This is a genomic window from Nibrella saemangeumensis, assembly GCF_039541915.1.
Classification (GTDB): domain Bacteria; phylum Bacteroidota; class Bacteroidia; order Cytophagales; family Spirosomataceae; genus Nibrella; species Nibrella saemangeumensis.
The window spans coordinates 57,672-115,342 of sequence record NZ_BAABHD010000029.1 but is presented as its reverse complement, the minus strand read 5'-3'; the positions used below and the strand labels follow the sequence as shown (position 1 = coordinate 115,342).

The window sequence follows — 57,671 nt, the reverse complement described above, 5'->3', positions numbered from 1 at the left end:
ACACAGCCCTAACTAACCACCCGTACGCCTTCTTCTCGGTAGCGGCTACGCGGGCCGCCCTGGCTGACTATGTGGCGTCGGTTAGTCCGTACAAGATGCAGGTCTTTCCGGATAACGTCAATGATTTCTTCCGGACCGGGCAGATTTCGACTACATCGATGAATATCTCCGGTGGGGGCGAAAAGGTAAGTTACAATGTGTCGGCCGGCTACAATAAAGAAGGCGGCTACATCCCGGAAAATGGGCTGACACGGTTGAACCTTGGTTTAGGTCTGAACGCCCAGATGAGTCCGCGGCTGACGGTAACCACGTCGATCAACTTTGTCAACACCGATCAATTTTCGCCCCCGCTGAGCGCCGGCGACGGCAACAATGCGGTAGGTTTCCCCTCGGTGCTGGCCAACGTCATGTATACCCCCCGGCAGGTTGACCTGATGGGCTGGCCGTACGAAAATCCCATTGACGGCAGCACGATCTATTTCCGCAGCGGTAACGATATTCCCAACCCACGGTGGGTACTCAAAAACTATAAAACAACCGGGGTTGTCAATCGGGTGTTTGCGGCTACTACCGCCAATTATGAGTTGGGCAAAGACCTGATGCTGCTTTATAAAGTAGGTCTGGATACGTACGATGAAACCCAGGAATACAATCTTAATAAAGGGGGTGTACAGGTGGTTAATGGTCTGTATAACACCTTTAATGTCAAGAATACCATCTGGGATAACAGCGTGATCCTGTCGTACTCCCGGTCGCTGACCGATAAATTTGCCATGTCTGCCAAAGTGGGTGGTAACCTGCGGAACGACCTGTACAGCGCGTACAACATAAACAGCCAGAATCAGCTAGCCAGAAACCTTTTCCGACATACCAATTTTATTGATAACCAGGCCGCTAACCAGACGATAGAGCAAACCCGGGTGGGTATTTTCGGGGAAGTAACGGCTGATTTCAATAACTATCTGTTCCTGAACGTAGCCGGCCGGAACGACTGGACCTCAACCGTGGAGAAAGAAAACCGGCGGATCTTCTACCCGTCGGCCAGTCTTTCCTTTGTGCCCACTACCGCTTTCCAGGGCATGGAGTCCAGTTTCCTGAACTTCCTGAAGGTACGGGCGGGTGTCGGAACGTCGGCTGGTTTCCCCAACCCGTACAGCACCCGAAATATCCTGAACCAGAGTGCCCGGGGCTGGTTGAATGCCGCCGGTACGGCCGTACAGACCCACTCGGTTGATAACACCCTTGGTAATCCGAACCTGAAGCCGGAGCTGCATACAGAATATGAACTGGGTCTGGAAGGAAAACTGCTCAACAGCCGGATTGGCTTCGATCTGACGCTATACCGCCGGATCACCCGGAACCTGATCACCAACTCACCGCTCGATGCGGCTACCGGTTTCACCGGAACGACGATCAACATCGGTAAGATCCGTAACCAGGGTATTGAGCTGAACCTGAACGGAAACCTGCTGCGGGCCGGATCGTTTGGCTGGGATGCGATCCTCAACTTCTCCCGGAACGAGCCTAAAGTGCTTGACCTGGGCGGAACGCTTCAGGAGGTGCAGATTGCCGGGTATGGTTCGGCGCTGGGTAACTACGCTATCGTAGGTCAACCCTTTAACATCATCAAAGGAACCGGCTTCCGTCGCAACGATCAGGGGCAGTTTCTGGTCGATGCCCAGGGCTATCTCCAGGCAACTACCTCGCCGATCATCCTGGGCGACCCGAACCCAGCCTTCATGACCAGCTTTATCAATGACTTCAGCTACAAGGGCTTAACGCTGAGTGTCATGCTGGCGTATCGGCATGGTGGTGTGATGTACTCCACTACGGCCGGAGCCCTGCTGGGTCGCGGTCTAACCATTGACAGCGGGCTGGAAACCGGCTACGACCGGGCTCAGACTTATATATTCCCCGGCGTGAAAGCAGACGGTACCCCGAACGATATTCAGGTAACGGCTTCGGATGTAGGCTTCAACAACGTCTACTTCTTCGGGGACGAAGGACGGATTTTCGATGGTTCGACCATTCGCCTGCAGGAAGTAGGCCTCTCGTATCAGCTTCCTAAACAACTGTTTGTGAAGCTTCCGTTCAAGAGCGCTTCCATCTCCTTTACCGGTAACAACATCTGGTACAAGGCGATCAACATGCCGAAAGGGTTGAACTTTGATACCGACAACCTTGGCTTAGGGGTAGGTAATGGCCTCGGCTTTGAGTTCCTGACAGGTCCGAGTTCCCGTCGACTGGGTGGTACGCTGAAGTTGACTTTCTAATTGACAAACATTTTTTACAATGATAAAAAGACTAGTAATACCAATTCTGACTCTGTGTACGGTATTGGTTAGTTCCTGCAAACTGGATCTGCTCGACAATCCGAATGCGGTAACGACCAATAACACCGATATAAACTATCTGCTGAACCAGGTTGAGGTGAGCTATGCAGCACACTTCAATCAGGTGAGTGACCCCGGTATGCGGCTTACCCGCATGCTGAACCAGGGCGCTGCGTTTTACGATAACGCCGTGTCGCCGGGTGGGCAGGATGGTACCTGGACAACGGCTTATGCCGGTATCCTGAACGATGTGAAAGCCCTGATTCCGCTGGCAGAGAGTGGTGAATTGTTTGTTCATGCGGGTATTGCCCGTACGCTAAGAGCCTCTGTGCTGGCAAATCTGGTTGATGTATACGGCGATGTACCTTACTCAGAGGCTCTCGACCCGGCTAATTTCAACCCTAAAGTTGACGGTGGGGCCAGTATCTACACGGCCGCGCTGGCGGATCTTGACAAGGCTATCGAAAACTTCAACGCCAAGGCAAGAGCCGGCGCAACGGGCGATCTGTACTACGGCGGTAATACGGATAGCTGGATTCGGGTTGCGAATTCATTGAAACTGAAAATGCTGCTGAACCGGCGGCTGGTCGACAAAGCAGGCGCTACCAACGCTATCAACGCCCTGATCACCGGGAACCGACTGGTGACAACAGCTGCGCAGAACTTTGTATTTAAGTACGGCACGAACCTGACCAACCCGGATACCCGTCATCCCCGTTATGCCGGTCAGTATTCCCCCACCGGCGGTGGCGACTACCAGTCGAACTCCTACATGGGCCATATGTACCAGAGTAAGGGCTTTCCGGACCCGCGCATCCGCTACTATTTCTACCGCCAGGTTACGGCAAACACTAAAGACGTAAACGAACTGCGTTGTATCACCAACCAGAAACCGGCACACTACGGTCCCAACGATGTGTTTTGTTTACCCACCACCATTGGTTACTGGGGACGCGATCACCTGAGCAACGAGGGTATTCCACCAGATGGCCTGCGCCGTACCGCCTGGGGGGTATACCCGGCCGGTGGCTTGTTTGATAACGATGCCGGACGTCCTGTATCGCTGGGAGCCGGTGCCGGTGGGGCGGGTATCCACCCGATCATGATGCGCTCGTTTGTTGACTTTATGCTGGCCGAAGCCGCGCTGACGCTGGGAACAACGGGCGATGCGAAAGCCCTGCTGAAATCGGCCATCGAAAAATCAATGGCCGACGTTCGGGCCACCGCCCTGGGTACAACCGAAGGCGGTAAGATCACGGCTTTCGAGACCGACCAGAAAATGGTGTGGGCCGATGAGGTAAGTAAGTACGTAACGAAAGTACTGGCTGACTATGATGCAGCGGCTACGGCAGACGAAAAGCTGAATATTGTTGCTACTGAGTACTGGATTGCGCTGTACGGGAACGGTGTCGAGGCTTATAACCTATACCGCCGTACCGGCAAGCCCGCCAACCAGCAGCCTGCGCTGGACCCTAATCCGGGCCAGTTTGTCCGCTCGTTCTATTACCCGACCTCCTACATCGCCCGGAACAGTAATGCCAAACAAAAGGCAAACGTAACCGTCCCGGTGTTCTGGGATACTAATCCGGCCGGATTTGTCAAGTAACCCATTCCTGATCGCTCCTGCTGCGGGAGGAGTGATTGACAACACTAACTTTTAAAAAACACAGATATGAACTATCAGAAAGCGCTGTCAATCCTGCTGGGGTTCGGGCTGCTGACAATGGCCTGTAAAACACAGATGGTTGAGAAGTTAGACGATTTTAACCTGGAGAGCGGTGGGTATATGCGTACCGTGACACCGTATCCGGTTGCCGCGTCTACGTTCAGCGTCAGTAAGGCCAATATGGCAGGTACGAAAATGGAGCTTGTTGCCGAAGCGGTAACCCCGAACCAGGGATCACTGCTGGCCTCGTATGACCTGACCATCAAGTTTGTGGATGCGACGCCGGCGAATGGCACCAAGACTACCGCCGAAGTACCCCTGAAGTCGATCCCGGCCTCTGCGTATGCCAAGGATCCACAAACCGGCTACCCAAGAGCAACCATTTCGGTAACCGGCGCCGAAGCCTTAACGGCTACCAAGCTGACCAACGAGGATATTTCGGCGGGAGACCGGTTTGAGATTAATGCGGTGATGCGATTAACAAACGGAAAATCGTTTACCGCAAAGAACACGGGTTTGAATATCACCGGAGGAGCCTTTTACAGTTCTCCTTTCTTCTACCGCCTGAACGTGGTGCAGTAGGCAAAGCGATTGGATCAGCGTTTCCGGAGCCGGCGAGTATGGTACTCGCCGGCTTTTTTGTGCCTGTGTGAAAGCAGCAACGGTGTAGGACGGGCAGGCAAAGCCGGATGGATAGGTGGACGAATCAGAAATATAGACCAGCAAATCATTAAACATTTACTATAGCGTATGAGTTACCTTGGAGGAAGATACCATTTTACCTGAACTAAACTAAAAACTAAGATGAAAAACACTACCCGACAGACTAATCGATTACCCGCTCTCCGGCCCGATAAGCGATCGTGGCAATTAACCGCCCTTTATGGGCTATAAGTAGACCTTGCACAGCTAATCAAATCTTTTATTATATTTTCTGATACCGGCTGATGAAAGCCGGCATCTTTTGCTGTTTATCTAAATTAAATTTAACCTAACTAATTATTATGAGGAAACGCTTTTTACTAAGCATTTTTTCTCTTTTGGTGCTGGTGGGTGGTGCGTTTGCCCAACCTGTCCGTGTAACCGGGAGAGTGACATCGCAGGAAGATGGTAGCGGACTACCAGGTGTGAGTGTAGTAGTGAAGGGGACCCAGCGGGGTACAACGACCGATGCGAACGGAGCCTATACTATTGAAGCAGATAATAACTCAACGCTGAGTTTTAGCTTTATCGGTTATACCTCAAGAGATGTGCCCGTCAATAACCGGACGGCGGTTGACGTTGTCCTTTCTTCTGATACCCGGCAACTGAGTGAAGTGGTTGTAATTGGGTATGGTACGGCACAGCGTACCCGCGTTACCTCCTCCATATCATCTATTGGTGGTCAGGCAATTGCCAATCTGGCCACGCCCAGCTTTGACCAGCAACTCGCCGGGCGGGCTGCTGGGGTGCAGGTAACCATTCCTTCGGGTATAATCGGGCAGCCGCCGATCATCCGGATTCGGGGTACCAATTCCATTACGTCCGGTACGCAGCCGCTCATCGTGGTCGATGGCGTTCCCATCATTACGGGTAACCAGAGTGGGGTAACCTCTACGAACCCGCTGGGCGATATTAACCCGCAGGATATTGAGTCTTATGAAATTCTGAAAGATGGGGCCGCTACCGCCATCTACGGCTCGCGGGCGGCCAACGGGGTGATCCTGATTACGACCAAGCGAGGCCGTAAAGGCGCTGGAGTTAAGGTAAACCTCGACATTCAGGGCGGATTCACCCGGCCTATCTCCCGCTTCGATCTGCTGAATGCCCAGGAGTTTGTAGAGGTCGCCAATGAGAAGTTTACCAATGCCGGTCTTCAGGCGCAGGCCCGGCTCGACTCGGTCAACACCAATACCGACTGGCAGGAGCAGATATTCCGGACCGGCGTATCGCAGAACTATAACCTGAGCGTAACGGGCGGTGGGGAGAAGACCACGTATTACTATTCGCTTGGCTATAACAACATCACAGGCGCTATCCGTCCGAACGCGCAGAACCGGTATTCGTTCCTGACCAATATCGATCATACCATCAACCGGTTCCTGACGGTAGGGGCTAAAGTACAGGTGGCCCGCACGCAGAATACCGGTCTTAATACCGGTTCCAATGCGCTTTCGGGTAATATTGCCAACGCAGCCCGTTTGTTCCCGAACGTACCCATCTTTAGTGCCACTCATCCGACCGGCTACAATGTTTCGCCGGATGGCGCGGTACTGGGCAACGGCGCTAACCTGCGGAACATCGATAATAACTACACCAACATTGCTTTCGTCCTGAATAACAATCTATTTCAGGCGGCTACCAACCGGGCCCTGGCCAATGGTTATCTGCAATTTAATTTCACCGACTGGCTGAACTTCCGGACGCAGATCGGGGCCGACCTCACCAGCCTGCGCGACTTCCTGTCATGGGATCCCCGTCATGGAGATGGCCGGGGCTCCAACGGTCTGGTTAGCCGGACCTCGCGGGAACTTACCCGCTGGAACTGGCAGAACCTGCTGAACATCGACAAGGATTTTGGACCGCACAATTTCAACGTAACCCTGGGGGTCGAGTACCAGAAAACCGATGTGTCTTCATTTACCTCCGGCGGTCAGAATTTCTCCGACCGGTTCTTCCAGCAGAATGGTCTGGTAACGGGTACCTACGCCACCCAGACGTCGAGTGGCTTGTTTACCCCGACGGGCTTCGACTCGTACTTCGGCCGTATCCTGTATAGTTTCCAGGATAAATACCTGTTCAGCTTCAGTGCGCGGAATGATGGGATCTCATCGTTGCCGGCCGCTAATCGGCGGGGTACGTTCCTCGGTGGTTCAGTGGGCTACCGCCTTGGGCAGGAGGAGTTCTACCGGAATTCGGGCGTAGGGCAGGTGATGAATGACGCCAAAATCCGGGCTAGTTACGCCGAGGTAGGAAACGTGGACATTGGAGCCTTCCCGTACGCTGGTCTGTTCTCGTCGGCGCAGTATGCTACGCAGAATGGTATCGGTTACGGTCAGGCCGGCAACCCGGATCTGCGTTGGGAGGCCAGTAAGAAATTTGGTGTTGGTCTGGACCTGTCGTTCCTTAATAACCGGATCACGGGTACGTTTGACTTTTTTCGCAACAACATCGACGGCATCATTCTGGCGGCACCAACCGCGCCCTCGCTGGGGGTTCCGGGCAACTCCATCAGCCGGAACGTTGGCCGGATGTACAACCAGGGCTTTGAGTTTGGGGTAAACGTCGACGCCATTAACCGGGAAGGTTTCCGGTGGAACGTCAACGCCAACTTCACCACCATTAAAAACCGGATTGTGGAGCTGAACAAAAACCCGCAGGGTGTAGACCAGGATATTACGTTTACGTATACCATCAACCGGGTAGGGCAGTCTATCAGTGCCCTGTATGGCTATGAGTCGGCAGGCGTAAACCCCGGCAATGGCAATCCGCTGTTCCGGAAAGGAGATGGTCGTCTGGTGCAGCGCGACGTAAACACGGGTGGTTACTCGTTCTATGACCCGGCCAACCCGACAAACGCGACCAATACGCAGGGGGCTGCATTAAGTTCGGTAGACATAGCGAATGGGGGTGACCGGCGGATTTTGGGGAATACCCAGCCTACTTACTTTGGCGGTCTGACCAACTCCTTTAGCTGGAAAGGTCTGGATCTGGAAGTATTTGTACGCTTCTCGGGCGGCAACAAGATCATGAACGTAACCCGCCAGGAGACACTGCTGAACCAGGACTTTAACAACAATGGCCGCGAAATTCTGCAGCGCTGGCGGGCGGATAATACCAATACGGAAGTGCCCCGACTGTATATCAACCGGGGTAATATCATCAACTTCAACGGGCAGACGATCAGCCGCTTTGTAGAGTCGGGCGATTTCGTGCGGATTCAGAACATCATTCTGGGCTATACCTTCCCAAAGACGTTGTTCAATCCCGGAGCCTCTTTCCCGATCAGCAGCATCCGGCTGTTTGCGCAGGTGCAGAACGCCTTTACGTTTACGAAGTACACCGGACTGGATCCCGAGCTGAACTTCAACCAGAGCGGAGACACGAACTTCAACCAGTTTGGCGTTGATTACAACTCAAACCCGCAGATACGGTTTGTCAACTTCGGCGTAAACGTTGGCTTCTAAAATTGTTTGAAGTTTCAGGTTTCAGACCTCTTGCTGAAACCTGAAACTTCAAGCCTCAAACCTTAAACGATTTTATGACTACATATAAATTAGGTACAATAGCGTTGCTGACGGGGTTGCTGGCGGTAACTTCCTGTCAGGTGAATGACCTGGAGCCGCAGAACTCGTTATCGGAGACTACGGCCTTTCAGACCCCCGAGCGTATTGAACTGGCCGTAGCCGGGGTGTACGATGGCGCTCAATCCGGTTTCTACCTGGCCGGAGCCGTGCGCGGATATCCGTTTGGTGCGGCACACCTCCAGCAGGGCGATATGCGGGGTGAAGACATGATCAGTACGCAGGCGTTCTATGCCGTTACCTATCAGAATACCTACGATGCAACATCGCCCAATAATGGATTCTTCTGGCAAACAACGTACGCCATGATCAACCGGGCTAATGTCGTGCTACAGGGTTTGAGTACCGTACAGCCCACGGCTCAGCTGACGCAGGCACAGATTAATTCGTACATTGGCGAGTTACGTTTTCTGCGGGCGCTGGGCCACCACTACCTGGTTGTCCATTTTGCGCGACCCTTTGCGGATAACCCGACCACTAACCTGGGGATACCGTACCGAACCACGCCGGTAACGGGTGGTTCCTCGGTCGATCAGGCTGTCCAGCAGCCGCGCAATACGGTGGCCGAAGTATATACGCAAATCCTGGCCGACCTTGATTTTGCCGAGCAGAACCTGCCCGTTACCCGGGCCGCCCGCATTACCAGGGCCACCCGTGGAGCCGCCATTGCGCTGAAAACCCGCGTCCGGCTTCACCAGAACAACTGGGAGGCAGTGATTACGGAAGCGAATAAGCTTGTTCCCCAGGCTGCTCCTTTTACTAGCCCAATTGGGGGATATCAACTGACAGCATCGCCATACGGGCCGTTCGGTGCCGGTAACAAGAGCAATACGGAGTCAATTTTCTCCATTGAGAACAATGACGTCGACAATGCCGGTGTAAATGGTGCCCCCGGTACCATGTACACGGCAGCTTCGCTCAACGGCCGGGCCATTATTGCCATTAGTCCGCTGCTGTGGAACCAGCCGTTCTTCCCGGCGAATGATATTCGGAAGTCGGATTTGATGGTGTCGAAAGATCCGGTAACGTCGCCGGGACGGGGAGCTTATTTCAGCAAGAAATATTCGGATCCGACTACCCGCACCGACAATGCCCCGATTATCCGTTACGCGGAGGTGTTATTAAACCTGGCCGAAGCCCTGGCGCGTACATCGACGGGCGTTAATGACCGGGCGGTAGCCCTGCTGAGTGCCGTACGGAACCGGGCCGTGCCCGATGCGGCCAACCGCTATACCGCAGGAAGTTTTGCATCCAATACCGATCTGGTGAAGGCGATCCTCAACGAACGCCGGATTGAATTTGTGGCTGAAGGAATGCGATGGCTGGATATTCACCGGCTGGCACCCGATCCGGTGTACCGGCAGGCTCCGGGCATTCCGGTGAAGGTGAGCAACGGTATATCTAATTTTGGGCCGCTGTATACCAACGATCCCACAACCACCTTTACCACCCAGGCGGGCATTCCGTACAGCGATTACCGGTTCATATGGCCTATTCCGATTGAAGAGATTGTGAACAACCCGACGCTGGCTACGCAGCAGAATCCGGGGTATTAAAAAAAAATAAATAAAAAAGTACAGAGCCCAGGCAACGTTTTTGTCTGGGCTCTGTCTTTAATGGGGTCGTTCTGCGACTTTGTAAATGCCTGGCATTTTTATAAAAGTCTATTTTTATGACCGCTTCAATTAATCTGTTACTGGGTTATTTATTACATTGCGCGTTAGAAACAAATTAAAAACACAGTCTATGAGGAAAACTCTATTACTCTTGGTGGGTATACTGGCAGTGCTTGTACAGGCTGCTATGGCCCAGGATCGCCGGGTGACGGGTAAGGTCACAAACGCCGAAGACGGTACCGCAGTGCCGGGCGTGAACATCCAACTAAAAGGCACTAACAGAGGCACGCAGTCAGATGCAAGCGGTAATTATACGATCAATGTGCCATCCGCCGGTGGAACTCTGATATTTAGTTTTATTGGTGCGGTAACGCAGGAAGTTTCCATTGGAAACCGGACTACCGTAGATGTGAAGTTAGCTAATGACACCCGGTCCCTGAATGAGGTGGTGGTGGTAGGTTATGGTACGCAGCAGCGCCGGGATCTGACCGGATCACAGGTGACCATCAAAGGCGACGAGATTGCGCGTTTGCCGGTGACTACTTTTGAGACCGCCTTGCAGGGGCGTACGCCGGGGGTTCAAATCACCCAGGGAAGTGGTAAGTTAGGGGCGGCTTTACAAATTCGGGTTCGGGGTGCCGCGTCTATTTCGGCCAGCAATGAGCCCTTGTATGTTTTAGATGGCATTCCGATAACATCGCAGGATCTGAATACGACTGACAACGAGAAAATTAGTCCATTGTCGGATATTGATCCGAACGATATTGAGTCGATCGAGATCCTGAAGGATGCATCCGCTGCGGCTATTTACGGGTCACGGGCCTCCAATGGAGTTGTTCTGATCACTACCAAGCGTGGCAAGGCCGGCCGTACCAATGTACAGGTTGGTTATTATACCGGTTTTAGTAAGCCGACCCGCCTGCGTCAGTTCCTGAACGGGCCTGAGTACGTAGAATTATTTTCGGAAGCGATTACCAACGCCGGTATTGAGCTGGATGATCCTGGTGATGGTTTTCCTGGCTATGGACTTGATCCGAATTCAGGAGTTAACAGCAACTGGGCGGATGCTGCTTTTCAACAAGGCTCGGTCAATCAGGCTAACTTCAATATCAATGGGGGTAATGAAAAAACCCGCTTTAACCTGGCCGGATCAACAAACCAGCAGGTCGGTATCATTATCAACAATAAATTTAACCGAAACAACATCCGGTTAAATCTGGATCACAACATCACCAACAAGTTCAGCATCGGAACCAGTCTGGCTTTTGCGCGAACCAACAACCGCAAAGTGCCCGGCGACAATGCATTCTCTAATCCGGTGCAGTTGAACGCGTTGCCGCCGATTCAGCCGATTTTTGATGCCAATGATCCGACCGGCTATAACCGCCAGACATTGTATTATAACAACCTGGTTGAATCGAACAATGCCAATAATTACGCCAGAACGTACCGCACGTTCGGTAGTCTTTTCGGGTCCTATCAACTGCTGCCGGGGCTGACATTCCGGAGCGAATACGGGTTTGATATTCTGAACCTGCAGGAAGAAACTTATCAGGGACGTCTGACCGAAGATGGGGCACCAAACGGGGAAGGCTACCAGGCACAGACTCGCTCCAACAACTGGACAACCAACAACACGCTGTCGTATTCGAAAAATTTCGGCGCTGAGCATAGCCTGGACGCCCTGGCTGGTCTTACCTACCAGGAGCAAACGGTATCGGCCGTTTCGGCTACGGCCCGGAATTTCCCGACCGACCAGTTCCAGAAGCTGGCTAGTGCCAGTCAGAAAACAGATGCCAACTCAACCGAGACCGGATACAGCATTGTGTCGTACCTGGCGCGGGTAAACTATAAGTTTCGGGATCGTTACCTGTTTGGCTTAACAGGCCGGATCGATGGCTCATCCCGTTTTGGGGTTGATAACCGGTACGGTATTTTCCCTTCAGTATCTGTCGGCTGGATATTAAGCGATGAGGACTTTATCAAAAACGCGGTTCCCGCAGTCAGTCTGCTGAAACTGCGTGCCAGCTACGGGGTAACCGGAAACTCGGAGATTGATAACTTTGCTTCACGTGGTTTGTACTCAGCCATTCCGTACGCCGAGCAGGTAGGTATCCGGCCGACGCAAGTGGCCAATACCGAACTCCGCTGGGAGCGGTCCAAGCAGTTGGATCTAGGGTTGGAATTTGGTGTGCTGAATAACCGCATCAATGGACAGATCGATGTCTACGACAAAACTACGGAAGATCTGTTGCTGAATGTGCCGCAACCGGCTACCAACGGGTTTACGTCTATTGCCAAGAACATCGGTAGCCTGCGCAACCGGGGCCTTGAATTTAGTATCACCACTCAGAATTTTGTGAATGCCTTCCGGTGGTCGACCAACTTCAATATTGCCTTTAATAGAAACCGGATTACGAAGCTGAATGTAGCGCCAATCCGGGCCAGTTCCCGTTTCCTGAGCTATGTTACGGAGGGCCAGCCCTTAGCTATTTTCTACGGTAAGAAATATTTAGGTGTTGATCCGCAAAACGGCAATGCGCTATATGAAGGTGTCAATGGCGAACCTACTGCCGATTATGCTTCCGCTCCTGAATTATTTGTTGGTAATCCGAATCCGGACTTTACGGGAGGATTGAGCAACAACTTTTCCTATAAAGGATTTGATTTGAGCTTCCTGTTCCAGTTTGTGTACGGCAACGACATTTATAATACGGCCGGGGTATTTCAGTCGGTGAACGGTGACTACTACGATAACCAGACCAGAGATCAGCTTCGGCGCTGGCAGAAGCCGGGTGATATTACCGATGTCCCCAAAGCAATACTGTACGGCGGTAATGGAACCGGCGTTTCATCGCGCTGGGTGCAGGATGGCTCCTTTCTGCGGCTGAAAACAGCCAGTTTGGGGTACAATATCCCAAGCCAGCTGTTGCGTAAAGTATTCGTGCAGTCGGCCCGCGTCTATGTGACCGGCTTAAACCTGCTCACGTTTACAAAGTATGACGGCTACGATCCTGAGGTCAACACGGGTTACCTGGGCGCTACCAACCAGCTTACCAACATTGCCCTGGGTCATGACTTCTATACGCCACCTCAGGCCCGGACCATCACGGTTGGGGTTAACTTAGGATTCTAAAGAAAACGCATCTGGCAGCCTGTTAATCCTTGCCGGATGCCTACAAACTATTAATGCTATTTCATTCATTTCTACAATGAAAAAAACCATATTATTCATAAGCCTGACATTGGGAATCGGGTTTTCTGCCTGCGATGACCGGTTGAATCTCAATCCCCAACAGTCAATTGACGCGGCAACGGCGTTATCGTCAGCTCAGGATATACAGAGTGCCCTGATTGGGGCATACGGCGTCAATGCCGGCTTGCTCGGTGGCGGTCTGGCCGATGCTGAACTTTACGGTACTAACCTGAACCTCTTACCTGAGCTGCTGGCTTCCGAAAACTACGTTGCCTGGAGGGGTACCTTTCAGGGATACCGGGAGATAACCACCAAGCAGATGCTGGCAACTAACTCAGAATCGCAAAGAACATGGATTACCGCTTATCAGGTTATCAACATTGCCAACAGCGTACTGGAGTCGCTAGACAAAGTACAGAATGCAGATCAGAAAAAAGCGTTTGAAGGAGAAGCCCGTTTCCTGCGAGGCATTATGTATTTTGAGTTAGTGCGCTTGTTTGCCCTGCCTTATGGCGCTACCGCTGCGAATAACCAGTTGGGCGTTCCTATCGTGCTTCGGGCCACGCAAACCCAGGCGCAGGCGGCAGAAACCCAGGCCCGGAATACAGTAGCCGAAGTATATAACCAGGTACTCGATGATCTGCAAAAGGCATCGACAATGTTACCTGAGGACAATGGGCTCCGGGCAGATAAGTATTCGGCATTGGGCTTTCTGGCGCGCGTGTATCTTCAGCAGGCCGACTATGCGAAGGCGCTGGCGGCCGCTAATCAGGTGATTGAATCTGGTAAGTTTCGCCTGAATGAAAACGTCACCAACTCGTTCCGGAGCAAAAATACCGCCGAAAGTATTTTTGAGATTCAGCAGAATACGCAGAACAACCCGGGTACCTCCAACGACGGGCTTACTACCTTTTACGCCAGTATTCCGGCCAATGGTTCAGCCGTAGGGCGCGGTGATGTGCAGGTCCTCAATTCGTTTGTTGAACAATACGCTCCGAACGATGCTCGCCGTACGGAGTTGTTCTACATTGGTGTGAAAGGGAACGGAACGCGCTATTATACCGGTAAGTGGAGTGATTTTGGCACGAATATTCCTGTTATTCGCCTGGCTGAGATGTTGCTGATCCGGGCTGAAGCTAACCTTCGTTTGGGTAGCGCGGTCGGGGCCACGCCGGCAGCCGACCTGAATGCTGTCCGACTACGGGCTGGGGTAGCTCCCATTAGTAGCCCAACGGTTGAGGACGTACTGAGAGAGCGGGTGCTGGAGCTGGCTTTTGAAGGCCTCCGTATCCACGACATCAAGCGGACCCGCCAGAGCGTTGGAACGCTGGCCTGGAACGATCCTAAACTGGTGATGCCAATTCCGAAGCGGGAAATAGATGCCAACAACCTGCTGGTGCAGAACCCAGGGTATTAATTAATGGAAGACCTATTGACCAAAAGGCACCTGACGTAAAAAATCAGGTGCCTTTTGTATATGATTTGAGATAGTTTTTTTCGTTTATTACTTACCATAATAAGTTTATACTGGAGAATGCGTTATTTTCCGGTTTTTATAGCATTCTTTACCAGATTACCTACCTATTTCGACCGTTTGCATGAACAACTATTACCCGAAAATTTTAGGTATTTTATTGCTGTTGCTGATTCTGCCAGGCCAGCTGCTGGCTCAGGGCCGACGGATTTCCGGCCGGGTTACATCGGCCCAGGATGGCTCGTCGATACCAGGGGTCAACGTGGTAGTGCGCGGGACGACCCAGGGCGTCAGCACCGATGCCGACGGAAACTACACCATAACCGTACCGGGCGATAATGCCGTGCTGCTCTTTACCTCCATTGGTCTGGTGCCGCAGGAGATAACTGTCGGCAACCGCACAACCATTAATCTCCAGATGCAGGAGGCTGTCAACGAACTGGCTCAAGTGGTGGTTACCGGCTACAATACAGCCCAGAAAAAAGACATTACCGGTTCCATTGCCTCCGTCAGCAGCGAACGTTTCAAAGAAATACCCATTGCCAGTTTCGATCAGGCTCTGCAGGGGCAGGCCGCCGGGGTGCAGGTAACCCAGTCGTCGGGAACGCCCGGTGGGGGCATTACGGTTCGGGTGCGCGGGAATACCTCCATTTCGGCCAGTAACCGTCCGCTATTTATTGTCGACGGCGTTCCCGTGGAGGACGGTGCCTTGTCGGGCCGGGATTTCGGCGGACAGAGCGATAATGCTTTCTCGCTCATCAACCCCAACGATATAGAATCCATCCAGATTCTGAAAGATGCTTCCGCGAAGGCCATCTACGGATCACGGGCGGCCAACGGGGTGGTCCTGGTGACGACCAAACGCGGTAAAACCAACCAGAAAACAACGTTTACGGCTGAAGCACAGCGCGGGCTGACCGACGTAGTGAAACGCCCCGACCTGCTGAATTCAGCAGAACTGCTGGAACTGCAGCGGGAGGCCGTTATCAATGCGGGTGAAAACCCCGACAGGCTTGGTCTGATTAAAGGCATTACCGACGGCATCAATACCGATTGGGTAGACGCCATTCTGCGAAAGGGTGTTTATCAGCAGTATCAGGTCTCCGCCACCGGTGGAAATGAGCGAACCCGGTTTTACCTCAGCGGTAACTTCCGCGATGAAGAAGGGGTGCAGCTTAACAACCGATTTACCCGGTATACCGGTTCGCTGAACCTCGACCATAAGGCTACGTCGCAGCTGTCGTTCGGTACCAACCTGACACTGGCCAGGGCCAAAAACAAGCGTGTTAAAGGCGATAATTTCCTCGATGGGGTTTACTCGGCTGCGGTTAAAAGCCTGCCGTATTATTCGCCTTACAACGAACAGGGTAAGCTGTATGCCCCTAACGATGCCAACTACCCGGGTTTCCCCAACTTCAACCCCGTCGCGCAGGCTGTACTGCCCCGGTTCGATACCTACTCGGTGAAGATACTCGGCGGCTTGTATGCCGAGTACGAATTCATTCAAAACCTCCGGCTGCGGTCTAAAGTCAGCATCGACTACAACAACGTAACGGAAGACAACTTCGAGCCGTCCTCAACGGCCATCGGTGGTTTCCTGCCCAGTGTGGGGGGTAAGGGATACGGCGTGTTCATCAACCAGAATCTCTCCACGTTTATCAATAGTAATACCCTTACCTACAACACGATCCTGGCTGGTAAGCACCGCCTGAACGGCATGCTGGGCCTGGAAGTGCTGCAGCGGACCCAGGTAAGCGGTAACCTGCAGGGACGGTTGTTTCCCAGCGATGACTTTACGTACATTACATCGGCTGGTATTGTCGATAACGGGAGTTCCGCCCGGCTGAATAGTGGCCTGCTGTCGACATTTGGCGAAATCCGGTACGATTATGACGAGCGCTACCTGGCCACGATTACAGCCCGTTATGATGGTTCGTCCCGCTTTGGCCGAAGCCGGCGTTTTGGTTTTTTTCCCTCTGCTTCGCTGGCCTGGCGTATTTCGGGTGAGAAGTTTATGGAGCGGTTCCGGTTCCTGAACGACCTGAAACTGCGAACCAGTTTTGGCTATACCGGAAATGAGCGCATCGGCGATTTTCAGTTCCTGGGTACCTGGGCCGCCGTCACCTACAGCGGAGCCTCCGGAACCGGACCAGCCGCCCTGGCAAACGCAACCCTGCAATGGGAGCGTACGCGCGAAGCCAACATCGGTCTGGATGCGTCGTTCTTCAACGGCCGGCTGAACGTCACGTTCGATGCCTACAGCAACCTGACCGATAACCTGCTGTTTGCCGAGCCCATTCCGGTAACAACCGGTTTCGGGTCTGTACAGGGGAACATCGGCAGCGTGTCGAACAAAGGAATGGAACTGACGATTTCTACGGTGAATATCGATCGGGTTATCCGGTGGAATACCGACCTGAACCTCTCCAGAAACATCAACCGGGTAGAGGAACTGGCCAGTGAAGAACCCTTATTCCGGGGCTATACGGCCAATGGCGTAACGGGTACAAACGTCATCGTGCCTGGCCAGCCGCTGGGTACTTTCTGGGGGCTTAAGTTCCTGGGAGTAGACCCTGCCACCGGCGATGCCATTTACGAAGACAAGAACGACGACGGCCGTATTTCGCCGGATGATGCGCAGATAATCGGAACGGCTCAGCCTAAGCTGTTTGGGGGCCTCACCAATCGCATTACCTGGAAAGGATTCGACCTGAGCGTGTTCTTCCAGTTCTCCTACGGCAACAAGGTGCTGAATATGTCGAATACCTCGTTTATCAACAACGGAGCCGATCTGGAGAGCAATCAGACCCGTAAGGCTATGCAGCGCTGGCAGAAACCAGGAGATATTACCAGTGTGCCCCGGTATGTGTACCAGAATACCTACAACAACTACCACAGCAGCCGCTTTCTGGAAGACGGTTCGTACCTGCGGCTCAAAAACCTGACCTTCGGCTATAACCTCGACAAGCGGTGGGTAAGCCGGGTAAAAGCCAGCAGCGCGCGCATCTTTGTGTCCGGGACCAATCTATGGACCCTGACGCGCTACACCGGATCTGATCCGGAAGTTAGTACACTCGACGGGTCGACGGCGGCTCAGGGTATTGACTTTTTCACCTTCCCGCAAATCAGAACGGCAATGGTGGGTCTGACGGTTTCTTTTTAAGTTCTATTATCAACATGCATGGCTCCGGCTCTGCCTGGTCGGGCCAAATCTGATCTGATGAAACGATACACAAAACTGATATTGCTTACCCTGATTACCCTGGTCTCGTGCCGGGAGGTACTGGAGCCGCAGCCGGTTGACCTGCTGGTCGACCAGCTGGCCCTGAACGAGCCTGCCGATGTTGAAACGGTTCGCATCGGCCTTTATAGTTCCCTGCGGGGTATGGCGGCTCCCATGATTATTGCCGGCGATTTTACCGCCGACTATATTCAGCACAATGGTACGTTCACCGATTACCGCGAACTGGGTACCAAGCAGATAACCGCAGCTAACGGTGCCGTAAGCGCGCTCTGGAGCGCTATGTACCGAACCATTTACGTGGCAAACTTCATCATTGAGCGCCTGCCGGAAGTGTCGGGCGTGCGGGATCAAACCCGGCGGCAGGTGCTGGCCGAGGCCCGGTTTATGCGCGGGTTTGCGTATTTTGTCGGTGCCCATACCTATGGCGCTGTTCCGAAAGTGACCAATACAGATCAAACGGCTAACCGGAATATTGGACGGACTCCCAAAGCCGAAATTCTGGCCTTTGCGCTGGAAGACTATCAGGCAGCTTTAGCCGATGCGCCCGATGAGGCAGCTTCAGCGGCCTATGTGTCAAAAAACGTAGTAAGGGCGGCTTTGGCCCGCTACTACCTGTACCAGAAAAACTGGGCGCAGGCCGAGCAGTTCGCCACGCAGGTTATTGATTCCAAAGCGTATACGCTGGAGTCTGACTACCAGACAATCGTAACTGCGGATTTTACGGATGAATCGATTCTGGAGGTTGGATATACCGTTTCCGACGATCCTGGTACCAGTACTTTCGGGCTGAACAACATCCTGGTCGGTCGGCGGGAGGTAATTCCGTCGAACCAGGTGGTAGTGGCGCTGATCTCGCCCGAAGCTGGCACCCGGCGGTCAACCATAACCTTTAATTCGCAGCAACTGAAAGGCAGTGACAATGGCTGGACAGTTCGTAAGTACGGCTCGGCCGATGAAGATAATAACAATATTGTGCTCTTCCGCCTGGCCGAGATGTACCTGATCCGGGCCGAAGCCCGCGCCCAGTTGGGCCGCCTGTCGGGGGCAAACGGTGCCTTGGCTGACCTGAACGTTTTGCGTAACCGGGCCAGTGTGACCGCACTGACGTCCGGCAGTCAGGCCGATATTCTGTCGGCTATTGAGCGGGAGCGGATTTATGAACTGGCCTTTGAAGGGCATCGCTGGTATGATCTGGTCCGGACGGGCAGAGCTCAGGCCGTTATGACGGCGTTTTCACCGAACTGGAACAGCCGCTATGAACTGTGGCCGGTGCCGCAGAGTGAAATCCAGCGTAACCCGGCCCTGAAAGGCAATCAAAATCCAGGTTATTAATGAAGCTATTGTATGCATAAGGCGAATCAACGAATGAAGCGATATAATTTTATTGGGGGAGCGTTCATGGCCCTGGTGGTTGGGCTGGGCATCTTCTCCTGCGAAGAGACCGATATTGACCGGACGTTTACCGGACCTTATCATGTCCGCTTTACCGACTCTACCGTGGTGTACCGGGAGAGCAATAGCAACCCAATTGTGGTCCGGGTCCATAATGCCGGTCCCCAGTTGGATCAGCCGGTTACGGTTCGGTACACCGTTGGCGGTAATGCCCGTGAAGGGCGTGATTACACCATTCTGGGTACCAAAGGGACCGTGGTGATACCAGCCAAACAGAGCTTTGGCGAGATACAGCTTCAGCTGATCAATAATGCCAATAACATTCTGGAGTCGCAGGACATCATTTTTACCATTACAGAGGTGACCCCTGCCAGCCTCCAGATTGGTTTGGGCAAGAATAATCCTGTTGGCAAACAGCTTAAGTTTACCATCCAGGATGACTGCTTGCTGAGTGGCTCCTATGTTGGTGTACGTCGGGTCGGGCAGCAGGCGGTGACGGTGCGGGATATTGAAATTACCAGTGTCGACTGCCGGGAGTACCGCGTCGGTAACTGGAACCTCGGCTTCTTCAACCTCAACGCCGAAAAGCCGACGCTGACGTTTATCGACAACGGCGACAATTCGCTGACAATACCCGCTCAGCGAAACGATTATCTGGCAGCTCCGCGTGACACTATTCAGGGGAATGGAGCCTGGAATCCCCGCGACCGGCAGATTACCCTGAATCTGCGACTGAAGCTGAGGATTCCCAACACCGAAAGGGATACCATCATTACGCAAACATTAACGTACATTCCACAGTAAGAGTCATTTCAGCATGATCGCTCCTATGAAACTAAAGATACCTTTTCTGCTGATGCTGCTTGCGGTAGCCGGACTTTTTTCGGGATGCTCCGAACCCCTGACGCCGACGCCGGTCACCTACAGTCAGCTACTTACTGGAACAGACAAGAAAGCATGGCGTCTGACAACCATCCAGGTCGTAGACGAAGGACAGGCCTCGCAGACGATAAATATCCAGAGTCTTTACGATCCCTGTATCGCCGACGACCAGTACGTTTTTTATGCTAACGAAGAAAAGCGGTTCGAAGCAACCGAAGGGGCTACCAAATGCAGTGCGCAGGACCCGGATGTGTTTCTGACCGACTCCTGGGCGCTGATCAATGCCAAGGCTACGCTGGAGTTTGTACTGCCCTTATTAACCGATCAGAAGCTGCCTTTTACCATCAAAAATCTTACGGACAAGGTAATGACGCTCGAATTCTATTTTCAGGACATCGACGCCAGCTACCGTTTCACGTTCAATGCGGTAACGACCCGATGATAACTCAGTAATTTCTTTGACACGAACTGGCAGATTGAAAAGGCGCTGGAGGTCTGGTCTGTCTGCCCCGCTTTTCCGGTAGAACTATGTCACAACGATTACTTTTCTTTCTTTTCCTTTTCGTCAGTATCGCTCCTGGCCTGCTGGCGCAGATCCATACCCACAGCCATAAAGACGAGCAGTGTGCTACCATGAAGATGGATAGTCTGCTGCGGCTGCGCCATCCTGAACTGGGCCCGCTGAATGATTTTGAGCAGGTACTGCAGCGAAAAATTAAAGAAATTCAGGAGCGGCAACGGTCGGGACGGGTGCTGGCAGAGGTCATCTCAATTCCGGTGGTGGTCCACGTTATTCATAATGGGGAAGCTGTTGGCACAGGTCGGAACATCAGCGAAGCACAGGTAAGAGCACAAATTGAGACTTTGAATGAAGATTTTCGCAGAAAACCAGGAACCCGGGGGTTCAATAGTGACTCCAGAGGAGCCGATATAGAGATTGAGTTTTGCCTGGCAGCCATTGACCCACAAGGCCGTCCTATGGTCGAACGCGGTATTGATCGTGTAAGAGGGAGCCAAGCCACCTATAACATTGAACAAACAGATAATTTGTTAAAACCCAGCACTGTTTGGGACCCGGATAAGTATTATAACATATGGGTGCTAGATCTTGTGGATCAAAGAGGTGGGGGCGTAATTTTAGGATACGCACAATTTCCAAATCAGTCAAATTTGTCCGGATTGAATCCTAATGAAGGGCCAGCCAGTACTGATGGGGTTGTAATTGGTTTTCGGCATTTCGGAAATGCCGAAAAAGGCAATTTTCCAGTGATGCAGGCTCCTCATAACTTGGGGCGTACGTTGACTCACGAAACCGGACACTGGTTGGGATTACGACATATCTGGGGAGACAAGGCGAATGGGACCTGCGGAGATGACTTCGTAAACGATACGCCACCTTCTGACAGACCAAATTACGGCTGTCAGGTCGGCCGCGTAAGTTGCGGAGGAGTGAATATGGTTCAGAATTACATGGATTATTCGGAGGACGCTTGTTTTAACATTTTTACTAATGGTCAGAAAACCCGGATGAGGGCAGTAATGGAGGTTAGTCCAAGGCGTGCTAGTTTACTTACCTCAAATGTTTGCGGCTCACAAGTGGTAAGTCGACCATTCCCGAACTTCCGCGCCGACACCAGACAAGTACTATTAGGGGGGACGGTTCAGTTCACGGATCTTTCAGGTAATTTTCCAACCCGGTGGGAGTGGACCTTTGAAGGTGGTACACCTTCGACGTCTAGTGAGCGTAATCCCTTAGTAACGTATAATCGACCGGGCCGTTTTCGGGTCACGCTGGTGGTAAGTAACAGCGCCGGGCAATCGGATGTGCTTATTCGGGAAGAATACATTGAAGTGCTAAATATTGGCTTATGTGGTGACACGACTAATTTCAACGGTTCGCCAACGGTAATCCGGCACCCTATAGGCACTGGCTATGTTTCTGGACAGAACAGTCGGAGAACGAGAGCCGTTTCTGAATTTTTTAACAATCCTTTTGGATACACTAGCCTGAGCGGAGCATCGCTGCAGTTTGGGGTTGCCAAAGCCGCTAGTGGCGTAGAGACTGAATCGACTGTAACCGTTACTGTCTGGAACGCCCGAGGCTTTCAGAATGGTCCAGGTCAGGTACTGGAACAAAAGGAGGTGCCACTGCGGACCATACTGGAAGATGTAGCTAACAATCGGCCAACTACAGTGGTATTTGATAGGAATGTGAATCTTAGTCGCACCGTAGCCGGAGTGGGATTCCATATTGGTATTGAACTTAAATATGCACCGGGCGATACAGTGGCATTGGTGACGACCCGGGATGGAGAGTCCTTGTTTGCTACTTCCTGGCTACAAAGCCAAAATGGGAATTGGGGACGCATCAGAGATACTTTAGGCTTAAATATAGCCCATCATATTACGGCTAAAGTGGGTATGAAGCCATCTGTTCAGGTATCCTTATCGGACCAGTTTATTAATCCGGGCGAAGCCGTTACACTCAATGCCAGAGGGGCCAGTGTATTCAGCTGGGGGCCGGCTACTACGTTGAATACAACGCTGGGGCCGCAGGTTACGGCTCGTCCGACGGAAACTACCTCCTATACGGTTACGGGCGAGCCGGGTGCAGATCTATGTGAAACGAAGGCTGTAGCAAGGGTCTTTGTCCGAAAAGGGCAAGTGACCTCCGTGCCGCAGCCGCAGGCTGAGCAGGCCCTGACGCTCACGCCAAATCCCAGCAATGGCGAGGTGCAACTATCCATGCGCAACAGCCTGCGTGGTCCGCTGACGCTCACGGTCCGCTCCCTTACCGGTGCCGGCCTGATCCGGGAAAATCACCAGAAAACTACCGATGCCTTTGAACGCAGGCTTGACCTGCGAACGTCGCCCGGTGGCATGTATCTGATTGAAGTTCAGGTTGGCGGCCAGGTCTTCCGCCAGCGCATGGTGAAGCAGTAAGCTGAATGGCCGGGTTAACGCCCGGCCATTCATTACCACTTCTTGAACACAAAAAACACCGCCAGCACAATCAGCCCGAAGCCGACCACGTAATTCCACTTCACTTCCTCCTTCAGGTAAACTACCGCAAAGCCGACAAAAACCAGCAGGCTCACTACTTCCTGGATGGTTTTCAGCTCAAACGCGCTGAACTGATAAGAGCCGATCCGGTTGGCCGGTACGGCAATGCAATACTCAACAAAGGCAATCAGCCAGCTAATCAGGATCACCTTCCAGAGCGACTCGCCCTTGTACCGCAGGTGCCAGTACCAGGCAATAGTCATAAATACATTCGAGAAAAATAGCAGAATAACCGTTCGCATTGTTGTTGAATAAACTGCTGCAAAGGTCTGCAACTCCGGTTAATCAATTAATAGCCGGTCCGATTAAACTTTTGGCTAAACTAGTTATCTATAGGCCTGATTGCCGAACGGCAAAATACCCGCCGTCGGCAAGCGTTTTATTAGAAAGTAAACAAGCAGGCGCATGAAAACCACACTACTCTGGCTGTGTATGCTGGTCGTTTGTCCGCTTTGGGTGCAGGCGCAGGTGCAGTATGTCACCGAACGGCCCAGGGTGGAGGAGGTCAACGATCCTGATGTCAGCATTCGCCGTATTGAGCTGACCGACCGCTACACCATTATTTACATGACGTTTTACCGGCGCAGCCAGCAGGCTCCGCCGTACCGCCGGCAAAGCCCTAACCGATTGCCGTTCCCGTTTCCGCAGGAGACCATCGAAACTACCACCATCAACTTCCAGCCGTCGTCCCGTCTCTATGCCGATCGGGGTGAACGGTCGTTCCGCTTTATCCGGGCTGAAAACATTCCCGTCACTGAACGGCGGGGCGTACGGCCGGGCGAGCAGGTCGATTTTGTGGTGTATTTCGAGCGGCTGGAACCTGGTATTGAGGTGTTCGACCTGTTTGAGTGCAACGACTCCAGGGGCAATATCTGCTTTAACTTTTACGGGGTACATGTCAACAATCCGTTACGCCGGCAACCCCAGCAGCAGCCGCAGGCCCAGCGTCAGCCGCAACGCCCGGCGCCCCGGACACCCGCTCCGGAACCCCGCGTAGAGGAACCGCCGGTGGCTGTAAGCCCGTCTACTCCCGAACCGGTGGCTCCGGCAACGGTAACGATCAAAGGGGTTATTCGCGACGCCAAAACCAAAAAGCCGGTCTTGGCTACTGTGTCCTACCAACTGCTAACCAACGATCGTCCGCTAAACGATACCGTGCGCAACGACTGGCAGAACGGAAGCTACCGCATTGCTGCCCGGCCGATTTCGATTTACGCTGTTTCGGTAACGGCAAAGGGGTATCTGGGACTAAGCGATACCCTCACTACCACCCGAACCGATTTGGTGCGGGATATGGAGTTGATACCTATTGAAGCAGGAGCCAAAATCACCCTGCGTAACATCTATTTCGATGTCTCGAAGTATGACCTCCGATCTGAATCATTCCCCGAACTGGATCAACTGGTAAGCATCATGCGCGAAAATCCGACGATGAAAATCCGGCTGGAAGGCCATACCGATATCGTCGGCGACTTCGACGCGAACGTTGAACTGTCGCGCAACCGGGTGAAGGAGGTGAAAAACTATCTGGTGTCGAAAGGCATTAACGCCGGACGCATTGATACCGTTGGCTACGGTGCTTCCCGGCCCATCAATAAAAATGCTACTATGAAAGAGCGGCAGGAGAACCGCCGGGTCGAAATGGTAATTACGCAGAAATAGTAAAAGTGACCTGTCACCTGCGCATAGCGTACGGCTGATCGCCGAACAATTAAAATGAACAGGCCGTTACCTGCCTGAACATCAACGTTACAGATATGGTAAAGAAAGGAGATCAGGTCCGCTGGAAATGGGGCAGCGGCCACGCCGAAGGCAAAGTGGTAGAGGTTCGCAAGGAAGAAGTTGAGCGTACCATTGATGGCAAGAAGATCAAGCGCAACGGCACCGACGATAATCCGGCCGTCGTCATTGAACAGGAGGATAAGCAGCGCGTACTGAAGCTTGCCAGTGAACTGGAGAAAAAGTAAACGCTAACGTACACGAATGTTTTAAACCCGATGGCAGACCATCGGGTTTAGTTTTTCATGAAACCGGATTTTGATCTGAACGTTGTTCTCAGCCGTATCGAAGAGGCCATTGAGCCGTACCCGAAGGCGGCCATGTTTGAATTGTATGAGCGCGGCTACTCGTCGCTTTTTGAGCAGCTAATCTCCTGCATCATTTCCATCCGCACCCTCGACGAAACTACAATTCCGGTCAGTCTCCGCCTGTTTGCCGTGGCCCGCACTCCCGCCGAATTTTTGATACTCACTCCGGAGCGCCTGACCGAACTGCTCCACGGTTGCACCTACCCCGACCAGAAAGCCTACACTATGCTAGGCATTGCCCGGCGGGTCATGGAGGAGTTTAGCGGACAGCTTCCCACCAATTTTGAGCAACTGACCAGCTTTAAGGGCGTTGGGCCGAAATGCGCCAATCTGGCGCTGGGTGTCGCTACCGGGCAGGCAGCCATCAGTGTGGATGTACACGTTCACCGGGTGGTCAACCGCTGGGGCTATGTGCAGACCCGCCAGCCTGAACAGACCCTGAAGGTGCTGGAGCAGCAGGTACCGCAACCGCTCTGGACCGACATCAACCGGCTGCTGATGCCGTTCGGCAAGCATATCTGCACCGGTAATTTACCGCACTGCTCCACCTGCCCCGTGCTGGCCTGGTGCGAACAGGTAGGCGTAACGAAGCATCGGTAATGTCCCGCGCAGCATCCCTGCTGCGCTTTACCGCTTCTTATCCAGTATAAAATTAATCGGCACCAGCGTATAGGCTCTGAGGAGTCGTTCATCCTGCGAACCGGGCGTCTAGGTGGGCATTGCCTACTTACAGAAAGCTACTATAGTTCGCTTCAGTACGTTTAAGCTCCGCAAACTTAAAGACAAATTTCTATGTTTTATAGACAAATGTCTTAGCTTTGTCAGCAACAACCAATACTATTATGGCAGTATCACTCCACCGGCATCTTTTGGGCACGGGAAAAGCTGTAATCAGCTATAACGACCGGGCTGGCTTGGTTTCTCAGGCGTTGAAGGGAATTCCTGCCACGGCATTCTTCGAAATAGCTGACCTGACAGGCTATAAACGGGAGCAGTTGGCCCTGGTATTTGATACATCCGTTAAGACCTTTCAGCGTTACGAGCGGGAGGAGAAAAATCTCAGTCCGCAGGATAGCGAAAAGGCATTGAAGATTTTTGTCCTGTTTAGCAAAGGAGCCGAGGTATTTGGATCGGTGAATCACTTCCGACGCTGGATGGATAAACCGGCTTACGGGCTTGGGGGGCAGACTCCCTTTGACCTGCTGCATACCTCAGGCGGCATTGACCTGATTATGGATGAGTTGATCCGCATTGAATATGGTGACCTGGCCTGATGCTTGTCTATCGAATTACCAGAGCCATGTATGCCGGTAGTTTGGTGGCGTCGGGCGGAGCCGCCCGCTGGAACTCACGCGGTAAATTTGTGATTTACACGGCTGCTACCCGAGCGCTGGCCTGTCTGGAAAACGTGGTCCACCGGAGCGGAGAGGGTCTACAGGACCTCTTTCGGGTAATGGTGATTGAGGTACCTGAGCAGCTGCATCAGGAGGAAATTTCGTTAGATATCTTACCGGCCACCTGGGCAGAATTTCAGAACTACTACCAGTGTCAGCAGATTGGTGATGCCTGGCTGCAACGGATGCAAACGGCCGTGCTGCGGGTTCCTTCGGCCATTGTTCCAAACGAGTACAACTATCTCCTGAATCCGACTCACCCTGATTTTGCCCGTGTTCGGCTGATCCAGACAGAGCCGTTCCTATTCGACCCCCGGATCAAACAGTAGAGCTGTGGAGCCTAATGCGAAATGAATGCACTATTCAGCCACCAAATTCCTATGCAAACTGCGTTCTCGATTCCTTCCGGACGTCCGGTTACCGACCTGATCCGCCAGACCCGGCAGGGGGTGATGCGTCGCCGGGTCGATGAAGTAGCCCGGTTGGTTGGCTTGACCGACAGGGAAATGGCTCGTATCCTGAACATGTCCGTACGGAGTCTGCACAGCGCTAGTGGCCAATGAGCCGCTGGCAGCTGGTGAGCGGCTACTGTTGCTCGAGCGCCTAATCCAACATGGGTTATTGGTGTTCAACGGCCGGGCCGACCTGCTGGCGCGCTGGTTTCATACGCCCCTGATGGAGTTAGCCTGCCGTGAGGGGGAGACAGTATCCCGGAACCGATACCGGTCCGGAGTCTTGGCCAATTCGGTGAACCTGACGCGGCATTGGAAAACCTTCGGCCACAGGTGGCCGATGCGAATGCTTACTCTGCACAGGTGCCACAATCCCCTTCAGCGGTGCTGGATACCGTTTCCGGTTTTTCGCTGGCCGAAGATGTGTTAGGCCGGATTGAATGGGGGATTGGCGGCTAACGGGATTAATACTGTTGGCTTCGTATTCCTATATCGTTAGACCGCCTGTGCCTTATAGATTGGAATACAGACTTACTGATTCGTTAGTTTGGTTTTGAAAGCGCCCTGGCTAAACCGCATTAGTTCACCTTTATCGCTCTTGAGCGTTACGTCAAATTTACCTTCTATTTCCCTGATGGCCGGATTATAGGCTGTCACTTCAATCCAGCCTGTCTGGCCAAAGAATTCAACAGCAATAACATCTCCACCGTCTAACAATGTAAAGATTACGGAACCGCCATGTACTCCGTTACACTTTATGAGCGATAAAAGGTTATGCCTACCAACAGCGAGGGGTATACCACTAAAATAAAGTTGTTGGGTTAACATACACTGATCCATGCAACCTGTAACCTTTGCCGTACGGTCGTAATAACCCCTCGAATGTGGAATATCAGTTATGATGCTTAAAGTAACGTGAATTATGGATGAAGGTGTTTTTGAGCAGGCACGACAATCGAGGGCTTGTGGTCGTAAAAGCAATAGGCAATCAGACCGGCTAGTACGTTGATCTGACTGTTGAAGACACTCCGATGCCGAGTGTGCTCCACATCAAAGACTGATGTAAGCAGATCATTGACCGATTCAATCAGCCCACGTCGGCGTAGCTTTAACTTGTCAGCCAGCGGCATCAGCATGGGTTTCATCTTCCGCCGGAGCTTAGTAATGATGTGGAGGCCTCGTTGGTAAAACTCGGCAAACAGCCTAGTCAGATACCCTCGATCACCAAAGCACTGCCCCTGCAAGTTGGCCAGCATTTGGGTGAGTACCGCTGGACTGTTATCGGCTACATTGCCCGCCGTCAGCATGAAGTTAATCAGCTGACCATACTGGTTGATGACCAGATGTACTTTGAAGCCATAGAACCAGCCCATGGTGGATTTACCCCGAACTGCTAGACCAGCAAAGACTTTGTTGCTCGCAATGCGGTGGTTGTCACAAACCGCCAGCGGTTTACTGTCGATGATGTAAAAGCCTGTGCGCTGGCTCTGGGCACACAACCACTTCAGGAGCACAAACAAGCCTGGTAGCAACCGAGGCATGCGAGCCACAAAGCGCTCATAGCTGATGAGCCTGGGAAAGTAATCGGTTAGTTGGGCCTGCACCCAGTGGCGGTAGTAGTACTCAAAGCACTTGGCGCCTGAATGATGATAGAAGATAGTAATGGCTAACATTTGGCTATCGGTGAGTTGACCGGCTCGAATAGGAGGACAGGTTCCTTGTTGAGTTTGCCATTGGGTTAGGGCCTGGCAAAAATCATCACAGGTAATGAAGATCTCGATTAGCTTAAGTGCCTTATCTTCGCAGAGCATAGGGGTAGAGGGTTTGAGACTTTGTTAGTTGGCGCTACAAATCTCGTGATCTTCTACCTTCTATGCGCTTACTACCAGCCGCTTATCTGGCACACTATCCATAATTCACGTTAAACTAAAATGCTTTATTGGTGCAGGGTTTATCAGTTTGGGTATTGTTTCTGTACGCTACAGCCTTACCGAACCAGGTTACATTATTCAGTAAAGCCGTGGCGGTTGGGGCGGGTGGCCGCATCGAAGCTAAACAAGCAACAAACAGGCAGGTGAACCAGTATGGCATTGGGGGCTAACTTCTCTTTTTCTCAACGTAGTTCTGCGTTACGTACCCTACAAACGCAAACAGTACCCCATTCAGTATCGCAGCAAGAACCACCATGCCCGGAGCGAGTTCGTCTTCCGGTGGAATGTGATTCAGGAAAACGACTTTGAACAAAAGGAGAAACCCCGTTAGCCCCAGGACAAAACCCATAAGGATACCTGCTTTATTTTTCATATTACCTGAAGCTAAAAAGTACCGGAAACAGAAAGGTGACGCAGATAGACCAGAGCGCGTAGACCGGCAGAAAAACCGCGACCTTATTTTCCACATCCGTTAGCGTATGCTTCCGGCGGACGACCTTCAGCAGTTCGGTGAAAATCAGCAGCAGGTGAACAAAGATCAACACATTGCCCCCCAGCACGGCCAGCCGGTTCGGCGTAATACCCCATTCCGAGAGTCGGAAAAGAATAGCCGACAGCGCCACCAGATTGACCGCAATGGTCAGCCCGGACAGCAACAGCAGCACCAGCGTGCTGGCTGTATTGTTTTCGTGTTTGGGCAGACCGCCGATGGAAAAGACGATGATGGCCATTACCCCGATTAGCAGAAAGTTGAAGATGAGCAGAAACTCCCGGTCGTTGTACGGGTCTTTGCCCGTGGCCACCACCGCAATAAGGTAGATAATGAGCATAACCAGCACCAGCGGACTGAACAGCCGGGCAATAACCGGCGATACCTTCCCGACGAGTTCCGGGTTGGTCTGCGTCATGTAGGTGGCCACCAGCGGCACGGCGGCTACCCCAAAAATGCCAACGTACTCAAAAAAGAGCTGCGGGGCCGACGGCGTGATGAGGGAAAACAAAGCAACCGTAATGCCTGTGAACAGCCCACCCGCCAGCATGGTAATTGCCGTAAACACAACCAGGTCGCCATTATACCGGATGTAGGCAATCCGGCGGGATGGCTGGCCGGCAAGGCCGCTGTACGCGATACCTAATAACGACCAGAGAAATAACGGCAGGTGCAGACAAGCCAGAATCAGGGTGTCACTTTTGTTGTCTGAAGGCAGCAGATTGATATGCAGAGCCGCTAACAGCAGGGCCACGGTAGTGCCGGCAATGATTTTCGTGTCTGCCTGGCGTTTCCAGAGAAAATAGCCAATCAGGAACGGAAACACAATGAAGCCTATATTTCTTGGGTAGAAAAATTCCTCCGAAATAGACAGAAAACTGGGTAGTTTGGCCAGCAGACCGGCCGCCAGGGAAGCCAGCACAATAAATATGATTTCTTGTCGGCTGCCCCAGCTAATGAGTTTAGGCTGGCTGATGTCGTGGGTAAGGCGGGCCTGCCAGAACCGGGCGATTTCCTGATTCTTAATGTCCTCATAGACATCCCGAAATGAAGTGGTGAACTGAAGCTGATTCTCCCGGTAGAGATTTTCTAGTCGATCCGGATCATGCAGGTTGCGTTTAATGGCGTCTTCCATGGTAGCACTGGTTTATTTTGCTGATGCATAGTTACTGAAAGTACTTTGAAATACAAAGTAAATAGATCTTATTTTTTCAGCAGACGGAAACTTGCGGCATTTTTGACAACTTTGCCTGCTTTGTCCTAATTTTGGACGTTCGAACGAATCATAGACCGATTTACCCATAGCAACCACGATATGGCAGAATTAATCCGAATGCCGAAGATGAGTGACACCATGACCGAAGGTGTCATCGCGGAGTGGCATAAAAAAGTTGGCGATAAAGTAAAATCCGGCGATGTGCTGGCCGAGGTCGAAACCGATAAGGCCACCATGGACCTGGAGGCTTACGATGAAGGTACCCTGTTGTACATCGGCGTCGAGAAAGGCCAGGCGGTTCCGATCGACGGGGTTATTGCCGTAATCGGCGAGGAAGGGGAAGACTACAAAGCGCTGCTTGATGGTAGCAGCGGGGGAAGTCAGGAAGCGCCGGCACCGAAGCAGGAGGCTCCTAAAGCTGAAGCGTCTACGCCGGCTCCGGCCCCGAATGGTGCCCAGAAAGAACAGGCAACTTCGCAACTGCCCGACCCGAAGGCGGTATCGGCGGCCCCGGCGGCTGATGTCAACGCTACGGTTATTCGGATGCCGAAAATGAGTGATACCATGACCGAGGGCACTATTGTGGCCTGGCATAAAAAGGAAGGCGATACCGTGAAATCCGGCGATGTGCTGGCCGAAGTCGAAACCGATAAGGCCACCATGGACCTGGAGGCTTACGAAGAGGGTACGCTGCTATACATCGGCGTTAAGGAGGGGGCGTCGGTGGCCGTAGATGAAGTCATTGCCGTAGTAGGCGAGAAAGGCGCTGACTTTAAGGTGCTGCTTCAGGGCGGTGGTGGTCAGGCGGCACCCGCTGCAGCTACCCCGGCCGCAGCTCCCAACGCCGAACCGGCACCGCAGGTGGCTGCTCCGACGGAAAGTAACCATGCCGACAATGAGCGCGTAAAAGCGTCTCCGCTGGCGAAGCGTATCGCCGAAGAAAAAGGCATTAATCTGGCGCAGGTTCAGGGAAGTGGTCCGGAAGGCCGTATCGTGAAACGCGATATTGAGAGCTTCCAACCATCGGCTAGTCCTGCTGCTCCGCATCCTGCGGCTCAACCGGTCGCTCAGCCGGCGGAAGCCAAAGCCGCACCGGCCGCAGCCCCGCAACCGACTCCCGCTCCGCAGGCCCAGGGCGAGTTCGAGGATGTACCGGTATCGCAGATGCGGAAAACGATCGCTCGTCGTCTCGGCGAAAGCAAGTTCTCGGCTCCGCATTTCTACCTGACCATGGAAATTACCATGGACAAGGCAATGGAGCTGCGTGGTCGGGTGAACGAAGTATCGCCGGTAAAGATCTCTTTCAACGATTTTGTGATCAAGGCTGCTGCGGTAGCCCTGAAACAACACCCGGCGGTGAACTCGTCGTGGCTGGGCGATAAGATCCGGCGCTACAAATACGTCAACATTGGCGTAGCCGTGGCGGTAGACGAAGGCCTGCTGGTACCCGTAGTCCGCGACGCCGACCAGAAAACGCTGTCGACCATTGCCGGCGAAGTAAAAGACCTGGCTGGTAAGGCTAAGGAGCGCAAACTGCAGCCGAAAGACTGGGAAGGCAGCACGTTCTCGATCTCCAACCTCGGTATGTTCGGTATAGATGAATTTACGGCCATCATCAACCCGCCTGACTCGTGTATTCTGGCAGTAGGGGCTATCAAACAAACGGTGAAGTTCGAAGGCGAGACCGCCAAACCGACCAACGTCATGAAGGTAACCCTTTCCTGCGATCACCGCTCCGTTGACGGGGCCACGGGAGCCGCCTTCCTGCAAACGCTCAAGCAGTTGCTGGAAGACCCGATGAGAATGCTAGTTTAATATTATTTCCGGCTTCATGTTTCAGCGGGGCCGCCCGGCGGTTGGAATGGCATCTTCGGATGTCATTCCTTTTTGATGCGTACCCATTTTGGATACACACCGTCAACGAAACATGGAACCTGAAACTCGAAACAAAAAGACGATGAAAATTCACTCAACAACCGTCGTAGGCATACGGCATAATGGACAGGTAGCCCTGGGCGCAGATGGGCAGGCAACGATGGGTAACACCGTTGCCAAAAGTAATGTTAAGAAGATCAGGGTGCTGCTGGGTGGTAAGGTGCTGGCCGGTTTTGCCGGTTCTACAGCCGATGCCTTTACCCTGATCGAGCGTTTCGAAGAAAAACTGAACGGCTACGGCGGTAACCTGAAGCGGGCCGCCATTGAACTGGCTAAGGACTGGCGGACCGACCGCTTTCTGCGCCGGCTGGAAGCCATGCTCATTGTGGCCTCCAAAGACGATATGTTAGTCATTTCGGGTACCGGCGACGTGTTGGAGCCGGACCATCAGATCGCTGCCATTGGATCGGGCAGTATGTTCGCCCAGGCGGCCGCCGTGGCCCTGAAAAAACACGCAGCCGAAATGACCGCCGAAGAGATGGTGCGCGAAAGCCTGAATATTGCCGCCGACATCTGTATTTATACCAATCATAACCTGGTGGTCGAGACAATTAGTTGACGGCTCCGGCAAGAGATTGCCCATTTTGGTCGTTAGTAGAATTCAGGATGCTCTGGCATTCGATAGGTTTTTTAGCCTGATTTAATGAATAAGGTCCAGGTTGTGAGTTGTTTAAGCAAACCGGCCGTAAGACCTTATTTATGAAGCATAGCTAATAACTCTATATTTGCTTTCTATAGACCACCAACGTTATGAGCGTTTTCGGACGTTTGCTGCCTACTCACATTGACAAGAAGATAAGCGTTGGCTTTGTACTGGCGCTTGTGCTGATTGCCACCGGTTTTGTATTAACCCTGTATAGTTATAACTGGTATCGGGAAGACAGCAAAACGATTGAAGACACGCATTTGCTGCGCAACCGGTTGACGAACGTACTGCTGCGGCTGAGGGAGATTGAGACGGGTGTGCGGGGCTATGTTTTCAGTAAGGATACTCTTTACCTTGAAAACTACGCCCGGAACATTCAACTGGTGAAGCAGGAGATCAGCGAGCTCCAGAAAGTTAACCATGACGAATTGATTGCCGCCAGAATTGATTCGCTGGAAACCCTGGCTAAAATCAAAATGCAGATTGCCCAGCGGCAGATGGCCGCCGTGAAAAACCGCGAAGAAGCCAGTGTTCTTCCCGTTTATATGCGGATTGATAAACTGCGCATGGATGACGTCAGCCGGGTGGTCAACGAAATGCTGGAACGGGAGCAGGTGCTGATGCCGGAACGACGCGATGTGGCCAAACAGTCCTTCCAGAATACCGTTATCCTGATTTTTGTGGTTTCCTTTCTGACGTTTGTAACGATGGTTGTTTCGTTCAACCTGCTGGACAAGGAACTGGGTCGACGGCAGCAGGTGGAAGATCAGCTTCGGGCGTATGAAGAAGAGCTTAAGGAGAATATTCGTCAGCTGAAGGCTTCGAATGAGGAACTGGAACGCTTTGCCTTTGTTGCTTCGCACGACCTGCAGGAGCCGCTCCGGAAAATTCAGGCGTTTGGAGACCTCCTGGAGCAGCGCTATAATTCCCAGTTTGACGCAAGCGGTCTGGAGTTTCTGCGAAAGATCACAGCATCGGCCGAGCGGATGTCGAAAATGATCAAGGATCTGCTGAATTTTTCACGGATCTCTATTGCTCAGGAGGAGTTCAGGCCCATTAATCTGGCGGAGGTTGTAAACCGGATCGTTGATGATCAGGAACTACGTATAAAGGCATTGGGCGCCCTCGTTAAGGTAGACCCGCTGCCTATTATAGAGGCCGTACCAAGCCAGATGGATCACCTGTTTTCGAACCTGCTGAGCAACGCGCTTAAGTTTTCGGCCCAGGACGAAAAGCCCCTCATTCGCATCTCGGCCGAGGCCGTTGATGGGGCCGATTATCCGGAACTAATCGGCGGAAAAACGTATTATAAAATTACCATTGAAGACAATGGTATTGGCTTTGACGAGAAGTATCTAGACCATATTTTTAAAGTTTTCCAAAGGCTTCACGGTAAGACATCCTACGAGGGCACTGGCATCGGGCTGGCGATCTGCAAAAAAGTGGTGATGTACCATAAAGGTCATATTACCGCGCAGAGCGAACCCAATCAGGGGGCTACGTTTGTGATAATACTACCGGAAAAGCAACTGAATTACGAACATGACCGAGCAATCACCAACGAAACCCATTCATATTCTGTTAGCTGACGACGATGAAGACGACCGCTTCCTGACCAGGGAAGCTTTTCAGCAGCACTTTCCGGTGAGCCGGATTTCGTTTGTGGAAGATGGTGAGGAACTCATGGAATACCTGAGCTACAGTGGTCGTTACATAGGCGGTGAACACTTACTGCCCGAGCTGATCCTGCTGGATCTGAACATGCCGCGCAAAGACGGGCGGGAAGCCCTGAAGCAGATCAAAGCCGACGATTCCCTTCGTCACATTCCGGTTGTTATTCTGACCACCTCCGACGCTAAAGACGATATCGAAACCTCCTACTTTAACGGGGCCAACAGCTTTATTACCAAACCTACCTCGTACCAGCGGCTCAGCGAGGTAACCCGGGCTATTGGTCAATACTGGTTTAACGTCGTGACCAGGTATAATCACGAAGGCGAAGAGTGAGCAGATAAAGATTTATTTGGTGTCTGCAGCCGCCGGTTCGGTGTGCCCCGGTAGGGTAACCAGCAGGGACAGGATTCGCTCAATCTGACTGGTCACCGCCCGGTTAGTACCCGGCGTAAACCGGTTTACCATCAGCGAAAAGGTCATCAGTTCTCCGTCGGTGGCCGTAAAGTACCCCGCATAGGCTCGTACCCCTTCAATGGATCCACTTTTGGCCCGGATGTTGCCGGCGGCTTCCGTCCGGCGGGCCAGCGTCCGAACGGTTCCCGACTCTCCTACAACGGGTATCGTTTCCAGAAACTGGGGGAAGTACTTTTCTTTTCCGGCTGCGCTCAGAATACTGGTCATGTTGTCGGCGGTCAACGCTCCGACTGTCGATAATCCGCTGCCATCCTTAATCCGAAAGCCGTCGAGGTTAATGTTTTTGCTGCGCCAGTAGGTGGTAACTGCTTCAATAGCGGCCTGCGTCGTTGTCACCTTCGGATCAAGCGTTCGGGCGGTGGTGTGCAGCAGGGCTTCGGCGTAGAGGTTGATGCTCTGGAAATTGGTCTGCCGCACTATTTCTGGCAGCGGGGGCGACTTATGCTGTAGCAACAGCGTTCGTTTCCCTTCGGGCATTGGTAAGGCTGTACGTGCCCGAAAAACACTGGGCGGATTAGTAACCACAATGCTGTCGGCCTGAATTTGCTGCGTTAGCGCAAACGCGGCCTGATAAGCGGGGTCGGGCAGGGCACCTTTCACTCCAAACTCGTTCACACCGGCTGGAACTTTACCTTCCAGCCAGACCTGATTACCAAAGGGAGCGCTGTAAATGGTAACCTGATCGCCAGTGCGGGGGGCATCGGTAGTAACCCGGTTCGACAACGTGAGGTAGGGAAGCGGGGGTTCGGTGCGGACCATGGTAGCGGCCGCGCCTGGGGTTTTGCCCGGCCGGAATACCACCCGGTACAGATTTTCGTTGAAGTTTAACGCGCTTAGTCCGGTGCCGTAGTAGTTGCCAAGGTCACCCCAGGGCCAGGTATCCGGAACGGGTAACTGATCGTACAGGGAGGCATCGGCGACAATGGCACCCTGTATCTGCCGGATACCGGCTCCCCGGATGGCGTCTGACCAGGTTTGCAGCAGCGACGACGCTTCGTAGGAGTCGCCATACCGCCAGCTACCGAGCGAGGGGTCTCCCGAGCCGCGAATGTAGAGATTGCCGGTAAGAATGCTGTCGCGGATGGTACCGTCGTATTCGAGAGAGGTAGTATAGGTGAATGACGGGCCCAGCACGGCCAGGGCGGTAGCCGTAGTAATAAGCTTCAGGGTAGAGGCCGACGCCAGACTCTGTTGCGCATTATAGCTGACCAGTGCCTCACCGTCGCGCACACGCCGGACGGAGAGCGCTACGGTGCCATGGCGGGCTGTGGGGCTCTGCTGGAAATCAGCTACCGCGCTGACCAGCCTATTCACTACGGCTGTGTCATACGGCGTCTGGGCATAACCGGGTGGGCTAGCCAGCAGTTGCCAGGCAATCAACAGGGTACCGGCAAAGCGCACGACAGAAGGTAAAATAACGGGCATTCGGGGATGGATAAAGACGTTAGGGGATTCGGCTTTTTTAGTAGCTTTGCAAAAATAACGTTTTAAACCACCTGACTTGTTATTTGGATAGACAATTACGACGACAGACGTTTAAACCATACGCATGAAATTATCGTTTTGGGGAGCGGCCCAGCAGGTTACGGGCAGTATGTATTTGCTTGAGCTGGAGGATGATTACCGTATTCTGATTGATTGTGGGTCGAATCTGGAGCGCTCAAATGGCCAAGAGGCCACAACAACAAACCAAACCGGATTCTTCCCTTTTGAAGCTTCCACTATAAATCTTGTCTTACTGACGCACGCCCATGTCGATCACTCGGGCAATCTGCCGAACCTGTACCGGGAAGGCTACGAAGGGCAGATTTTGTGTACTGAGCCGACGTACTCGCTGACGGAACTGCTGCTGAAGGATGCGGCTTCGCTGAACCAGAAGCGCATCAATGAACTGAACGCCAGCAAAAAGAAGCGGGTGAAAGAGCGGCAGGCCAAGATGCAGAAAGACCTGTATCTGGAAAAGCAGGTTCGCGAATCCATGGAAAACGTGGTGCCGATTGCGTTTAACCGCAAGTTCCGCGTGACCGATTCGGTAGAGGTAACCTTTATCCCGGCGGGTCACCTGCTCGGAGCAGCTCATATCGTGATCGGTGTCTACGAAAACGGCGAAAAGAAGCGAATCTGCTTCTCCGGCGATATTGGCCGGCGCAACTATCCGCTGCTGATTGACCCGGCACCGGTGCCTCCCGTCGACTACCTGATCTGCGAAAGCACTTACGGCAACCGTCTGCACGAAAATCACCAGACACCTGAAGAAGCGCTGGCCGACGTCATCAAGCGGACGTGCATTGACATACCCGGTCGCCTGATTATTCCGTCCTTTAGTGTGGGCCGGACACAGGCGCTGCTCTATACCCTGAATAAGCTGTACTCAGAGCATAATTTTCCGAGCATCAAAGTATTTTCCGACAGCCCGCTGGCGCTGGAAAGCACCAAGGTTTACCTGAAAAATGTTCGGATGCTGAATCAGGACGCCCGGCAATTTTATGAAGAGAACGAAACGCTGTTCGATTTTGAGAACTTCGAGTATCTTGAAAGTGCCAAAGCCAGTAAGGCCGTGTCTAATCACAGCGAGCCGTGCATTATTATTTCCTCATCGGGTATGGTGCAGGGTGGCCGGGTGGAGCATCACGTAGCGGCCAATATCAGTAATCCGTACTGCACCATTCTGATCATCGGCTACTGCGCGGAGGGCACCCTGGGCTGGCGCCTGCTCAATGGGCAAAGTACGCTGACGATCAAGGGTAAAGACCATCCGGTGAATGCCAGGGTGGAGAAAGTAGACGTGTTCAGCGGCCACGGTGACCGCAACGACCTCATCCGCTTTGTGCAGATGCAGTCTCCCGAGACATTGAAAAAGGTATTTTTGGTGCATGGCGAATTTGCCAGCATGCAGGTATTCAAGGATACGCTGGCCGAAGTGGGCTATCCGCAGGTCGAAATACCGAAAAAGGGACAAACCTATGAACTGTAGTCGTTTACCGTTTCACCGGCAGCCCGGTGAAACGGTAAACGTCAAACTGATTTTGACGAATGAGAACGTATCTGGACTTTGAAAAACCGATTGCCGACCTGGAGTCTCGCCTGGAAGAGATGAAACGGCTGGCCGAAAGCAGCAATGTCGATGTCAGCGAGGCTGTCGTTACTCTCGAACGCAGCATTGATAAGCTGCGCCGGGAAATCTTTGAAAACCTGACCCGCTGGCAGCGCGTGCAGATTTCGCGGCATCCCGACCGGCCTTACACCCTCGATTACATCTCGCTGATGTGCGACCAGTTTATTGAACTGCACGGCGACCGCACCGTTCGCGACGATCCGGCCATGGTCGGTGGGTTTGCTGAACTCGACGGGCAAACCGTTATGATTATTGGTCAGCAGAAAGGGCGCAATACCAAACAGCGGCAGCATCGTAACTTCGGGATGGCCAATCCGGAAGGCTATCGCAAAGCGCTGCGGTTGATGAAGCTAGCCGAGAAATTTAATAAGCCCATTATCACAATGATCGATACCCCAGGTGCTTTTCCCGGTCTGGAAGCCGAAGAGCGCGGACAGGGGGAGGCCATTGCCCGGAACCTGAAAGAGATGTTTATGCTGAAGGTGCCGGTAATCTGTATCATTATTGGTGAAGGTGCATCGGGCGGAGCCCTGGGGATTGCTATCGGCGACCGGGTGTACATGTTGGAGAATACCTGGTATTCCGTTATTTCGCCGGAGAACTGCTCTACCATTCTGTGGCGAAGCTGGGACTACAAAGAGCAGGCCGCCGAGGCCATGAAGCTGACCGCCCGCGATATGCAGGAGATGGGATTGGTCGACGGCATTATTGACGAGCCGCTGGGTGGCGCCCACCTTGATCATGACTTTATGGCCCGCAAGCTCAAAGAAACAATTCTGAAAGCTATCAGTGAGTTAAGTGACATGGACCCGCAGGAGCGGATCAGCCAGCGCATCGATAAGTTCTGCTCAATGGGCGTTGTCGTTGACAGTCAGGTTAGTCACTAACAACGCAACCAACTACTATGTCCAGCGTTCTTCTGCCACATATTCGAAATATCATTTTTGATTTGGGGGATGTTATCATTCCCATTGATTTGCGAGCCCCGATCCGCAATTTTGCCACCCTGTCCGGCCTGAAAGAGGAAGAGGTCGAAGCGATCTGGCAGGAACACGGCATTACCATGCAGTTTGAAACCGGCCTGATCGACGATGCCGGCTTCCGACAGCACGTACGGCGGTTGTTAAAAAATGACGCCTGGGCCGACGAGGTGATCGATACAGCCTGGAACACTGTTCTGCTGGAATTGCCCATTGAGCGTATCCAGCGTATTCGGCAGCTTCAGCAACGTTACCGGCTGTTTCTGCTCAGCAATACCAGTACTATTCACATCCGCAGGGTAAATCAGATGCTGGCTGGGCTGGGACAACCTCCGCTGGAGGAAATTTTTGAACGGGTGTATTACTCCTATGAAGTCCGGCTGTCAAAACCCTCACCGGATATTTACCGGCATGTGCTGAAAACCGCCGGACTGGCTCCCGAAGAAACGGTGTTTCTGGATGATAACCCGGCCAATATCCGGGCAGCTTCTGAGTTAGGCATTATGGCGGTGCAGGTGCAGCCGCCTTTGACGATTCTGGATTATTTAAATGAACCCACGGACGAAAGCGTATCTCATACACGGTAGTCTTTTCCTGATCACGCTCATCACGACCACGCTGGCCGGAGCCGAATGGATGTATGGCCGGTTGTTTATTCCCTTTGAAAACAACCCCACGCTGGGTTGGGCCGAGTTCTGGTCGGGGTTGCAGTTTTCGGTACCGTTTCTGGCCATCCTGACCGTCCATGAGTTTGGCCATTATTTTACCGCCAAAGCCAACCAGGTGCGGGTCACGCTGCCTTATTATATTCCGTTGTGGATAGGGTTGGGACAAAGTATTGGTACGCTGGGGGCTTTTATCCGAATTCAGGACTATATCCGCAGCCGGCGAAAATACTTCGACATTGGCATTGCCGGACCGCTGGCGGGTTTTGTCCTGGCGGTGATTGTGCTCTGGTACGGCTTTACGCACCTGCCTCCGGCTGAATATATCTTCACGATTCATCCGGAATACCAGCAATATGGTTTTAGTTACGGTGACTACGTTTACCAGAAGCTGCCGCCGGGTGGGTCCGTTGCCCTCGGCGATAACCTGCTGTTCTGGTTCTTTAAAAACTTCGTCGCTGATCCGTCGCGGTTGCCGCATCCGTTCGAAATGATCCACTACCCATACCTGATGGCTGGGTATCTGGCGCTGTTTTTTACTTCGCTGAACCTGATTCCAATCGGGCAACTGGATGGAGGCCATATTTTGTACGGTCTGATTGGCCGGGAGCGGTTTCAGTGGGTAGCCCCGGCGCTTTTTATCCTGTTCGCTTTTTACGCCGGTCTGGGCTTTTTTAAGCCTGCCGACTTTGCGGTGGGCGACGATTCCTTTTTCTACAACCAACTACTTTCGCTGGGACTTTACATCCTGTTTCTGTACGTTAGCTTTATCCGCATTAGCAATAATCGCCTGACGGGTCTGCTAATTGCACTGGCGGTGGTCGCTACCCAATTCCTGTTTTCATGGCTTCGGCCCGAGTGGGAAGGGTATTCAGGCTTCCTGCTGTTTATCTTTATCCTCGGCCGGTTTCTGGGTGTTTATCATCCCGAAACGGAACCGGAGCCTCCATTGGATATAAACCGCAAAATTTTAGGATGGCTGGCACTGATTGTTTTTATCCTGTGCTTTAGTCCAAAACCCTTTATTTTCTCGGAATAAATAAACGGCAGGCTGTTTTTGAGCCTGCCGTGATTGGTTCAGGAAACATACATTCCCGGTCCGGTACCTGTCCTTAACAGCCTGACGCTGCCCTGCTCATCTTCGTTACCGCCCCATTCGTAGCCGGATTTGGGCCACGCCCGGCTGGGCCGCACTCGGCTGGCTTTCCTGAAGCTGGATGCGAAGAGATCCTTCCCTGAACGCTCCACGGTCAATGGACACTGTAATGGGATGAATGCCCTGAGGAAGGTCGACTACCGTACCCTGCTCCGAAAGTTTCAGGAGCTTTTGGCCTGCCCAGGCCGAAAGCCCGGCAGTGGCGTTGAGGCCCAGGTTTACCGGTCCGGGTGTAAGCACTTCCACCTCGAACCGAACCAGGCTATATGACTTGCCCGGCCCTGCTTCCACAACAGGCAGTTCATCTACCGGTAAGTCTCCCGATACTTTGCTGTAGGCTGGCTGAAAAGAGACCTTTGCGGTAGGCTTCACTACATAGCCTATGCCCTCGGTGCGAAGTTTAGTAGCCAGTTCTTTGGTGGCCAGTGCGGTTTCCCACCGGCGCACCAATCGGGTAGCAGGCACGCGGAATGGTCCGGATTCGCCTAGTTTCGATAAGAAGCCGACCAGATCCCTGAATTCTTCTTTATCCAGACCCGCCGTCAGTCCCGCCGGCATCAGCGAGCCGGGGACTTTTTCCATAACCGCAATCTGATTCTTAGAGACGGCAATTTCCTGGCCGCTTACATCCCGCATCAGAATCTCGGACGCCCCATTGCTGACCAGATACCCCATAACTTCGCTGCCGTCCTTTTTAGCAATGCGCTGTAGTTCGTAACCTTCTTTAATAGAGGCCGTCGGGTACAATATGGAGCGAATAATGGTCTCTACAGGTGAACTGGTACCCAGGCTGCTCAGGTCAGGACCAATCAGACCACCGGCTCCACCCAGGGCATGGCAGCTATTGCAACTGGTTTTCCGATAGATCATTTCCCCCTGTTCTGCCCGGCCGGAAGCTTTTACCTCGCGGGCCAGTCCAGCAATTTCGGACTCGTTGAGACGCTGTGGCATCCGTTCTACGGGCAGGGTACCACCCGAGGCTTCGAGGGCCTGCTTCAGCCGCTTTATCTCATCACTCTGCTGGCGGTTCCAGGGTATCTGCCCCTGTATGGTCAACCGGGCCGCTTTTGCCGTACTTTCCGGAATCTTACGGGCCAACAGGGCTTCGGCAAGCGCCTGAGTGCCCTGCTTTTGGACCATAAAGGGCCGGTAAAGCTCAGAAGCATCGGTGGTGGCAGGTAATGTCTGCAGCAGATCTACGGCCAGACGGGCTGCTTCCTGAACATCCAGTGAAACCAGTTGGGCGGTTGCCAGCAAGCGTGATTCAACCGGATTCTTAGGCCCGGCAAGTTCCGCCAGGACTTGTCTGGCTTTTTGCTTATCTAACAGCGTCATGGCGGTCATGGCGGCTTTTTTCGTGTTTTTGTCGCCTTTTTTGCTGAGGTCAACCATCCGATCGGTCATGGCGGCCAGCTGCCAATGGCCGATCAGCCGGATGGCGCTGGCCGCTACAGCCTGATCCTCATGCCCGATGAACCCGGCAATTCGGCTTAGGTCACCTTCCGGCTTTATGTTCCGCTGACGAGCGGCATCTTCCAGCACGGCTAGTTGGGCAGCAAGTTGTTTCGCCTGTCCGGGATTGCTCTGGTTAACTAGGTCAAAAAGAACGGTCAGGTCAGCTGGCTTTCCACTGCGGGCCAGGGAGTTGAGAACGTCTTTGTGGTAGGCTTCCGGCACCTGACCCTTCTGGTAAAGCTGAACCAGTTGCGCTACTGCGTCTGGATTGTTCACCGACTTCAGGGCAAACGCCGTTTTTTGGGGAGTACCGAAGAAGTTCGGCTCGGTTTTCAGTTGTCTGGTCCACTGGGGTTCCAGTTCCCGTGTTGTCTGCCACAGGGCAAAGTCCAGGAACTCATCCATCGGTTGCTCCAGAACGGCCAGCGCCATCCGGGCGGCTTCTGCCGTCTTAAGGGTGCGGAGGGCGATCACAGCCTCCAGGCGTACCTGCGGGTGCTTGTCGTTCACCGCTTTGGCCAGCAGCGCTGATACATTGGAGATTTTGCTATGCCATAGCTGAAGCGCCCGGAGTCCGGCGGCCCGCGCTTTATGGTTTTGCGCATTCAGGAGACTGAGCAAGAGGGGTTCGTTCACCGTATCCAATGCCTGATGTACCCAAAGGGCTTCCAGAAGATGGTGTTCGTAAGCCGGGTCTTTCTTATCCAGACTGGTAATCCACTGTTGCAGCGCCGGAATAACCTCACCAGCCCCACGCGCCTTCAGCAATTGTTTGGCTTGTGAACGGGTCCAGTCTTCCGGCAGGGTCAGGGCTGCCAATAGCTCCTGCGTAGAGGCTTTGGTTAGTTTAGGCGCTTTGACGAGAGGGCGGTTCTTGGCCGTAATGCGCCAGATTCGTCCGCGCTCCTGGTCCCGGCGTGGGTCGTGAAAGTCTACCTCGCCATGCTGAATAATCGGATTATACCAGTCGGCTACGTAGATGGCTCCATCCGGCCCTACGGAAATATCGACCGGGCGAAAGGCCACATGATCTGTCCAGAGTAAATCCTCTGCCTGTTTGGATGCGTAGCCGCTGCCTTGTTCTTCCAGGTTGAACCGGTTGATCCGGTTAGCCCGGAAGTCATTGGTGATGAGGCTACCCTGCCAGGATTCCGGCAGGTGCCGTCCTGAAATAATATCCAGACCACTGTGTTTGGGCTGTCCGGGGTTCAATCCTCTGATAATGCGCTCTGCCCCCGGAGCCGTCACGAACGTAGCACCCGGAAACGCATAGTTAATTCCTTCACCACCGGCACCATCCGTCAGAAACGATTGCCCCCAGCGGTCGAACTGTAGTCCCCAGGGGTTGATCAGTCCCCTGGCGTAAACCTCGAGTTCCTGGGTTTGGGGACGAAGTTGCCAGACCCCGCCCCCCTCCAGTCGTTTGGTGCCGGAAGGCGTCTCGACATGACTGTAGATATAGATAGACTGGTTAAAATACAGCGACCCTTCGGGGCCCCAGCGGAAGGTATGAATGAGGTGATGGGTATCGGCTACGCCAAAGCCGGTGAGGACCCGGCGCTTTTTGTCGGCCTTGCCATCCCCGTCGGTGTCCATGAAATGCAGGACCTCCGTCGAGTTGGCCACATACACCCCGCCATCACCGGGCAGGATACCGGTAGGGGTAATCAGCCCCTCGGCAAAAACGGTGGATTTATCAGCCTTGCCGTCTCCGTCTGTATCTTCCAGCACAAACACCTTGTCGTTAGCCTCTTCACCTGTTTTGAGGTGGGGGTAAGCTGTACTGCTAACCACCCATAGCCGTCCGTCGGCATCCCAGTTCATCTGAATGGGCTTGGCTACCAGCGGTTCAGCGGCAAAGAGCGTTACCTCAAACCCATCGGCTACTTTAAATGACTTGAGTTCGGCCGCTACATCGGGGTCAGGATTATCGTTTAGATCACCCTGGTTAACTGTTGCGGTGCACAGAAGAGCCAGGGGTATGAAAAGAATACGGCGAAAGATCTTTATGCTGTGTAGGCGATTCATGCTACTTGAGTTGACTAAGCTGATAAACGGGGGTTTTTGGTGTGCGGTGCAGGGCGATCTGGCCTTCCAGCCAGGTAATGATAAAGCTGAGATCGTCCAGCGTCTTCATATGCCGCCCCTGCTCGTATGACCGGAACCCAATGATGTACGTGTGATTCTGCGGACGATACTGCTGGAAAAACAGATCATTCTTTTTACGGATCATCTCCTGCAGTTGGCTGGCCTGTTGGTAAAGTGGGCCGCGATGCATGGGTACCCCTTCTGCCCACTGTTTAGCCGAGGCCGTAATGAGTTGAGCTCCGTCGGCGGTCAGGGTGTAAAAGCCTTTTTTCAGGCCGGCTATCGTTATTGTCGGGCCCTTGCCGGCAATCCTGCTACCGTCTCGAGATATGGGTAAGGGCAAGTGAGGTTCATCCACGGTAAAGGTTAGCGTCTGGTTACCCTGGCCAGTTGATTGTAGTTTAACCTTATTGGATGCCTGGGTGCCTTGTTTAAGTACTTGAAGGGTAATGTCCTGTTGCCGGGGGGGCAGGCCCAGAGCGGCTTCCAGGGTAGAGGCCAGGTAGTAGTACCCCGTTTCATTGAGGTGAATGCCATTGTCTGATAGTGACACCTGCCTGCTCAGTTGTTGAATAGGTGTATAAATATCCAGGTATCGGATGCCGCGGTCCCGAGCCGTGCGGCCAATAGCAGCCGCGTATAGTTCCAGCTGGGCATTCCGTTGGGCGGTCTTTTCGGGTGTGCCTCCCGAGAAAACCGGGGTGGTCGACAGCAGAATGGCGCTGGCACCCAACTGGTCGATCTTATCAAGAAGCTTGTTTAATCCTTCGTTAAAACGCGGGAGTCCGGCTTCTCCCTGCTCGGATTCGATACCTCCGTACGCCAAAAATACCAACGTAGGCTTAGCTTTCGTTAGCTGCTCAATCAGCACGTCATAAGGAGTAGGCGGATTTGTAATCGTACCCCGTGCTGCGCCAAAGACATCATCACCCGACCAGCCGATGTTCCGGAAGGTTAGTTGGCGATCGGGCCAGCGGGTGGTCAGCGCTAGCTCCAGATACCCGTACAGGAGGTCATTTTCAAAAAGAGAATTTCCTAAAAAAAGTACCCGGTCGCCATTATTCAGGGAAAAAGGGGCATTTACTGGTGAACTGCCAGAAAGCTGTTTGTCAGGCTGGGCCAGCCCATCCTGAATTACTAGGACCGTAAGCCAGAATGCCAGGAAGAGTGTAGGGTGGATACGTTTATTATTTTTCATTAACAGGGAAGCCAAGTAGTGGCTTTTACCTGTATAAAGTAGGATTGTGCAGGAAAATACCCTTCTCCGATGGCATTGCTATTAGTAATAATGACGTTTTGACTAGTCTCCCCGACAATCACAATTCCTACGCACGTTTAGTTCTGACGTTTGGTTTGCAGCTCCTTTACCAACACCGCCACATCCACCATTGGAGCTATCCAGATGTTATTTTCGTGTTGCTTCAGGTACCGTAGAAGTTGCCGGTGTGCCGGTAAGGAAACATTCAGGCCATGTCCGCCACCAACCCCATGAAATAAAAATACCAGCAACCCCTGCTTAGCCTCGGCTTGCTTTACCTGGGCAATAAGTTCCTCTCCGGATTGACCATTCACCAGAAAACTATTGGTGTTGTATAAATCCACTTTGTCGGCACCCGTTATACCCGGTGACACGCCACGGGCACCGATAAATGCGTTTTTCATCTCATTGATGTAGGGGGTGTCACCAATCCTAGTATCTCCGCAGGGGTAGGCGAAGGTTCGTCTGGTTTTCCCATCGATGGCGTACAGCAGCGTATTCATGGCCCGTATATCAGCGGTCATCCGGCGCAGGGAATACGTTGTCAGATCGAATTCAGGGCGTACAAATTCCCGTCCGGGCCGACCGCCTTCGCAGGGATGCGTCAGGGTGTGATTGCCTAACTCGTGCCCATTTACCGCAGCCGAACGCCAGGCCGGAATCTGCGTCTGTAGATCGCCGGAAATATCGGCAATGTAAAACGTCGCTTTCAACCCCAGTGAGTCCAGAGCCGGTATGGCATTAGTCAGATGTACAGCTAAGGCGTCGTCGTATGTTAATACTACCGCGCATTTTTTACCCTTCCAGAGCGCGTTGTACTGTGCATAGGTATTGAAGGCAAGCGTGATAAAGAAGCCCAAAAGTGCAATCCGCGTTTTCATACGAACAGGAGGTTTTCAGGAAAAGCCGCACCATTGTATAATCTCATCCCCGCAAAAAAATTGCTGTTTCTTTATTTTCATTCCAACGGTTGTCCAGACGTATGGGTCATACAACTAAAAACAAAGATAACTCCATACCATGAAGAATGTACTGATGGGAATGTGCCTGCTGACAGCAGGATTGTTCCTGAGCTGCGAACGGACGGCTGTAACCACGGAACCGGAAAGCGTAACGACCACCACCGCCCGGCACGAAACAGCCAAAGTTGGTAATGACGTTACCGTATCGGTAGATGACATAAAAGACAGTCGCTGCCCAATGAACGCCAACTGCGTCTGGATGGGCAATGCTACTGTTTCGGTGACGCTGACCAAAGGTGGGGAGCAGGTCAAAGCTACCTTATGTCTGGGTGCCTGCAGCCAGAATACCAGCATGAAGAGCCGTGACGTAACTACGGTGAAGCTGGGCAATACCACCTATGAAGTAACACTCTCGGAGGTGAAGCCATACCCGGTAGCCCCGGAGCCGGAGAACACCTACAAAGAGGCCGTAATCACGGTGCGTCAGAAGTAAGGTTACAGGAGTCCTTCATCCGCAAAGCTGAGGTAAGTTCGGTCGGTGAAGATCAGGTGGTCAAGCACCGGAATTTCCAATACCCGACCGGCTTCCTTTAATTTGCGGGTAAGGGCTTTATCGGCCTGCGAGGGCGTGAGGTTCCCCGACGGATGGTTATGAACCAGAATAATAGCGCTGGACAGATACTCCAGGGCGTGTTTGAAGATCAGCTTCGGATCGGCCACGGTGCCCGATACTCCACCTGCGCTGATCTGCACCGGCCGCAGCACCTCATTGGCCCGGTTCAGCAGCAGAATCCAGAACTCTTCGTGCGGCTTATCGAGCAGATGCGGCCGTATTTCTTCGTAAGCATCGCGTGAGCAGGTGATTTTGGCTCGTTGCGGCCGGTCCTGCTCCCGGCGCCGGCGCCCCAGTTCCAGCGCCGACACAATGCTGATGGCTTTGGCCTCTCCAATTCCTTTGAATTTTGATAAATCTTTTACGCTCAGCCGCGCCAGGTCGTTAAGGTTGTTGCCAACGCTTTGCAGGATGAGTTTTGATACATCCACCGCCGTCATGTCGGTGGTACCGGAGCCAATCAGAATAGCTATCAATTCGGCGTCCGACAGGGCCGCTTTGCCTTTCAGCATCAGCTTTTCGCGGGGGCGGTCCTCTTCGGCCCAGCTTAATATTTTTCGGGGATTATCGTAAATCATCTGGTAGAGTTACTTAGGTACGGGCACAAAAAAACCTTACGCCGTTGCCGGGTAAGGTCTCCATAACGTGTACCCCGGAATTAGATTCCGGTTTTTTGAGAAAATCCCGGAATCTAATTCCGGGGAATACTTAGGCTGCTACCGGAGTCAGGCCGTTTACAAAACGAGCCAGCTTTGACTTCTGGTTCGATGCCTTATTCTTATGAATAATATTGCGCTTAGCCAGCTTATCGAGCATGGAGGCTACTGTTCTGTACAGTTCGCTTGCCTGAACTGCATCGTGGGTGCCGCGCAGTTTCTTGATCATGTTCCGGGTAGTCTTGTGCTGGTAGCGGTTCAACAGCCGCTTTTTTGCGTTGACCAGGATTTGTTTTTTTGCAGATTTATGGTTTGCCATTGTATATGTAAACGAATTACATGGATTTTCGCCAAAAGGAATGCAAAATTAGAGTTTTTTCAGAGAATTCCCAAGCGTAATTTTTTATTTTTTACCCATACTATTTTGTTACGGGTGAATGTCTGAGTTGATAACCAGCACTTTCTCCCAGTCGCCCTGATGCTTTTTCAAAAAGTCCTGGTGGCTTGTGTGCTTATTGTACGTCTCAATATCAGCTTCGCTCTGAAAGGTAATGTAATGCATAACGTCGTATTCGGATGTGCCTTCGGTGGCTAGCGTCTTGCCGGCACTGTAGGAGACGATCTGCGGAATTTCATACTTCAGAGACGCAAAATCGCGCATATGTTGTTCAACTGCTTCTTTTTTAAGGCCTTCTTTAAATTTATAGCAGACAATTCGCTGTTTTTGGCTTTTTCTTGCAGGTGAATAAGCACCGTAGATTATTAAACCAAAGGCACAGAAGAAGAAAACAATTATACCGTAACCTATTGATTTTCGCTTTAATTCGTTCGATTGCATGGCGATATGCGAAATTAAATTTGGAAAAATTTGAAGTGTAACGAAAAAATTTTAGAAAAACTTTAAAAAGTGATATGTTTAGGCAAATGTACTATTTGTTCATATGGTTGCAAGTGTTTACCCTATATTTTTTTCAGAATCAGGTAGTTGCCTCCTCCTGGCGTGAGCCTGGAGCCTCCCGGCCGGCCTGGGGTTTTTACGGCCATCAGCAGATTAACCGACTGGCCGTTTTTACCCTTCCGGCGGAGATGATGCCGTTCTTCAAGAAGCACATCGGCTACCTTACCGACAATGCGGTCAATCCGGATAAACGGCGCTATGCGGTCGTGGGCGAAGCTCCCCGGCACTACATTGATTTGGATATGTACCCGGATACAACGAAGGCAACCCTGCCCCGGTACTGGAAAGAAGCGGTGGATCAATACGGTGAAGATACCCTGGCCATGCACGGTATTGTGCCCTGGCATATTCAGCTGGTCAAGTATCAACTGACGGAGGCCTTTAAAGAGCGGAACATCCATCGGATTCTGCGGGTAGCGGCTGATCTGGGACATTACATCGCCGATGCCAACGTGCCGCTGCATACCACCCGAAATTATAATGGCCAGTTGACGGGGCAGGAGGGAATTCACGGATTCTGGGAGTCGCGGCTTCCGGAGCTGTTCAGTACCGGGTATGACTTTCTGGTAGGGCCGGCCGATTATGTGTACTCTCCGCAGAAAGCCGCCTGGCGGGCGGTGTTTCAGGCCCATGCCGCCCTGGATTCGGTGTTGCGGTTTGAGCGGGAACTGACCCGCCAGTTCGGCGAAGCTAAAAAGTACGGATTCGAAGAACGGAATGGCCTTACCGTGAAAGTGTTCTCCGCCGACTTCTCGCAGCAGTACCACGAGAAACTAAGGGGACAGGTAGAGCGGCAGATGCGGGCGTCGGTAAAAATGGTTGGCGATTTCTGGTATACCTGTTGGGTAGATGCGGGGCAACCCGACCTGCGCCTGCTGGCCGCTCAGGCGATACCTGACGAAGAGCAGAAAGCCGGTGAAGCCGAGAAACAAAGCTGGCTGAAGCGCCTGCTGAAAGTCAGAAGCGAGGACTAAATCAGGCAGGCAAACTAAAAAAAGCAGGCGGAGTATGCCGCCTGCTCAATGCTTGTATCAATGCAACCGTTTCGGTTTATACCACCAGGTTTTTCATGTATTCGGCATCGGCCTTCATGCTGGCCATTACCGATTGCGGATATTCTTCCTGCTCTACAATGTAATATTTTACCCCGCTTTTCCGGGCAGCCCGCAGGGTGTTTTTAAAATCAACCGATCCTTTGCCCAGGTCATTCTGCACCGGCTTGCCGTTCACTTTTTTGTAGTCCTTAATGTGGCAAAGTTCGTACCGCTTGCCGTATTTGTTCAGGTGCGCTACCGGATCCTGACCAGCTACGTCGATCCAGCACAGATCCAGCTCAAACATCACGTTCTTCGGGTCGGTGTTGGCCAGCAGGTATTCCTGCGGGATCTGGCCGTTCAGCGGCTTAAACGAATAGTCGTGGTTGTGGTAGCCAAACTTCAGGCCATTTTTGCGGGCCATTTCGCCCACAACATTGAACCGGTCGGCAATGCGCTTCCAGTCGTCCATTGATTTCTGCGCGCCCAGGTACGGGCACAACAGGTACGACAGGCCGGCCTCCTTGGCCATATCCATGCTTTTCTTTAACTCGTCGTCTTTCTGCGCCTGGGCCCCGTAGTTGAAGTGGGTGCTGACCATTTCTACCCCCAGACCCTTCAAAAAGGATTTTATCTCCTTAGGCTGCATGCCCCACAGAAAGCCCTGCGGACCGCTGTAGCTCTCAAACTGCTTATAACCCATCTGGGCAAGTTGGGTCATTACGCCTTTCGGATCTTTCGGGATTATATCGCGTACACTGTAAAGCTGAACGCCAAAGGTTTTAAAGGTACCGGCCATCAGGTCGGTTTGGCTAAGGGCCAGGCTGCCGGCTGCCAGCGCACCGGCCTGCTTCAGGAAATTTCTGCGATTAACTTGCATGTTTAGTCAGGGAATTACGACACGAATTTGTGAAAAAGGCTGTTGTTTTCAACGGGAACCATGTAAAGATTTTTTGACTTCTGCTCTATAGGAGAATCGGCTTACGATCTTTACCTTTTTATTAACGAATGAACGTACCAAAATTATATCTTCAATCCGGCCGGGAAGAAGCCGTTCGCCGGTTTCATCCCTGGATATTTTCCGGAGCGATTGCCCGCCGGGAGGGTACACCCCAGGACGGTGATGTGGTGGATGTGCTGGATAAAAAAGGCAACTACCTGGCTACCGGTCACTTCCACGACGGCAGCATTGCCGTCCGGATCTTTTCTTTTACCAAAGTACGGCCGGATGTGGCTTATTGGACTGAGAAGCTGCAGTCGATCAGGATCGTTCGGTCGGCGCTAGTGCCACCGGCTACCAACTGCTACCGGCTTATTCACGGTGAAGGGGATGGTTGTTCCGGGCTGATCGTCGATATGTACAACGGTGTGGCCGTATTACAGGCCCATTCCATTGGGATGCACCGGGAGCGGGAGTTAATTACCCAGGCGCTACAGCGGGTATTTGGCGGTGAACTGAAAGCTGTATACGACAAGAGTGCCGATACAGTGCCGGAGCATTATGGTACTTCCGTGCAGAATGGCTACCTCTATGGCCACGTTGAGACACCGCATCCGGTACTGGAAAATGGCAGTACTTTTCTGGTCGACTGGATCACCGGCCAGAAAACCGGCTTTTTCCTGGATCAGCGCGACAACCGCAATCTGCTGGCGCGGTATGCCGCCGGTAAAAAGGTCCTGAATGCGTTCTGTTATTCGGGTGGTTTTTCCATCTACGCGCTGAAAGCCGGTGCCGAACTGGTACACTCCGTCGATGTATCACAAAAGGCGATTGACCTCACCAACCGGAATGTAGCCGCTAATTTTGGGGAGGACACGCACCATGACGCCTATGCCGAGGATGTGATGAAATACCTCAAAAGCCACGATCATCAGTACGATGTGGTGGTGCTGGATCCCCCGGCTTTTGCCAAGAGCCTGCCGGCGCGTCACCGGGCGGTGCAGGGTTACAAACGCCTGAATGCCGAGGGGTTGCGCCGACTGGCCAAAGGGGGAATTCTGTTTACTTTCTCCTGCTCGCAGGTGGTCGACCGTGAGTTGTTTTATAATACCATAGTAGCGGCTGCCATTGAAGCCGGACGGCAGGTGCGGGTATTGCATCACCTCAGCCAGCCCGCCGACCATCCCGTGAGCCTGTTTCATCCGGAAGGAGGCTACCTGAAAGGGCTGGTTTTGTGGGTGGAATAGCCAACTAATAACGGCTAAATACAAAAATGAACATGAGAGTGGCTAAACAAATTTGTTTGTTTAGCCATTTTTATACAATATCGGGAAACAGCTTTTGCCCGAAGAATCTTACCTATGGCTAATATATACACCCCCCGTCAGGAGCGCATCTTACTCGTTGCCAGTATACTGACTATTGCAGGCTTTATCATCGCTGGTTTGTACCAGTATGCAACGGCCTTTCTGGGGGCAGCCATCTTATATGTTGTTTTCCGGCCCTGGTTTAACAAACTCGTTAAGGAGAAAAAGTGGAATCGGGTATTGGTAACCTTGCTGCTGATGCTCTTCTCTCTTATTGTTATTATCCTCCCATTTTTAGCGCTTAGCCTCCTGCTGGTGGATCGTATACAATATTACAGCCAGCATACTGACCAGATCCTTGATCTGGTCAATCAACTTGAAAAGGTTACAGGCATCAAGATAATGGACCAGAACAATATTCGGTCGTTAGTACGACAGGCTACCACACTGGCCAGCAGACAGGTTCCTTCTATCCTTAGCGGAACGCTTGATATTATTATCATCCTGGGCCTGCTGTACGTATCGCTTTACTTTATGTTTACGCAGCAGGAGCAATTTCAGAGAGGACTAAAACGTTACCTGCCGTTCCGGGCAGAAACCATTGACGAGTTAGGGGAGGATTTAAAGAATATGGTTAATGCCAATGTACTGGGACAGGCATTGGTATCACTGATCCAGGGATTTCTGACCGGTCTCACGCTGTGGATTTTTGGCGTTCCAGATGCGGCCTTTTGGGGAGTAGTGGGCTTTTTCTTTGCATTCATCCCAATTTTAGGTACTCCTATTGTATGGGGACCTGCCGGTATCTTTATGTTGTCACAAGGCAATACCAGCAGTGGTGTTGGAATTCTCCTGGTCGGGGTTATCGTCATTGTGAATATCGATAATCTGCTTCGGATCATGCTGGCCAAGCGGATGGGTGACGTTCATCCGTTTATCACACTCACGGGCATTGTCTTAGGCGTTCCCATTTTTGGTATAATGGGGCTGGTAGTTGGCCCTCTGCTTTTATCGTATTTTGTGGTGCTGATGAAAGTATTTCAGCGACAAAACATCAGAATGGAGCAGGAAGAAGTTAAAAAGGACACCACTTAAAACATTACCTCTCAGCCATCATTCGCCCAACGCGCTAGGCCATCACCGAAAGCATAGACAGCACGTGTTCCCCTAACGGCCGGTTACCGTCAATGGAAACATAAGGTAAAGCAGCTTCCCGGCTGATGCCTTTGGTAAAGAGCCGCCACGCTATTTTACCGTCGATAGTTACCTGGTCCGATGGGTGTTGAAAAGGCGGATTATACAATAATTGCCAGGCTTGCTGCTGGCGGTACAGGTACCAATTCCCTCCACCCTCACCCGTTACGGATACCTGTAGCAACGTACCATCCTCAGCCGGGATCTCCCGGTAGGTGTGCGGAAGCGCCCGCATGAATGTATCCAGCAGCGGGTAGTACAGTTCGGCCGTCATGATTCCGTCGGGCTGGTCAACGGCCAGGCGAATCTGCTGCTGGTGGTGCCAGTTCTCGGTATACTCACGGGCGATGTGAAACCAGTTCGGCGATGTATCCTGGCCAGCCCAGGCTACGGAGAAAATAGCCGGTTCATTGGGGGGCAACGCGTTAAACAACTCGTTCACTTCTTCGCCTGTCTGCTCCAGTAAATCAGTGATAATGCGGGGACTGAACCGGCGGGTGGCCCGTACCCAGCTATTATTCAATTGGTTCAGGTAATCGACCAGATCACGGTAGGAGCGGATGTCGGGCTTTTCAGGCGATTGGTACTGGTCGCGGTAGAGCGTGATACGCCGGAGATTTCCGTCGAGCAGGTGCGAGGCAATGTCTTTCACGCTCCAGTCCTTGCAGACGGTAGGCCGGTGCCAATCCTCCGCTGATAAACTTCGCAGTAAGGTAATCAGCTTTTCGTGCAGGATGGGAAAAAGCTCAAGGGTGGCAATCGTGGGTAATTGCTGCATAAGATTTACACAACAGCTATTTATAATCAGGTTGAACTTACCGCAAAGATAGATGAAAAGCGGCCCTACGACAGCACAATCTCCGGTTGCGCGATATTCTTCTCCTTCGCTGATGCATCAAACTGTTTTCTGGTTACCGTCAGTGTAATCAGCGTTACCAGTGACCCCAAAGTAGGTAAGGAGGCAATCGGATTGAAGGGGATCAACGGCACACTGAACAATATGGTCAGCCCGATCGAGTAAAGCAGTCGTTTCCGAGCGATCATATCTCCGCGCACCAGGTGTTTTACCTGATCCAGTGAGTAGCCGCTGAGTAGCATCAGCACGACACCGAACTGAATAAGCGCGTAGAAACGCAGATCATAATGAAACCCGCCCTGCTGGGCAATCTGGTAGTTGACGATACTGACGGCAAACAGGTGCGCCCAGACGTTCATGTGAACTATTGAACTGCCCAGGGTTAGGAAGAATACCGAAAGTTTGCCGACAGAAGGTCGTTTGGTTTTAAACAGGTACTGACTGAAAAGTAGGGCAAACAGGAGACCCAGGGCCAATACGGAATTGTCGATCAGGACGCGGTTCATGGTGTGTTTTGCGTGAATAGCAAACAAAGATAGTCTGGCGTAATAGCATAGAACCAATGTAAGTTCGTGAACGGTTAAAAAGAACAGCCTTTGACCCGATGCCGGTCAAAGGCTGTTTCCTAGTAGCCGGTTACATTATTTGACCTGCCCAAACCACACCGCCATTTCGTTGGGTCCCCGGTGCGACCAGGCATAGTAGGGGATAAGGGTAACCGGTTGGGGACCGGCTGTCTGTAAAACCGTGATGCCACCCAGCATCTCTTTCCGGACTTGCGGAGTAAAGGCCTGGCCGGGTGCAAATGCCAGGTTGAGGGCACGGCCGTTATTATCGGCCCCTTCGGCGCAGTAGACCAGCGGCCCCCGTTCAATGGCCACCCGGCCCCGGTTGTCCTGCACATTTTCGTTGGCTTTTACTTCGCGCACCGGCATATCCAGCGTGAGCGCCAATACATCACCGGCTTTCCAGGTACGGCGGATTCGGGCATAGCCGTTCTCGATGGTGACCGGAACGGCTTTTCCATTGATCGTTAGCGTTGGCTTTGTTGAGGCTGCATTAGCGTAGCTGTATAACTGTCCGGGCATCGGCTGTCCTGTGGCCCAACCCGGAATCCGCACCAGCAGGTCGAAAGCCTGCGCCTGTTTAGGCGAGACGGTCATCGTCACCGCTCCGTCCCAGGGAAAATTGGTTGCCTGCCGAACCATTACTGGTTTCCCGTTTACCGTCAGCTCCGTATTACTGTCGACAAACAGGTTTACGTACACATTGTTGCCGCGCTGGGCGTATACATAGCCGGGAAGCGACGGCAGAAACCGTACCACGTTGGTCGGGCAGCAGGACGTGCTGAACCAGGGTTCCCGCGTAGCCGACCGGCCGACGTTAAACTTCCGCTGCCCATCCGACGCCAGTGGATTTACGTAGAAGAATTTGTCACCCTCCAGCGATACCCCCGCCAGAAAGCCGTTGTACAGCACCCGTTCAAACACATCCATGTATTTGGCCTCGCCCGTCAGCAGGAACATCCGGTGGTTCCAGAGCAGGTTCGCCACGGCCGCGCAGGTTTCGGCATAGGCTACGTCGTTGGGTAACTCATAGGCATTCCCGAAGGCTTCGCCGTGCTGTCGGGCACCCAGGCCACCGGTCAGGTACTGTTTGCGCTCCACCACATCGTTCCAGATGGCCGTTAAGGCTTCCAGGTACTCTTTATCCTGCTGAATAGCGGCAATATCGGTCATGGCGGCATACATATAGCCAGCGCGAACCGAATGGCCTACTGCTTCGCGTTGTTGGGTAACCGGCAGATGATCCTGCAGGTAGGCAGAGCCCTGACCCGTCCGGGCTGGATCTGGAAATAACGCCCGCTTGTCGGACCGGCCGCGCATATCCAGCAGAAAGCGGGCGAGGTCGAGGTACCGTTTATCGCCGGTAACGCGGTAGAGTTTAACCAGCCCAATCTCGGTCTCCTGATGCCCCGGTACCACAATCAGTTTATCAGGGCCGATGACCGACAGCAGGTGATTGGCGTTTTTAATGGCCACGTTCAGCAGCGTTCGCTTACCGGTAGCCTGGTAGTGGGCCACGGCGGCTTCGTACATATGCCCCACGTTGTAGAGTTCGTGGCTGCCGGCCTCAAACGAATAGCGGGTAGCGCCGGCATCGCGGTCGCGCTTGGCGGTGCTGTCTTTCAGGATCGTCCGGATCGTAAACAGATAGCCGTCGGGCTCCTGGGCTGCGGCAAAGAGCGTGATCAGGCTGTCGAGGTAGCGGTCAAGTTTGGGATCGTAGTGCGTCTGTAGCGAGTAGGCAGCTCCTTCTACTACTTTAAACACATCGGAATCGTCGTACCGAATACCCCGGAACGTGCCTTTTTTAAGACCACCCGCCACGGCAAAGTTGTCGATGCGACCGGTTTCCTCGCATTTTTTAAAATCAAAAGGGAGGGTGACAGTCCGGTTCGTCTCCAGACGCGGATGCCAGAAGCCCTGTTGGATCTTCACCTTTGTAAACGGTACCGGCATAATTGGATAATCCTGTGAAAAGGCTCGTACACAGGAGCTTATTAGAAAAATGGTGGTTACTGCACGTTTCATATAGGGAAAATAGGCGAATTAGGAATTAATGGTTGACCTTATCGATAATATTGGTAGAATATTTCGTTTAAACTGTATTAAACCAATATAGGTGAATCCTGTCTAATGGGTAAATCAGAGCGGGATGGATGCCAGATTGTACTTAGGTAAGGGTTTAGTTAATTTATAATTAAATAAGGAATTAATTGGCCTTATCTATTGGAGGGTATTAGTTTAATCGTGTAATTTGGCACTGTAACCGTAACTAAAATCATGAACCTGAACGTACATCATACCGTCCCCGCGGGTCGACCTCCGTTGGGTCCGTCAAATCCTTCTAACGTCCAGTGGTCAGAAGACCAGGCCAACCTCTGGTACGCCCAGCAACCCTGGATGACCGGGTGCAATTTTAA

48 protein-coding genes (2 of these 48 cut by a window edge) are annotated in these 57,671 nt (G+C 52.6%); 32 read left to right on the top strand and 16 right to left on the bottom strand.

Features of this window, described 5'->3' with window-relative positions:
- The 12 genes from ABD949_RS13585 to ABD949_RS13530 form a co-directional block, all read left to right on the top strand.
- Window positions 1-2,273, top strand: partial view of a SusC/RagA family TonB-linked outer membrane protein gene (locus ABD949_RS13585; RefSeq protein ID WP_345244288.1) — the 3' portion only. The gene continues 925 nt to the left of window position 1, outside the view; only the last 2,273 of its 3,198 coding nucleotides appear in the window; its start codon lies beyond the left edge, outside the window; it ends in the stop codon at window positions 2,271-2,273.
- Window positions 2,274-2,292: 19 nt separating this feature from the next.
- The gene (locus ABD949_RS13580; protein ID WP_345244286.1) at window positions 2,293-3,939 is read left to right on the top strand and encodes a SusD/RagB family nutrient-binding outer membrane lipoprotein; all 1,647 of its coding nucleotides are present in this window, start codon (window positions 2,293-2,295) and stop codon (window positions 3,937-3,939) included.
- A 66-nt stretch (window positions 3,940-4,005) separates the two neighbouring features.
- Entirely contained in the window at window positions 4,006-4,581 is a 576-nt protein-coding gene (locus ABD949_RS13575; RefSeq protein ID WP_345244285.1) for a hypothetical protein, read from the top strand.
- Between the two features lie 422 nt (window positions 4,582-5,003).
- Window positions 5,004-8,165 carry a SusC/RagA family TonB-linked outer membrane protein gene (locus tag ABD949_RS13570; protein ID WP_345244284.1) on the top strand — a complete coding sequence of 1,054 codons (3,162 nt, stop codon included), beginning with the start codon at window positions 5,004-5,006 and terminating at the stop codon, window positions 8,163-8,165.
- A 74-nt stretch (window positions 8,166-8,239) separates the two neighbouring features.
- Window positions 8,240-9,838, top strand: coding sequence for a RagB/SusD family nutrient uptake outer membrane protein (locus tag ABD949_RS13565; RefSeq protein WP_345244283.1), 1,599 nt, complete (start codon window positions 8,240-8,242; stop codon window positions 9,836-9,838).
- A 190-nt stretch (window positions 9,839-10,028) separates the two neighbouring features.
- Window positions 10,029-13,034, top strand: a complete 3,006-nt coding sequence (locus ABD949_RS13560; RefSeq protein WP_345244282.1) for a SusC/RagA family TonB-linked outer membrane protein — start codon at window positions 10,029-10,031, stop codon at window positions 13,032-13,034.
- Window positions 13,035-13,110: 76 nt separating this feature from the next.
- Window positions 13,111-14,511, top strand: coding sequence for a RagB/SusD family nutrient uptake outer membrane protein (locus ABD949_RS13555; RefSeq protein ID WP_345244280.1), 1,401 nt, complete (start codon window positions 13,111-13,113; stop codon window positions 14,509-14,511).
- A 181-nt stretch (window positions 14,512-14,692) separates the two neighbouring features.
- A complete protein-coding gene (locus ABD949_RS13550; RefSeq protein ID WP_345244278.1) occupies window positions 14,693-17,731 on the top strand; it encodes a SusC/RagA family TonB-linked outer membrane protein in 3,039 nt (1,012 codons plus the stop codon).
- A 57-nt stretch (window positions 17,732-17,788) separates the two neighbouring features.
- On the top strand, window positions 17,789-19,144 hold the full coding sequence (locus ABD949_RS13545) for a RagB/SusD family nutrient uptake outer membrane protein (protein ID WP_345244277.1): 1,356 nt from the start codon (window positions 17,789-17,791) through the stop codon (window positions 19,142-19,144).
- Window positions 19,145-19,177: 33 nt separating this feature from the next.
- The gene (locus ABD949_RS13540) at window positions 19,178-20,008 is read left to right on the top strand and encodes a hypothetical protein (RefSeq protein ID WP_345244275.1); all 831 of its coding nucleotides are present in this window, start codon (window positions 19,178-19,180) and stop codon (window positions 20,006-20,008) included.
- A 25-nt stretch (window positions 20,009-20,033) separates the two neighbouring features.
- Window positions 20,034-20,528, top strand: coding sequence for a hypothetical protein (locus ABD949_RS13535; RefSeq protein ID WP_345244273.1), 495 nt, complete (start codon window positions 20,034-20,036; stop codon window positions 20,526-20,528).
- A gap of 86 nt (window positions 20,529-20,614) precedes the next feature.
- Window positions 20,615-23,029, top strand: coding sequence for a M43 family zinc metalloprotease (locus ABD949_RS13530; protein ID WP_345244272.1), 2,415 nt, complete (start codon window positions 20,615-20,617; stop codon window positions 23,027-23,029).
- Window positions 23,030-23,061: 32 nt separating this feature from the next.
- On the opposite strand, the gene ABD949_RS13525 is transcribed toward ABD949_RS13530, so the two are convergent.
- Entirely contained in the window at window positions 23,062-23,391 is a 330-nt protein-coding gene (locus tag ABD949_RS13525; RefSeq protein ID WP_345244270.1) for a DMT family protein, read from the bottom strand.
- Window positions 23,392-23,554: 163 nt separating this feature from the next.
- Between ABD949_RS13525 and ABD949_RS13520 the strand changes: the two genes are divergently transcribed.
- The 7 genes from ABD949_RS13520 to ABD949_RS13490 all read left to right on the top strand — a co-directional run bounded on the left by ABD949_RS13520 (window position 23,555) and on the right by ABD949_RS13490 (window position 27,541).
- Window positions 23,555-24,811 (top strand): OmpA family protein, encoded by a 1,257-nt coding sequence (locus ABD949_RS13520; protein WP_345244269.1) that lies wholly within the window; start codon window positions 23,555-23,557, stop codon window positions 24,809-24,811.
- Between the two features lie 95 nt (window positions 24,812-24,906).
- Window positions 24,907-25,116: a hypervirulence associated TUDOR domain-containing protein gene (locus ABD949_RS13515; RefSeq protein WP_345244267.1), complete on the top strand. Its 210-nt coding sequence runs from the start codon at window positions 24,907-24,909 to the stop codon at window positions 25,114-25,116.
- A 57-nt stretch (window positions 25,117-25,173) separates the two neighbouring features.
- Window positions 25,174-25,836 carry an endonuclease III domain-containing protein gene (locus tag ABD949_RS13510; RefSeq protein ID WP_345244265.1) on the top strand — a complete coding sequence of 221 codons (663 nt, stop codon included), beginning with the start codon at window positions 25,174-25,176 and terminating at the stop codon, window positions 25,834-25,836.
- Between the two features lie 242 nt (window positions 25,837-26,078).
- A complete protein-coding gene (gene parS / locus ABD949_RS13505) occupies window positions 26,079-26,510 on the top strand; it encodes a type II RES/Xre toxin-antitoxin system antitoxin (protein ID WP_345244263.1) in 432 nt (143 codons plus the stop codon).
- Complete coding sequence (locus ABD949_RS13500; protein ID WP_345244261.1) at window positions 26,510-26,959, top strand: RES family NAD+ phosphorylase; 450 nt, start codon at window positions 26,510-26,512, stop codon at window positions 26,957-26,959. Before parS ends, ABD949_RS13500 begins: the two co-directional genes overlap by 1 nt.
- 51 nt (window positions 26,960-27,010) lie before the next feature.
- Window positions 27,011-27,193 carry an antitoxin Xre-like helix-turn-helix domain-containing protein gene (locus ABD949_RS13495; protein WP_345244259.1) on the top strand — a complete coding sequence of 61 codons (183 nt, stop codon included), beginning with the start codon at window positions 27,011-27,013 and terminating at the stop codon, window positions 27,191-27,193.
- A 201-nt stretch (window positions 27,194-27,394) separates the two neighbouring features.
- A complete protein-coding gene (locus tag ABD949_RS13490) occupies window positions 27,395-27,541 on the top strand; it encodes a hypothetical protein (protein WP_345244257.1) in 147 nt (48 codons plus the stop codon).
- Window positions 27,542-27,613: 72 nt separating this feature from the next.
- Here the strand turns inward: ABD949_RS13490 and ABD949_RS13485 are convergent, their stop codons facing one another.
- The 4 genes from ABD949_RS13485 to ABD949_RS13470 all read right to left on the bottom strand — a co-directional run bounded on the left by ABD949_RS13485 (window position 27,614) and on the right by ABD949_RS13470 (window position 30,638).
- Window positions 27,614-27,910: a hypothetical protein gene (locus ABD949_RS13485; RefSeq protein ID WP_345244255.1), complete on the bottom strand. Its 297-nt coding sequence runs from the start codon at window positions 27,908-27,910 to the stop codon at window positions 27,614-27,616.
- A 92-nt stretch (window positions 27,911-28,002) separates the two neighbouring features.
- Window positions 28,003-28,893, bottom strand: a complete 891-nt coding sequence (locus ABD949_RS13480; protein WP_425576754.1) for an IS982 family transposase — start codon at window positions 28,891-28,893, stop codon at window positions 28,003-28,005.
- A 286-nt stretch (window positions 28,894-29,179) separates the two neighbouring features.
- Window positions 29,180-29,386, bottom strand: coding sequence for a hypothetical protein (locus ABD949_RS13475; RefSeq protein ID WP_345244251.1), 207 nt, complete (start codon window positions 29,384-29,386; stop codon window positions 29,180-29,182).
- Between the two features lies 1 nt (window position 29,387).
- Window positions 29,388-30,638 (bottom strand): hypothetical protein, encoded by a 1,251-nt coding sequence (locus ABD949_RS13470; RefSeq protein ID WP_345244250.1) that lies wholly within the window; start codon window positions 30,636-30,638, stop codon window positions 29,388-29,390.
- Window positions 30,639-30,818: 180 nt separating this feature from the next.
- Between ABD949_RS13470 and ABD949_RS13465 the strand changes: the two genes are divergently transcribed.
- The 4 genes from ABD949_RS13465 to ABD949_RS13450 all read left to right on the top strand — a co-directional run bounded on the left by ABD949_RS13465 (window position 30,819) and on the right by ABD949_RS13450 (window position 35,307).
- The gene (locus ABD949_RS13465) at window positions 30,819-32,534 is read left to right on the top strand and encodes a pyruvate dehydrogenase complex dihydrolipoamide acetyltransferase (protein ID WP_345244248.1); all 1,716 of its coding nucleotides are present in this window, start codon (window positions 30,819-30,821) and stop codon (window positions 32,532-32,534) included.
- A gap of 112 nt (window positions 32,535-32,646) precedes the next feature.
- A complete protein-coding gene (hslV, locus tag ABD949_RS13460; RefSeq protein WP_345244247.1) occupies window positions 32,647-33,213 on the top strand; it encodes an ATP-dependent protease subunit HslV in 567 nt (188 codons plus the stop codon).
- Window positions 33,214-33,404: 191 nt separating this feature from the next.
- Window positions 33,405-34,889, top strand: coding sequence for a sensor histidine kinase (locus ABD949_RS13455; RefSeq protein ID WP_345244246.1), 1,485 nt, complete (start codon window positions 33,405-33,407; stop codon window positions 34,887-34,889).
- Window positions 34,843-35,307 (top strand): response regulator, encoded by a 465-nt coding sequence (locus ABD949_RS13450; RefSeq protein ID WP_345244244.1) that lies wholly within the window; start codon window positions 34,843-34,845, stop codon window positions 35,305-35,307. Before ABD949_RS13455 ends, ABD949_RS13450 begins: the two co-directional genes overlap by 47 nt.
- Window positions 35,308-35,319: 12 nt before the next feature.
- On the opposite strand, the gene dacB is transcribed toward ABD949_RS13450, so the two are convergent.
- A complete protein-coding gene (gene dacB / locus ABD949_RS13445; RefSeq protein WP_345244243.1) occupies window positions 35,320-36,873 on the bottom strand; it encodes a D-alanyl-D-alanine carboxypeptidase/D-alanyl-D-alanine endopeptidase in 1,554 nt (517 codons plus the stop codon).
- 124 nt (window positions 36,874-36,997) lie between these two features.
- Here dacB and ABD949_RS13440 point away from each other — a divergent pair, with 124 nt between their 5' ends.
- From ABD949_RS13440 to ABD949_RS13425, 4 genes are read left to right on the top strand one after another with little or no spacing between them, the layout of a single operon-like run.
- Window positions 36,998-38,422, top strand: coding sequence for an MBL fold metallo-hydrolase RNA specificity domain-containing protein (locus ABD949_RS13440; protein ID WP_345244241.1), 1,425 nt, complete (start codon window positions 36,998-37,000; stop codon window positions 38,420-38,422).
- A gap of 59 nt (window positions 38,423-38,481) precedes the next feature.
- Window positions 38,482-39,450, top strand: coding sequence for an acetyl-CoA carboxylase carboxyltransferase subunit alpha (locus tag ABD949_RS13435; RefSeq protein ID WP_345244239.1), 969 nt, complete (start codon window positions 38,482-38,484; stop codon window positions 39,448-39,450).
- A gap of 17 nt (window positions 39,451-39,467) precedes the next feature.
- Window positions 39,468-40,130: an HAD family hydrolase gene (locus tag ABD949_RS13430; RefSeq protein ID WP_345244237.1), complete on the top strand. Its 663-nt coding sequence runs from the start codon at window positions 39,468-39,470 to the stop codon at window positions 40,128-40,130.
- The gene (locus tag ABD949_RS13425; protein ID WP_345244236.1) at window positions 40,093-41,247 is read left to right on the top strand and encodes a site-2 protease family protein; all 1,155 of its coding nucleotides are present in this window, start codon (window positions 40,093-40,095) and stop codon (window positions 41,245-41,247) included. Before ABD949_RS13430 ends, ABD949_RS13425 begins: the two co-directional genes overlap by 38 nt.
- Before the next feature lie 105 nt (window positions 41,248-41,352).
- Here ABD949_RS13425 and ABD949_RS13420 read toward each other — a convergent pair whose 3' ends face one another.
- The 3 genes from ABD949_RS13420 to ABD949_RS13410 form a co-directional block, all read right to left on the bottom strand.
- A complete protein-coding gene (locus ABD949_RS13420) occupies window positions 41,353-44,847 on the bottom strand; it encodes a PVC-type heme-binding CxxCH protein (protein ID WP_345244235.1) in 3,495 nt (1,164 codons plus the stop codon).
- Window position 44,848: 1 nt separating this feature from the next.
- On the bottom strand, window positions 44,849-46,105 hold the full coding sequence (locus ABD949_RS13415) for a GDSL-type esterase/lipase family protein (RefSeq protein WP_345244234.1): 1,257 nt from the start codon (window positions 46,103-46,105) through the stop codon (window positions 44,849-44,851).
- 137 nt (window positions 46,106-46,242) lie between these two features.
- Window positions 46,243-47,046, bottom strand: coding sequence for a polysaccharide deacetylase family protein (locus ABD949_RS13410; RefSeq protein ID WP_345244233.1), 804 nt, complete (start codon window positions 47,044-47,046; stop codon window positions 46,243-46,245).
- A gap of 139 nt (window positions 47,047-47,185) precedes the next feature.
- Between ABD949_RS13410 and ABD949_RS13405 the strand changes: the two genes are divergently transcribed.
- Window positions 47,186-47,620, top strand: coding sequence for a hypothetical protein (locus tag ABD949_RS13405; protein WP_345244232.1), 435 nt, complete (start codon window positions 47,186-47,188; stop codon window positions 47,618-47,620).
- A gap of 2 nt (window positions 47,621-47,622) precedes the next feature.
- On the opposite strand, the gene radC is transcribed toward ABD949_RS13405, so the two are convergent.
- From radC to ABD949_RS30805, 3 genes are all read right to left on the bottom strand, one after another.
- Entirely contained in the window at window positions 47,623-48,318 is a 696-nt protein-coding gene (gene radC / locus ABD949_RS13400) for a RadC family protein (RefSeq protein WP_345244230.1), read from the bottom strand.
- A gap of 130 nt (window positions 48,319-48,448) precedes the next feature.
- Entirely contained in the window at window positions 48,449-48,715 is a 267-nt protein-coding gene (gene rpsT, locus ABD949_RS13395; protein ID WP_345244228.1) for a 30S ribosomal protein S20, read from the bottom strand.
- Window positions 48,716-48,823: 108 nt separating this feature from the next.
- Window positions 48,824-49,057: a Dabb family protein gene (locus ABD949_RS30805; RefSeq protein ID WP_425576753.1), complete on the bottom strand. Its 234-nt coding sequence runs from the start codon at window positions 49,055-49,057 to the stop codon at window positions 48,824-48,826.
- A 251-nt stretch (window positions 49,058-49,308) separates the two neighbouring features.
- On the opposite strand from ABD949_RS30805, the gene ABD949_RS13385 reads away from it, so the two are divergent.
- Complete coding sequence (locus ABD949_RS13385) at window positions 49,309-50,328, top strand: zinc dependent phospholipase C family protein (protein ID WP_345244224.1); 1,020 nt, start codon at window positions 49,309-49,311, stop codon at window positions 50,326-50,328.
- 76 nt (window positions 50,329-50,404) lie between these two features.
- On the opposite strand, the gene ABD949_RS13380 is transcribed toward ABD949_RS13385, so the two are convergent.
- Complete coding sequence (locus ABD949_RS13380) at window positions 50,405-51,268, bottom strand: sugar phosphate isomerase/epimerase family protein (RefSeq protein ID WP_345244223.1); 864 nt, start codon at window positions 51,266-51,268, stop codon at window positions 50,405-50,407.
- Window positions 51,269-51,396: 128 nt separating this feature from the next.
- Between ABD949_RS13380 and ABD949_RS13375 the strand changes: the two genes are divergently transcribed.
- Together ABD949_RS13375 and ABD949_RS13370 are read left to right on the top strand one after the other, a co-directional pair.
- Window positions 51,397-52,575, top strand: coding sequence for a class I SAM-dependent rRNA methyltransferase (locus ABD949_RS13375; RefSeq protein WP_345244221.1), 1,179 nt, complete (start codon window positions 51,397-51,399; stop codon window positions 52,573-52,575).
- Window positions 52,576-52,689: 114 nt separating this feature from the next.
- A complete protein-coding gene (locus ABD949_RS13370) occupies window positions 52,690-53,730 on the top strand; it encodes an AI-2E family transporter (RefSeq protein WP_345244219.1) in 1,041 nt (346 codons plus the stop codon).
- A gap of 34 nt (window positions 53,731-53,764) precedes the next feature.
- Here the strand turns inward: ABD949_RS13370 and ABD949_RS13365 are convergent, their stop codons facing one another.
- From ABD949_RS13365 to ABD949_RS13355, 3 genes are all read right to left on the bottom strand, one after another.
- On the bottom strand, window positions 53,765-54,607 hold the full coding sequence (locus ABD949_RS13365) for a maleylpyruvate isomerase N-terminal domain-containing protein (RefSeq protein WP_345244217.1): 843 nt from the start codon (window positions 54,605-54,607) through the stop codon (window positions 53,765-53,767).
- Window positions 54,608-54,672: 65 nt separating this feature from the next.
- On the bottom strand, window positions 54,673-55,191 hold the full coding sequence (locus ABD949_RS13360; RefSeq protein ID WP_345244215.1) for a hypothetical protein: 519 nt from the start codon (window positions 55,189-55,191) through the stop codon (window positions 54,673-54,675).
- 135 nt (window positions 55,192-55,326) lie between these two features.
- Window positions 55,327-57,279 carry a glycoside hydrolase family 127 protein gene (locus tag ABD949_RS13355; protein WP_345244214.1) on the bottom strand — a complete coding sequence of 651 codons (1,953 nt, stop codon included), beginning with the start codon at window positions 57,277-57,279 and terminating at the stop codon, window positions 55,327-55,329.
- 252 nt (window positions 57,280-57,531) lie between these two features.
- On the opposite strand from ABD949_RS13355, the gene ABD949_RS13350 reads away from it, so the two are divergent.
- Window positions 57,532-57,671, top strand: the 5' portion of a protein-coding gene (locus tag ABD949_RS13350) for a glycoside hydrolase 5 family protein (RefSeq protein ID WP_345244212.1). 970 nt of this gene lie beyond the right edge of the window; the window shows 140 of its 1,110 coding nt (coding positions 1-140); it begins with the start codon at window positions 57,532-57,534; its stop codon lies off the right edge, out of view.

Bases quoted from the DNA above. Each gene is read 5' to 3' on its own strand.
- ABD949_RS13580 (WP_345244286.1), top strand. From the start codon at position 2,293: ATGATAAAAAGACTAGTAATACCAATTCTGACTCTGTGTACGGTATTG.
- ABD949_RS13575 (WP_345244285.1), top strand. From the start codon at position 4,006: ATGAACTATCAGAAAGCGCTGTCAATCCTGCTGGGGTTCGGGCTGCTG.
- ABD949_RS13570 (WP_345244284.1), top strand. From the start codon at position 5,004: ATGAGGAAACGCTTTTTACTAAGCATTTTTTCTCTTTTGGTGCTGGTG.
- ABD949_RS13565 (WP_345244283.1), top strand. From the start codon at position 8,240: ATGACTACATATAAATTAGGTACAATAGCGTTGCTGACGGGGTTGCTG.
- ABD949_RS13560 (WP_345244282.1), top strand. From the start codon at position 10,029: ATGAGGAAAACTCTATTACTCTTGGTGGGTATACTGGCAGTGCTTGTA.
- ABD949_RS13555 (WP_345244280.1), top strand. From the start codon at position 13,111: ATGAAAAAAACCATATTATTCATAAGCCTGACATTGGGAATCGGGTTT.
- ABD949_RS13550 (WP_345244278.1), top strand. From the start codon at position 14,693: ATGAACAACTATTACCCGAAAATTTTAGGTATTTTATTGCTGTTGCTG.
- ABD949_RS13545 (WP_345244277.1), top strand. From the start codon at position 17,789: ATGAAACGATACACAAAACTGATATTGCTTACCCTGATTACCCTGGTC.
- ABD949_RS13540 (WP_345244275.1), top strand. From the start codon at position 19,178: ATGAAGCGATATAATTTTATTGGGGGAGCGTTCATGGCCCTGGTGGTT.
- ABD949_RS13535 (WP_345244273.1), top strand. From the start codon at position 20,034: ATGAAACTAAAGATACCTTTTCTGCTGATGCTGCTTGCGGTAGCCGGA.
- ABD949_RS13530 (WP_345244272.1), top strand. From the start codon at position 20,615: ATGTCACAACGATTACTTTTCTTTCTTTTCCTTTTCGTCAGTATCGCT.
- ABD949_RS13525 (WP_345244270.1), bottom strand. From the start codon at position 23,391: ATGCGAACGGTTATTCTGCTATTTTTCTCGAATGTATTTATGACTATT.
- ABD949_RS13520 (WP_345244269.1), top strand. From the start codon at position 23,555: ATGAAAACCACACTACTCTGGCTGTGTATGCTGGTCGTTTGTCCGCTT.
- ABD949_RS13515 (WP_345244267.1), top strand. From the start codon at position 24,907: ATGGTAAAGAAAGGAGATCAGGTCCGCTGGAAATGGGGCAGCGGCCAC.
- ABD949_RS13510 (WP_345244265.1), top strand. From the start codon at position 25,174: ATGAAACCGGATTTTGATCTGAACGTTGTTCTCAGCCGTATCGAAGAG.
- parS (WP_345244263.1), top strand. From the start codon at position 26,079: ATGGCAGTATCACTCCACCGGCATCTTTTGGGCACGGGAAAAGCTGTA.
- ABD949_RS13500 (WP_345244261.1), top strand. From the start codon at position 26,510: ATGCTTGTCTATCGAATTACCAGAGCCATGTATGCCGGTAGTTTGGTG.
- ABD949_RS13495 (WP_345244259.1), top strand. From the start codon at position 27,011: ATGCAAACTGCGTTCTCGATTCCTTCCGGACGTCCGGTTACCGACCTG.
- ABD949_RS13485 (WP_345244255.1), bottom strand. From the start codon at position 27,910: ATGTTAACCCAACAACTTTATTTTAGTGGTATACCCCTCGCTGTTGGT.
- ABD949_RS13480 (WP_425576754.1), bottom strand. From the start codon at position 28,893: ATGCTCTGCGAAGATAAGGCACTTAAGCTAATCGAGATCTTCATTACC.
- ABD949_RS13475 (WP_345244251.1), bottom strand. From the start codon at position 29,386: ATGAAAAATAAAGCAGGTATCCTTATGGGTTTTGTCCTGGGGCTAACG.
- ABD949_RS13470 (WP_345244250.1), bottom strand. From the start codon at position 30,638: ATGGAAGACGCCATTAAACGCAACCTGCATGATCCGGATCGACTAGAA.
- ABD949_RS13465 (WP_345244248.1), top strand. From the start codon at position 30,819: ATGGCAGAATTAATCCGAATGCCGAAGATGAGTGACACCATGACCGAA.
- hslV (WP_345244247.1), top strand. From the start codon at position 32,647: ATGGAACCTGAAACTCGAAACAAAAAGACGATGAAAATTCACTCAACA.
- ABD949_RS13455 (WP_345244246.1), top strand. From the start codon at position 33,405: ATGAGCGTTTTCGGACGTTTGCTGCCTACTCACATTGACAAGAAGATA.
- ABD949_RS13450 (WP_345244244.1), top strand. From the start codon at position 34,843: ATGACCGAGCAATCACCAACGAAACCCATTCATATTCTGTTAGCTGAC.
- dacB (WP_345244243.1), bottom strand. From the start codon at position 36,873: ATGCCCGTTATTTTACCTTCTGTCGTGCGCTTTGCCGGTACCCTGTTG.
- ABD949_RS13440 (WP_345244241.1), top strand. From the start codon at position 36,998: ATGAAATTATCGTTTTGGGGAGCGGCCCAGCAGGTTACGGGCAGTATG.
- ABD949_RS13435 (WP_345244239.1), top strand. From the start codon at position 38,482: ATGAGAACGTATCTGGACTTTGAAAAACCGATTGCCGACCTGGAGTCT.
- ABD949_RS13430 (WP_345244237.1), top strand. From the start codon at position 39,468: ATGTCCAGCGTTCTTCTGCCACATATTCGAAATATCATTTTTGATTTG.
- ABD949_RS13425 (WP_345244236.1), top strand. From the start codon at position 40,093: ATGAACCCACGGACGAAAGCGTATCTCATACACGGTAGTCTTTTCCTG.
- ABD949_RS13420 (WP_345244235.1), bottom strand. From the start codon at position 44,847: ATGAATCGCCTACACAGCATAAAGATCTTTCGCCGTATTCTTTTCATA.
- ABD949_RS13415 (WP_345244234.1), bottom strand. From the start codon at position 46,105: ATGAAAAATAATAAACGTATCCACCCTACACTCTTCCTGGCATTCTGG.
- ABD949_RS13410 (WP_345244233.1), bottom strand. From the start codon at position 47,046: ATGAAAACGCGGATTGCACTTTTGGGCTTCTTTATCACGCTTGCCTTC.
- ABD949_RS13405 (WP_345244232.1), top strand. From the start codon at position 47,186: ATGAAGAATGTACTGATGGGAATGTGCCTGCTGACAGCAGGATTGTTC.
- radC (WP_345244230.1), bottom strand. From the start codon at position 48,318: ATGATTTACGATAATCCCCGAAAAATATTAAGCTGGGCCGAAGAGGAC.
- rpsT (WP_345244228.1), bottom strand. From the start codon at position 48,715: ATGGCAAACCATAAATCTGCAAAAAAACAAATCCTGGTCAACGCAAAA.
- ABD949_RS30805 (WP_425576753.1), bottom strand. From the start codon at position 49,057: ATGCGCGATTTTGCGTCTCTGAAGTATGAAATTCCGCAGATCGTCTCC.
- ABD949_RS13385 (WP_345244224.1), top strand. From the start codon at position 49,309: ATGTTTAGGCAAATGTACTATTTGTTCATATGGTTGCAAGTGTTTACC.
- ABD949_RS13380 (WP_345244223.1), bottom strand. From the start codon at position 51,268: ATGCAAGTTAATCGCAGAAATTTCCTGAAGCAGGCCGGTGCGCTGGCA.
- ABD949_RS13375 (WP_345244221.1), top strand. From the start codon at position 51,397: ATGAACGTACCAAAATTATATCTTCAATCCGGCCGGGAAGAAGCCGTT.
- ABD949_RS13370 (WP_345244219.1), top strand. From the start codon at position 52,690: ATGGCTAATATATACACCCCCCGTCAGGAGCGCATCTTACTCGTTGCC.
- ABD949_RS13365 (WP_345244217.1), bottom strand. From the start codon at position 54,607: ATGCAGCAATTACCCACGATTGCCACCCTTGAGCTTTTTCCCATCCTG.
- ABD949_RS13360 (WP_345244215.1), bottom strand. From the start codon at position 55,191: ATGAACCGCGTCCTGATCGACAATTCCGTATTGGCCCTGGGTCTCCTG.
- ABD949_RS13355 (WP_345244214.1), bottom strand. From the start codon at position 57,279: ATGAAACGTGCAGTAACCACCATTTTTCTAATAAGCTCCTGTGTACGA.